Below are 56,130 nucleotides of genomic sequence, written 5' to 3'. Positions count from 1 at the left end.
CGGCATCCGGGGCCTGCAACAGCCGCAACGCGCCCGCGAGTTCGCGGGCGGCGGCTTTCGCATCCCGTTCGTGCGGGCCGTCGGCCTTGTTGACGGCGATGACGTCCGCCAGCTCCAGGACGCCCTTCTTGATGCCCTGCAGCTGGTCGCCGGTACGGGCCAGGCTGAGGAGCAGGAAGGTGTCGACCATCCCGGCCACCGCCGTCTCGGACTGGCCGACGCCGACCGTCTCGATCAGCACCACGTCGTACCCGGCCGCCTCCATCACCACCATGGACTCGCGGGTGGCCTTGGCGACACCGCCCAGCGTCCCCGAGGTGGGCGAGGGCCGGACGAAGGCGTGCGGGTCGACGGCCAGGCGCTCCATCCGGGTCTTGTCGCCCAGGATGGAGCCGCCGGTGCGGCTGGAGGTCGGGTCGACGGCGAGGACCGCGACCCGGTGGCCCAGCCCCGTCAGCATGCTGCCGAAGGAGTCGATGAAGGTCGACTTGCCGACGCCGGGCACGCCGGTGATGCCGACCCGGACGGCCCCGCCCGCGTGCGGCAGCAGCCGCTGGAGCAGCTGCTGCGCGAGCGCGCGGTGGTCGGGCCGACTGGATTCGACGAGGGTGACGGCGCGCGCGATCCAGGCGCGCGAGCCGTCCAGGACACCCGTCACATAGCTGTCGAGGTCGATCGTCCGCGGAGGCATGCGATCAGGAACTCACAGCTCGTGGCCGAGGTCGGCCGCCAGGGACTTCAGCAGGTCGTAGGCCGCGTCCGGGATGACCGTGCCCGGCGGGAAGACCGCGGCCGCACCGGCCTCGAACAGCGCGTCGAAGTCCTGCGGCGGGATCACCCCGCCGACCACGATGGTGATGTCCGCCCGCCCCGCCTCGGCGAGTTCGGCGCGCAGCGCGGGCACCAGGGTCAGGTGCCCGGCGGCCAGCGAGGAGACACCGACGATGTGCACGTCCGCCTCGACGGCCTGGCGGGCGACCTCGGCCGGGGTCTGGAACAGCGGGCCGACGTCCACGGTGAAGCCGAGGTCGGCGAAGGCGGTGGCGATGACCTTCTGGCCGCGGTCGTGGCCGTCCTGGCCCATCTTGGCGACCAGGATGCGCGGTCGGCGGCCCTCGGCCTGCTCGAACTGCTCGACCAGGTCACGGGTGCGCTGGAGGGAGGCCGACGGGCCCGCTTCGTCTCGGTACACACCGGAGATGGTACGGATCTGGCCGGAGTGCCGGCCGTACACCTTCTCCAGGGCGTCCGAGATCTCGCCGACGGTGGCCTTGGCCCGGGCCGCGTTGACGGCGAGGTGCAGCAGGTTGCCGTCGAGGGAGCCGTCGCGCCGGGGGCCGGCCACGGCGGCGGCCGTCAGCGCGCGCAGGGCGTCCTGGCACACGGCCTCGTCGCGCTCCTCGCGCAGCCGGCGCAGCTTCTCGATCTGCCGGGCCCGCACCGAGGAGTTGTCGACCTTGAGCACGTCGATCTGCTCGTCGCTCTCCACCCGGTACTTGTTGACGCCGATGACCGGCTGGCGGCCGGAGTCGATGCGCGCCTGGGTGCGGGCGGCGGCCTCCTCGACGCGCATCTTGGGGATGCCGGCGTCGATGGCCTTGGCCATGCCGCCGGCCGCCTCGACCTCCTGGATGTGCTGCCAGGCGCGCGCCGCAAGGTCGTTGGTCAGCTTCTCGACGTACGCCGAGCCGCCCCACGGGTCGATGACCCGGCAGGTGCCCGACTCCTGCTGGAGCAGCAGCTGGGTGTTGCGGGCGATGCGCGCGGAGAAGTCGGTGGGCAGGGCGAGCGCCTCGTCGAGGGCGTTGGTGTGCAGCGACTGGGTGTGGCCCTGGGTGGCGGCCATCGCCTCCACGCAGGTACGGGTGACGTTGTTGAACACGTCCTGTGCGGTGAGCGACCAGCCGGAGGTCTGCGAATGGGTGCGCAGCGACAGCGACTTGGGGTTCTTCGGGTCGAACTGCTTGACCAGCTTGGCCCAGAGCAGCCGGGCGGCGCGCAGCTTGGCGACCTCCATGAAGAAGTTCATGCCGATCGCCCAGAAGAACGACAGCCGCGGCGCGAAGGCGTCCACGTCCAGCCCCACGTCCAGGCCCGCGCGCAGGTACTCGACCCCGTCGGCGAGGGTGTAGGCCAGCTCCAGGTCGGCCGTCGCACCCGCCTCCTGGATGTGGTAGCCGGAGATGGAGATCGAGTTGTACCGGGGCATCTTCTGCGAGGTGTACGCGAAGATGTCCGAGATGATCCGCATCGACGGCTGCGGCGGGTAGATGTAGGTGTTGCGGACCATGAACTCCTTGAGGATGTCGTTCTGGATGGTCCCGGCCAGCTTCTCGGCGGGCACCCCCTGCTCCTCGGCGGCGACGATGTACAGCGCCAGGACGGGCAGGACGGCGCCGTTCATGGTCATCGACACCGACATCTTGTCGAGCGGGATGCCGTCGAACAGTTGGCGCATGTCGTAGATCGAGTCGATGGCGACGCCGGCCATGCCGACGTCGCCGGTGACGCGGGGGTGGTCGCTGTCGTAGCCGCGGTGGGTCGGCAGGTCGAAGGCGACGGAGAGGCCCTTCTGGCCGGCCGCGAGGTTGCGGCGGTAGAAGGCGTTGGACTCCTCGGCGGTGGAGAAGCCCGCGTACTGGCGGACGGTCCACGGCTGGTTGACGTACATGGTCGGGTACGGCCCGCGCAGGTACGGGGCGATGCCGGGGTAGGTCTCCAGGAAGTCCAGCCCGGCCAGGTCGGCCGCGGTGTACAGCGGCTTGACGCCGATGCCCTCGGGGGTGTCCCAGACCTGCTCGTCGACGTCCTTGCCGGTGGACTGCCGCCAGGCGGCCTGCCACTGGGCGTCCGTGACGTCGGCGGTGTCGCCGTCCAGCCCGATTCCGGTGAAGTCGGGGATCATCGGCCCGCCTCGCTCTCGTCGGCGCCGCTCGCGCCGGTGATCTGGTCCAGCAGGGAGGTCAGGACGGCGACGGCGTCCCCGCCCGCATGGATGAACTCGTCCACTCCGGCGGGCAGTTCGCCGAGCCGCCCGGCCAGCAGCACCTTGGTGGCGCCGGCCGTCTTCAGGGCGCCGGCGACGGCCGCGGCGTGCTCGCCGTACAGGGCGTCGCTGGAGCACAGGCAGGCGACGGTGGCGCCGGAGGCGCGGAACGCCTCGGCGAACCCCTCGGCCGCGGTGCCCTCGGTGGAGGTGGTCGCGATGCCGCCCGCCTGGAACAGGTTGGCCGCGAAGGTGGTGCGCGCGGTGTGCGCGGCGGCGGTGCCGATCGAGGCCAGGAACAGCTTCGGCCGCTCCCCGGTGGCGGTGCGGAAGGCGTCGGAGCGGTCCCGCAGCGCCTCGTACGCCTCGGCGCGGCGCACCTGCGGCAGGCCGCCCGCGCGCGCGGCCGGGGCGGCCTCGCGGACCAGCGGCTGCTCGTCGAGGTGCGGGAACTCGCTGACGCCGGTGACCGGTTCGCGCCGCTTGGCGAGCTTGACGGACCGCTCGGCCCAGGTGGCAGCGATCCGCTCGCCGACGAGTCCGGCCCCGAGTGCGGCCTGCTGGCCGCCGGCCCGCTCGATCTCCTGGAACCAGGCCCAGGCGGCCCGGGCGAGTTCCTCGCCCAGCTGCTCGACGTACCAGGAGCCGCCGGCCGGGTCGACCACCCGGGCCAGGTGGGACTCCTCCAGCAGGATCGACTGGGTGTTGCGGGCGATCCGGCGGGCGAAGGCGTCGGGCAGGCCGAGCGCGCTGTCGAAGGGCAGCACGGTGACGGCGTCGGCGCCGCCGACCCCGGCGGCCAGGCAGGCGACGGTGGTGCGCAGCATGTTCACCCACGGGTCGCGGGCGGTCATCATCACCCGGGAGGTGACGGCGTGCTGACGCTGCGCCGCGGCCTCGGCGGAGGCACCCGAGACCTCGGCGATGCGGGCCCAGAGGCGGCGCGCGGCACGGAACTTGGCGATCGTCAGGAACTGGTCGGCGTCGGCCGCGTAGCGGAACTCCAGCTGGCCGAGTGCGGCGTCCACGGACAGCCCGGCCGCGGTGAGCGCGCGCAGGTAGGCGACGCCGGTGGCGAGCGAGCAGCCGAGTTCCTGGGCCGGGGAGGCGCCGGCCTCGTGGTACGGCAGGGCGTCGACGGTCAGCGCCCGGACGCCGGGGTAGCCGGCGGCGCAGCGGGCGGCCAGCGCGGTGGCCTCGGCGAGCAGTGCGTCGGTGCGGGCGGTGTCGCCGGTGCGGGCCTGCAGGCCCAGCGGGTCGGCGCCGAGGTTGCCGGCGGCGGCGCCGGGGGAGACCTCACGCCGCTCGTAGAGCTCGAACAACTGCTCGGCGGCGTCGGCGAATTCGGGTCCCGCGTCGAGCGCCACGGCGGCCAGGTCCAGGTACACCCCGGTCAGCGCCTCGGGCAGGGCGTCCACCGGAAGGCCCTCGCCGCCGAGCTCCAGCCAGAGCGAGCCGACGCCGTTCTCCAGGTCGGCCAGGACGGCCTCGTTGGTGCGCCGCCCGTCCGGGTCGGTGTGCCGCTGCCGTACGTCCCAGCCGGCGATGGCCGAGCCCTGCGGGCGGCCGCCGCGGACGAAGGGCGGGAAGCCCGGGTACCCGGGGTCGACCGCGGTGTCCTCGGCGGTGTACAGCGGGCGCGCGTGGAGCCCGTCCTGGAGGGTGGTGGTGAGTGTCTGCTCGGCTGCGACGCCGTCCTCGGCCTGGGCACCGGACTTGCGCAGCACGCCCTGGACGAGCTGCTGCCACTGCTCACGGTGCGCGGCCGGAAACTCGGCGGCGAGGGGGAGCCCTTCGGGCGGGACCTTCATGTCCGCAGGTTAGCGCCCGTTCGCAGAGCCGCAGGAGGGGCGGCGCGTGTGACGTTTCCCTCGATTTGGCAGGGGTTTCGGCACTTCGCACGGCAGGTGGTGCCGTGGGTCGCGGCTTTCGGGGGCCGGCGGGCCCGGTGACGGCGGCGAGGACGGTTGAACCGGCGGCCGGGTGGTGTCCGTAGTCAACACCGATGGCGTGGAAGGCGATCGATGTCCCGTCATGGCCCGTAGAGCCATGATCAGGGGGATTGCGGAACCCCGCCACTCATCTATTAAGTTACTTCGAAGAAGGTGGGCGGGGCGGCATCCCCCCGTTGCCCGTCCTGCCCGCCTTCGCCTGCCCCGGCCCCCCGCGAAGCCCTCCCCGGCCTCCGCGGATTCCCCCGAAGGAGAGCCGACCGCCCATGGGAAAGCGCCGCAAGCCCAGCCCCCCGAGCCGGGCCCGCCTGGCGGTCCTCACCACGGCCATGGCGGCCGGTGGCGCGGTCCTCGCCTCCGGCACCGCCCACGCCGAGCCCACGCCGAACCTCGCCTCCGTCAAGGAGCAGGTCGACCAGCTCAACGAGCAGGCCGAGCAGGCGATCGAGCGCTTCAACGGCTTCCAGGCCAAGCAGCAGAAGCTTCAAAGCGACGCCAACCAGATCCAGGAGAAGGTCGTCCGCGGACAGGACGCGATGAACGAGCTGCGCACCCGGCTCGGTTCGGTCGCCGCCGACCAGTACCGGAACAACGGCATCGACCCGTCCGTCCAGCTGATGCTCGACTCCGATCCGGCCGGCTACCTGGAGCGCGCCGCGGTGCAGAACCAGGTCTCCGAGACCCAGGCGGGCCTGCTCAAGCAGGCCCAGGACGAGCAGCGCAAGCTCGACCAGGACCGCACCGAGGCGACCAGGACGCTCGCCGAGCTCGACTCGGTCGGCAAGCAGCTGGCGGAGCAGAAGAACGACATCCAGACCAAGCTGGCCACGGCGCAGTCGATGCTGAACAAGCTCAGCGCCGAGGACCGCGCCAAGATCAACGCCCAGCAGTCCGCGGAGAAGGCCAAGGCCGAGGCCAAGCAGGCCGCCGCAGCGGCCGCGGCCGACCGCTCCTCCCGCTCCGCCGACCGCCCCGACCTGAACGCCCCGGTGCCGGCCGCCAGCGGCCGGGCCGCCACCATCATCGCGTTCGCCCAGGCCCAGCTCGGCAAGCCGTACGGCTGGAGCCGGACCGGCCCCGACAGCTTCGACTGCTCCGGCCTCACCAGCATGGCGTACAAGGCGGCGGGCGTCAGGATCTCCCGGATGTCCCAGGACCAGTGGAACGACGGCCCGCACGTCGACCGCGCCAACCTCCAGCCCGGCGACCTGGTCTTCTTCTACGACGACCTGCACCACGTCGGGCTGTACATCGGCGACGGCAAGATGATCCACGCGCCGCGCACCGGCAAGAACATCGAGGTGCTCCCGATCAGCGCGATGAAGTACATGGGCGCCGTCCGCCCGGCCTGACCCGCGCTCGCACCCGCGCCCGCAGCGCCCCGCACCCGTGGCGGACCCGCTGCGGGCGCGGACGATTACGGGCGCGGGCCTTGACGGGGGCGGACCGCTACAGGCGCGGCGCGTTACGGGTGCGGGGCGCAGGCCAGCAGGTACGGCAGCACCGGCAGCGCCAACAGCCCGAGCCGCCAGGCGCGTTGCCGCCGCCGGCCGCCGCCCGGGCGGGCCAGTCGGCGGACCCGGGCCAGCACCCCGGTGGAGGCCACGCCAAGCGTCCCGCCGTGCGTCCCGCCGCCCGGCGCCGGCGTGGCCCCGAAGGTCGCCAACGTGTAGAGCGCCGAGGCCAGTTCGCTCCGCGACACCTGGGCCAGCGCCGCGTCGTCCGCGGCCATCTCCAGCAGCAGCGCCACCTCCGAGCGCCCCAGCCGGGCCAGCGGCAGCGGCCCGAGGAGCAGCGCGAAGGTGTCCGCCGGCAGCCGGAACAGGTGGTGGCGGCCCCGGATGCGTCCGTGCTCGTGGGCGAGGGCGGCGGCGAGCTGCCGCTCGTCCAGCAGCCGCAACGCCCCGCGCGACAGGACGATCCGGGAGCGCCGCCCGGGCAGGCAGTAGACGGTCGGGTGCGCGTGCTCCAGCACCAGCGCGCCCCAGCGCCGGTCCCGTACGGCGACCACGTCGAGCAGCGCCCGGTGCCGCCGCCGGGCCCGCCCGGTGCGCAGGCCGACGGCGGCGACCAGGACGGCGACCGCCGCCCCGGCGGCGGCGAGGAGCCACCAGTCGTGGGTGTGCGGGAGGACGGGCCCGGCCGGTTCGGCGTGGGGGAGCAGGCCGAGCAGCCCGGCCGGCTCGTGGGTGAGGGGCTCCACCGCGTGGTGCGCGGTGAGTGCCGCGGCGACGGTGAACGAGGCCATCAGCGCGAGCCAGAGCGCCGCGCCCGTCACCGGGCGGGCCTGGAGCCGGGCGGAGCCGGCCAGTCGGCGGGGCAGCAGGACGCCGACCGCCACCAGGTAGAGGACGAGCAGTACGAGGGTCACTCCGGGCCCCGGGCCTTCACCTGTTCGAGGGCCGCGAGCAGGGCGGAGGCCTCGTCCCCGCTGATCCGGTCGATGAAGTGGAGCAGCGCTCCGGCCCGGTCGGGGGTGGTCTCCAGGGCCTGGTGCATCAGCCGGGCGGTGTACTCCTCGCGGGTGCAGGTCGGTTCGTACACCCAGGCGCGGCCGACCTTGTCGCGGCGCAGCCAGCCCTTGGTGTGCAGGATGTCGGCGACGGTGGTGACGGTGGTGTACGCGACCGCCCGCTGCAGCTGCAGGTCGTCCACGACCTCGCGCACCGTGGCCGGCCGGCCCCAGGACCAGAGCCGGTCCATGATCTCGGCCTCCAGGTCGCCGAACCCCCGTAGCACCGCCTCGTCTCCCTCGCCGAACTCGCCGAACCGCTGAACTTCCCGAACTGTCGATGTTCCGGACCAGGGCGTCCTCCGCCCGCCGGAGCGCGGACCATGGTACGGCGAGCGCCGGGCGCCCGCCCCCGGTCTGCGGAGGTGGACGCCCGGCGGGTGCCGTTCGGTTGCTCAGGACAGCCGTCGCCGGTTGCTGGGGACAGCCGTCGCCGGGTGCTCAGGACAGCTGCCGCCCGGTGCTCAGGACAGCCGTCGCCCGAGCGAGGTCCGGGACTTGGTGAACAGCGCCGCGAGCAGCCCCGCCACCACCGGCAGCACCAGCACGACCAGCAGCAGCTCGCCCCACGGCGCGGTGATCAGCGCCGGCTTGGACCCGAACCCGCTCGCCCGGGACTTGAGCAGCCCCACCGCCGGCACGAACCCGTTGGCCGCCCCGAGCAGCGCCCCGAGCAGGGCGATCAGGGCGCACTGCAGGCCCGCCATGGTCCGCCGGATCCGCGGCCGCGCGCCGACGGCGGCCAGGGTGGCCTGGTCCTGCCGGGAGTCGGCGGCCGCGAGGCCGGTGGCGATCCCGGCCGCGCCGAGCACGACCAGTCCGGCGAAGCCGGTGAGCGCCAGGGTGAGGGCGTCGCTCTTCGGCTGGTAGCCGCGTTCGATGTCCAGGGCGGAGAAGCGGTCCAGCCGGATCGTGGCCGCCTCGGCGCGCTGCTGCTGCTTGCGGTCGGGCGGGGTGGCGGGCAGCCAGACGGAGCCGGTGGGCTGTGCGGAGAGCCCGAGGGCCGGCAGCGCGGAGGGCAGCATCATGCCCTGGGCGAAGCGGGCGGCGGCCGGGTTGTCGACCAGCACCGCGTCGACCGGGACTTCCTGCAGGTCGGGCTTGGGGACCTCGCCCGGCTGCACCGGACCACCGCCGCCGCCGCGCAGCACCATGACGGCCTTGCCGTCGGCGCCGACCAGGGCACGGTCGAAGACCAGCAGCTTCCCGGCGGCCAGCGCCTGCTCGACGGCCGGGTCGTGGATGCCGAACAGGTTGTGCAGCACGGTGGCGTCCCCGGCGGCCAGGTGCGGCTGGACGGTGAGGGTGCGCCAGTTCACCGTGCCCTTGAGCTGGACGGTGCTGGAGCAGTTGGTGCAGAACCGGTACACCGCCTGGGCGAGGTCGCCGCGCGGGCCGAGCCCGGTGAGCTGCTTCTCCACCTCGGTGCGCACCTGCTCGACCTGGGGGCCGTCGACGAAACTGGTGAGCTGGACGGCGCCGTACGGGGCCTGCGGCCGGTAGTCGCGCCGGTTCTCGGCGTCGGTGCTGGTGCTGTACACCCCGATGGCGACGGCGCCGGCCACCGCGGCCATCACGGCGGCGACCGCCGGGGCGGTGCGCGAGCGGTGCCGGGCGGAGTCGCGCAGGGCGAGCCGGGGCCCGAGCGGCAGGATTCCGGCGGCCCGGCCGATCGCGGCGACCAGCATCGGGGTGCAGAGCAGCAGCCCGAGTTCGGCGGTCACCGAGCCGCCGAGCACGGTGAGGGTGCGGGTGTCGAAGGTGCCGACCACCGGCAGGCCGCGCTGTACGGCGCCCGCGCCGTACATTCCCAGGACGGCGCCGAGGACGACCAGCAGCAGGCCGGTCACGGTGACCCAGCGGCTGGGCCCGCGGACGGTGTCCCGGCCGGTGAGCCCGGCGGTGACGCTGCGCCGGGCGGCCTGCAGTGCGGGCAGCGCGGCCGCGAGCAGGGCGGTGACCAGGCCGATCCCGGCGATCGCGAGCAGGTCCAGCGGGGGCAGCGCGAAGTGCCCGAAGCGTGCGCCGCCGACCCGTTCGATCCGCGGCTGGAGTACGGCGACCAGCCCGGTGCCGAGCACCACGCCGACCAGCGCCCCGGCCGCGCCGAGGACCAGGCCGCCGCCGAGCACCACCGCGCCGACGTGGGTTCGGCTGCCGCCGGCCGCGCCGAGCAGGGCGAGCTGGCGGCGGGAGCGGCGGGCGCCGACGGCGAAGGCGGGCCCGGCGAGCAGGGCGACCTCCAGCAGCGCCATGCCGGTGACGGTGCCGACGGCCACCTTGGTGCTGTTGTCGGCTGCCGGGTCGCGGTAGCGGAGGCCGTCGCGGACGTACGGGACGGCCGCCTTGGGCGGCGGGGCGAGCGCGACGGAGCGCGCGGTGAGCGTGTAGCCGTACGCGTTGAACTCCTGGACCTTGGCCCAGTCGAGCGCGGCCCCCGCCGGGAGCCGGACCAGCCAGGAGGTGCGCTCGCCCGAGGTCCGCTCGGCGGCGGACTGGCCGGGCGCCGCCGCGGCGGCCATCGGGTCGAGCAACTCGCCCGGCCTGGCGACGAGTTCGACCCGCCCGAGGTCGTCGGGGTGTTCCACGACGCCGGTCACGGTGAAGGGGGTGTTCTCCAGGCCGAGGACGGTGGTGGTGCCGCCGACCTTGAGCCCGGCGTGGTCCAGGAAGGCCCGGGTGACGGCGAGTTCGTGCGGTGCCTTCGGGGCGCGGCCCTCGACCAGGTCGATCCGGCCGTGCCAGATCGGGTCGGCGAGGTCGGCCTCGGTGGTGAGGGTGCGGACCAGGCCCTCCGGGGAGCTCGCGCCGGTCTCGGCCCCGGGCCGGGCCGGGGTGAGCGCGCTGCCGGGCGGCAGCAGTGCGGAGACCAGGGCGGCCGGGTCGGTGCTCGCGCCCTTCAGCTGCTCGGCCGTCGGCTGCTGGTCGGGGCGGGTGTCGACGCTGAAGGCGCCGTCCTCGGCGACCGGGGCCTGTTCGACGGTACGGCCCGGGGAGAGCGCGGTGACGAAGGCGTCCGCCCCGCCCACCACCCGCTCGACCCGCTCGGCCGGGGTGAGCTGACCGCTGCGGTGGACGACGTCGGCGCCGGTGACGCCGAGCACGGGCAGCGCGACCATGGCGACGATCAGGGCGCTGCGGCCCTTGGCCCGCAGGGCGTCGCGGCGGGCGATGCGCAGGGCGACCCGCCAGGCTCCCAGCCTCACTGCGTCACCTCGCCCAGTGCGCTGGGACGGTGGACGGTGGCCGGGCAGGTGGCGGAGCGGTAGCCGCGGCTCTCGGAGGCGACGGCGCCGTCCTTCAGGTGGACCACCCGGTCCGCCCAACCGGCGTGCGTGGCCTCGTGGGTGACCATCATGGCGGCCGCTCCGGCGTCGCAGCGGGCGCGCAGGACGGCGAGGACGGCCTCGCCGGTGGCGGAGTCGAGTGCGCCGGTCGGCTCGTCGGCGAGCACCAGCCGGCGCTCGCCGATGAGTGCCCGGGCGATGGCGACGCGCTGCTGCTGGCCGCCGGACATGTCGTCGGGGAAGCGGTCGGCGAGCTCGCCGATGCCGAGCTCCTCCAGCGCGGCCAGCGCCTCCCGGCGGGCGCGGCGTCCGGAGACGCCGTCGAGTTCGCGCGGCAGGGCGATGTTCTCGGCGGCGGTGAGCGCCGGGATCAGGTTGTAGTCCTGGAAGACGTACCCGATGGAGCGCCGCCGCAGGTCGGCGAGCTTGCCCCGGCTGAGGCCGCCGAGCGGGACGCCTTCCACCAGCACCTCGCCGTCGCTGGGCTGGTCGAGCCCGCCGGCCAGGGTCAGCAGGGTGGACTTTCCAGAGCCGGACGGCCCCATGACGGCGACGAACTCGCCCGGATGGACGGCCAGGTCGATCCCGCGCAGGGCGTGCACCTCGGCGGCGCCTCGCCCGTGCACCCGGGTGACGTCGGCCAGGCGCAGGACGGGCGCGGATCGGGTCGGATCGGTGTGGGACACACTTCCCCCTCGTGGGCTACTCAACTGCATATGTCGGTGAACTATATATGCCGGAAAGGGGAGATCAAGCCGGGGGCGGGTTGGTCAAAGTTCTACAAAGCTGTCGAAGATCGGCCGGAAAGCGGTCTCGAAGCGCCCGTGGCAGGGCTATGCTTCTCAAGGTTTGAGAGGCACCTCGTTCGGTGAGGCGTCTTCACGGACACAGGCCACTGACCCGACGACGTCGAGAGACGCCCAGGTTCAGGACAGGTCTTCCCGAGTTAAGGGTTGACCCCAAGTGGCTTCCGGCCGGTCGGCTGGACACGCCGTGGAGTGCCAAAGCTCTGACGAGTTGGGGTGTGCCGGTCCCGCGCGGGCCGGCGTGCTCCTTGCCGTGTCGTGATGCGGCGCACAGACGGTGCGCCCCCGACCGGGAGGAGGCGAGAAACATGGACTGCAGTAGTCCGGGCCACAGTTGCCCCTACCCCCGCATGCCTTCGCACACCTCCGGTACGCGGTAGCAACCACCCCTGCGCGTTCACCAGGCCCACCCGCCCGGCACTCAACCCTGCCCGGACGCAAGCCGCCTGACGCACCGTCATGTCCGCACGGCCGCCGCCGCTCAGCGCCGCCATGCGGTCCGGTGCCGTGCGCCCGCAGCGGGGTTCGCCACCGCGTGCCCCCTAACTGCCCCCTCACGCAAGGGGGTTCAGGGATGCCCTGCCATGACCAACGTGATCCTGGACCCGAAGGTCCCGACCGCGCGCACCGCGGTGCTGGACGACGCCCACGTCGGCGACATCAAGGGTGCCCTCGGCACCATCAGGCTCGACGACACCGCCCCGCGCCACGGGCTCTCCGCCCGGCTCAAGACGCTCCTCGCGATCATCGGCCCCGGCCTGATCGTGATGGTCGGGGACAACGACGCGGGCGCGTTCTCCACCTACGGCCAGGCCGGGCAGAACTACGGCACCCAGCTGCTGTGGACGCTGCTGATGCTGGTCCCGGTGCTGTACGTCAACCAGGAGATGGTGCTGCGCCTGGGCGCGGTCACCGGCGTCGGCCACGCCCGGCTGATCCTGGAACGCTTCGGCAGGTTCTGGGGCGCGTTCAGCGTGATCGACCTCTTCCTCCTCAACGCGCTGACCCTGGTCACCGAGTTCATCGGCGTCACCCTCGCCGCCGGCTACCTCGGCCTGCCCAAGGCCGCCTCCGTCGTCCTCGCCGCGGCGATCATCATCGCCTCCGCCTTCACCGGCTCCTTCCAGCGCTTCGAGCGGGTCGCGGTCACGCTCTGCATCGGCTCGCTGCTGCTGGTACCGATCTACCTCCTCGTCCACCCCACGACCTCGCAGATGGCCCACGACTTCGTGACGCCCGGCATGCCCGGCGGCTCCGGCCAGCTCGCGGCCGTCATGCTCGTGATCATCTCCATCGTCGGCACCACCGTCGCCCCCTGGCAGCTGTTCTTCCAGCAGTCCTACGTCATCGACAAGCGGATCACCCCGCGCTTCATGCGCTACGAGAAGGCCGACCTGTGGATCGGCATCGCCATCGTGATCGTCGGGGCCGCCGCCATGATGGGCCTCACCGCCGCGGCCTTCGCCGGCACCGACGGCTTCGGCCAGTTCTCCGACGCCGCCGCCCTCGCCCGCGGCATCGAGGCCAAGGCCGGCCACCTGGCCGGCGTGCTCTTCGCCATCGCCCTGCTGGACGCCTCGATCATCGGCGCGTTCGCGGTGTCGCTGTCCACCGCCTACGCCATCGGCGACGTCTTCGGCATCAAGCACTCCCTGCACCGGGGCGTCAAGGGCGCCAAGGGCTTCTACGGGATCTACGCCGCCCTGGTGAGCGTGGCCGCCGCGATCACCCTGCTGTCCACCGCATACACCCAGGGCCTGATGACCCAGTTCGTCCAGGTCCTGGCCGGCGTCCTGCTGCCCTCCGCCACCGTCTTCCTCCTCCTGCTCTGCAACGACAGGGCCGTCCTCGGCCCCTGGGTCAACGGCCCCAGGACCAACGCCTTCACCTCGGCCGTGGTCGGCGTCCTGGTCACCCTCTCGATGATCCTGACCGCCGCCGTCGTCTGGCCGAACATCAGCTCCCGGACGATCCTGTGGATCATGACCGGCTGCGGCGTCGCGGGCGTCCTGGCCGCCGGGTACTTCTTCACCTCCGGGCGCACCGGCACCAAGGAGGACCCCGTCGACCGCACCGGCCGCGAGAACTGGCGCATGCCCCCACTGGAAACCCTCGACAAGCCCGCCATGTCCACCGCCCGCAAGGCCGGCATGGGCGCCCTGCGCGCCTACCTGCTCGTCGCCATGGCCATGGTCATCATCAAGATCGTCCAGACCGCGCTCAACCACTGACCCGTGAAGGAGGTGCCGTCGTGCACACCCTGACCACCTTCGACTTCCTGGTCCGGCTCGCCACCGGCGTCGCCTGCGGCGCCCTGATCGGCGTCGAACGCCAGTGGCGGGCCCGGATGGCCGGCCTGCGCACCAACGCCCTGGTCGCCGCCGGGGCCACCCTGTTCGTCCTGTACAGCGAGGCCGTCGGCGACACCGGCAGCCCCACCCGCGTCGCCTCCTACGTCGTCTCCGGCATCGGCTTCCTCGGCGGTGGCGTCATCCTGCGCGACGGCGCCGGCGTCCGCGGTCTCAACACCGCCGCCACGCTGTGGTGTTCGGCCGCCGTCGGGGTGCTGGCCGCGGCCGGGAAACTGGAGCTGGCCGTCCTCGGCACGCTCGCCGTGCTCGCCGTCCACCTGATCCTGCGGCCGGCCGGCCGACTGCTCGACCGGGCCCCGCAGTCCGGCAGCGACCCGGACTCCGCGATCCGTGCCACCGTCCACCTGGAGTGCGACCGCAAGTCCGAGACCCACATCCGGGCCCTGCTGCTCCAGGCCCTCGCCGCCTCCGGCCTCGCCCCGACCGGCCTGCGCGCCCGCCGCACCGAGCAGGGCGACGCCACCAACCTGCGGGCCACCGTCGCGATCACCGGGCAGGTCGCCCCCGCGCTCGAACAGGTCGTCACCCGGCTGTCGCTGGAGCCCGGCGTCCGCGACCTGCACTGGCACCTGGACGAGGAACAGGAGGATCCGGGCAACCCGGCGCTCGCCTGAGCGGGCGGGGGAGCAGAACGGAAGGGCCGTCACCGCGACGGCAGGACCGTCACAGCGACCGTAGGACCATTGCACGAACCGCCTGGGAGGCCCGATGCGGATGCCGATGCCGATGCCGATGCCGATGCCGATGCCGATGCCCCGACCCGACCCCGAGCACGGGCCGCTGGTGCCGATGCTGCTGGTGCTGACCGTGGTCACCGGAGTGGTGGACGCGGTCAGCTACCTCGAACTCGGCCACGTCTTCGTCGCCAACATGACCGGCAACGTGGTGTTCCTCGGCTTCGCCCTGGCCGGCGCGGCCAACCTCTCCGCCACCGCCTCGCTGGCCGCCCTCGCCGCCTTCCTGCTCGGGGCCCTGGCCGGCGGCCGGCTCGCCCGCCGGCTGCCCGGCCACCGGGGGCACCTGCTCACCGCCGCCGTCGCCGTCCAGGCGGTGCTCGTCGCCGGGGCCACCGTCCTGGCGGCGGCCGTCGGCCACACCTGTGACCCGGTCCGCTACACCCTGATCGGGCTGCTCGGCTTCGCCATGGGCGGCCAGAACGCGGTGGTCCGCGCACTGAAGGTCCCCGACCTCACCACCACCGTGCTCACCATGACCATCACCGCCCTCGCCGCCGACCGTACCGGCCCCCGCCGTCTCGCCTCCGCCGTCTGGATGTTCGCCGGAGCCCTCCTCGGCGCCCTCCTCGTCCTCCACGCGACCGTCCCCGCCGCCCTCGCCCTGGCCCTCGCCCTCCTCCTCGCCGTCGCCGCCCTCACCCACCACGCGGCCAAGCCCACCCCCGCCCCCGCCTGGACCCGGCCCCGCTGACCCCGGTGGGCGGGGCCGTCGCCCGCGGCTCAGTCCTCCTGCCGGTGGCCCGCCCGGCCGCTCCAGTGCGCTTCGAGCCGTGCCCAGCCCTCGCTCCAGGCGCCTTCGGCGCGGCGGTCGAGGGCTCGCAGGCGCAGCCGCAGCGCCAGGGTGAGGAGGGCGAGCAGGACGAGCAGGACGCCGCTGCCGGTGCAGGCGGCCGAGACGGCGTGGGTGACGCGGTCGACCGGGGGAGCGGAGACGTTGCCGGCCTGGTCGATCCAGATCGGGATCCGCGAGCCGGTGGCGGCGAAGCGCGTGGCCTGGACGGTGCCGACGTGCTGGGTGCCGTCGGGGGCCGTCCAGGCGGCCTCGACGTCGATCCGGTTGCTGTAACCCCCGGCGAAGCGGCTGCCGGTGGTGGCGGCGTGGTCCGGGGTGCTGCGGATCACCGCGTCGACCTGGTGCAGCCGTGCGCGCTCCGCGGCGGCCTGGGGGGCGGTGTCGCGGTAGAGGAACAGGGCGCCGCCCGCGGCGAGGGCGAGGGCGAGCACCGCGCCGAGCGCGGCGAGCAGCCAGGCGCGGGCGCGGGCGCGGTCGAGGGGGCGGGCGAGCGGTTCGTGCCGGGCACCGAGGGCCCGCCGCAGCTGACGGCCGGTTCGTCGCGGGAGCGACGCGGGCCGGGCCTGGTGGCGGGGTGTGCTGGACACGTTGAGGGCTCCTCAGCGGCGTGGGGTCACGAGGTGGTTGCATCATCCAATTTCCACCGAGCGGCGCCCCGCGCACAAGAGCGGTGACCAGTGCCGCTCGTCCCCGGAGCCGGGACGTTCGGCCCTCGGCAGCCGCACCTCCGTCGGGGCAGGCTGGGTGTCGGCGGCGTCCCCCGTGCCTGGGCGCGGCCGTGGCCAGGTCCGACCGTGGGGGTGCCGGGCCGAGGTGTGGGGCAGGAGGCGGTCGTGGGGGCCGCCTCCTGCTTTCCCGTGTGGCCCTGCCGCTGCTGCTGAACGGTGTGCGCCGGGCCGCCGCGCCGGCCGAGGCCCGGCCGTGGTTCGCCCGGCTCGGCCTGGACGGCCTGGAGGGGCGGCGCTCCGGTGAGCTGTCGGGCGGTCAGGCGCAGCGCGTCGCGCCGGCCCGCGGCCTGGTGGCCCGTCCGAAGGTGGTGTTCGCGGACGAGCGCCTTCGCCGACCTCGGCGTCGTCGCCCCCGCCTTCGTCGCCCTCGCCTTCGTCGCCTCGGTCGGGATCATCGTCTCGACGCTGCCGCTGCTGAAGCGGATCATCGGCCCCGAGGCCGCCCGCAACGGCTGAGCCGGAGCCGGCTGCCCCGTCGTCCGCCGTCAGCGGGCGACGGGGTAACCGTGCGTCTTCTCCCGGGCCGCCGGGGCGAGCTGCGGCAGCCAGCTGCCCAGCACCAGCGCGGACGGGTAGAACATCGGCTCGGGCAGCGCGTCCAGCGGGAAGCGCTCCCAGCCGCCGCAGGCGTGCGGCTCGGTGACCACCGCTTCGGCCAGGCTCGGCGGCGCCAGCACGGCGGCGGTCAGCCGGGGCCGGCCGAGCTCGTGGTCGAGCAGCAGGGCCAGCACCCGCATGTCCGCGGCGGGCAGCACGATGCCGGTCTCCTCGGCGAGTTCGCGCGCCGCCGTCCGCTCGAAGGACTCGCCCGGGTCGACCTTGCCGCCGGGCAGGCTCCAGGTGGGCGGCTCTCCGGCGGTGGTGCGCCGACCGACCAGCACCCGGCCGTCCCCGGTGGGCACGATGATTCCGGCGCCGAGCATCGGTGCGGCGGTCGAGCTGGTCAATTCGCCATCTCCTTCAGGGGGTTCACCAGTTGGAGCGGTCGTAGTCCTTGAGGAAGCAGCCGTACAGGTCCTCGCCCCGCTCGCCGCGCACGATCGGGTCGTACACCCGGGCCGCGCCGTCGACCAGGTCGAGCGGGGCGTGGAAGCCCTCGTCGGCGAGGCGCATCTTGTCCGGGTGCGGCCGCTCGTCGGTGATCCAGCCGGTGTCGACGGCGGTCATCAGGATGCCGTCGGTCTCGAACATCTCCTGGGCGCTGGTGCGGGTGAGCATGTTGAGCGCGGCCTTGGCCATGTTGGTGTGCGGGTGGCCGGCGCCCTTGTAGCCGCGCTGGAACACGCCCTCCATGGCGGAGACGTTGACCACGTACTTGCGGCGGGACGCCGAGGCGGCCATCGCCGGGCGCAGCCGGCTGATCAGGATGAACGGCGCGGTGGAGTTGCAGAGCTGGACTTCCAGCAGCTCGACCGGGCCGACCTCGTTGACGGTCTGCACCCAGCTGTTGGTGGGTGCGAGGTCGGGTACCAGGCCGCCGGCGTCGATCGCGGTGCCGGCCGCGATCCGGGCAGGGGTGGCGGAGCCGGTGACCAGGGCGAGCGAGGTGACGTCCTCGGCGGCGATCCGCTGGTCGTCACCGCCCGCCTGGTGGGGGAGCGCGGGCAGGTCGACGCTGCCGCTGCCGAAGCGGCCGATGGTGGTGGACTGCGGCAGCTCGCCGGCCGGCAGCGGTGCGGACTCGGCGTTGACCAGCTCGCGGTAGGACTCCGGCGGGCGGCGCACGGTCTGCGCGGCGTTGTTGATCAGGATGTCCAGCGGGCCGTCGGCGGCGACCTCGTCGGCGAGGGCCATGACCTGCGCCGGGTCGCGCAGGTCGATGCCGATGACCTTGAGGCGGTGGATCCACTCGGCGCTGTCCGGCATCGCCTTGAAGCGGCGGATCGCGTCGTTGGGGAAGCGCGTCGTGATGGTGGTGTGGGCGCCGTCGCGCAGCAGCATCAGCGCGATGTACATCCCGATCTTGGCCCGGCCGCCGGTGAGCAGCGCGCGCTTGCCGGTGAGGTCGGCACGGGCGTCCCGGTGGGAGCGGTTCTTGACGGCGCAGTCCTGGCACAGGTTGTGGTAGAACGCGTCGACCTCGATGTACCGCTGCTTGCACGTGTAGCAGGACCGGGGGCGTTCCAGGACGCCGGCGATCTCGGTGGTGGTGACGGTGGTCAGGCCGAAGGCGCCGGCCGTCTCGTCGTCGATCCGGGTGGGTGCGCCGGTGGCGGTGCGGGCGGTGACCGCGCGGTCGTTGGCGGTCTTGCGGGCCCGGGTCTCCTGGCGGCGGCGCTGCTTGAGCGTGCGGAATATGCCGCCGACGGCCTTGCGGACGGTGATCGCGTCCGGGTGGTCGACGTGCAGCTCGTCGAGGTCCGCGAGCACCTCCAGGCAGAGCCTCAGCCGCTCGGGGTCGAGTCCGGGACCGTAGTCGATCTCCTCCTCGGTGTCCTCGCCCTGGCCCTGCTCGATGTCCGTCTGCCCGATGCCCACGCCTGCTGCCGCTCTTCTGCTCGCCGTGCCCATTACCGCGTGAATGCTACGGGAGCGGTCCCGGCCGGGGCGAAAAGCGGACGTCAGGGCGGGGCCGGGGCAGGGTTGGGGCGGGAATGGGGGGAGTCTTTGGATGATCCTCCATGTCTACGCGCGGAGCATTGATCACCATTTGTGGACAGCCCCAGCAATACGCCTCGAACTGGCTTTTGCCCCCACCGTCACGGAGAATCGAATGCTGGGTGCAGGGCGCCCGAGTGCGCCCCGACGGCATCGCCGCAACCGCACCCGAGGTGTAATTTCTCCCAGCCAGAGAGCCCCCTTCATGCGCTTCCTGAACGACCTCAAGCCCTCGTACGACTTGACGTACGACGACGTCTTCATGGTCCCCAGCCGTTCCGCCGTGGGCTCCCGGCAGGGTGTGGACCTCTCGTCGAACGACGGCACCGGCACCACCATCCCGCTGGTCGTGGCCAACATGACCGCCATCGCCGGCCGCCGGATGGCCGAGACCGTCGCCCGCCGCGGCGGCCTGGTCGCCATCCCGCAGGACATCCCCACCGAGGTCATCGCCGAGGTCATCTCCTGGGTCAAGCGGCGCCACCTGGTGCACGACACCCCGATCACCCTCGCCCCGGGCGCCACCGTCGCCGAGGCGCTCTCGCTGCTGCCCAAGCGCGCGCACGGCGCCCTCGTCGTGGTGGAGGACGGCAAGCCGGTCGGCGTGGTCACCGACTCCGACTGCCAGGGCGTGGACCGCTTCACCAGCCTCGCCGACATCATGTCCCGCGACCTGCTGCTGCTGGACGAGGGCATCGACCCGCGGGACGCCTTCGACAAGCTCACCGAGGCGCACCGCAAGCTCGCCCCGGTCGTCGACGCCGAGGGCCGCCTGGTCGGCATCCTCACCCGCAAGGGCGCGCTGCGCGCCACCCTGTACACCCCGGCCGTCGACGGCGACGGCAAGCTGCGCATCGCCGCCACTGTCGGCATCAACGGCGACGTCGCGGGCAAGGCCAAGGCCCTGATCGAGGCCGGCGCCGACGTGCTGGTGGTCGACACCGCGCACGGCCACCAGGAGTCCATGATCAGCGCGCTGCGCGCCGTGCGCGGCCTGGACCCGCAGGTCCCGATCGTGGCCGGCAACGTGGTCTCCGCCGCCGGTGTCCGCGACCTGGTCGAGGCGGGCGCCGACATCCTCAAGGTCGGTGTCGGCCCCGGCGCCATGTGCACCACCCGGATGATGACCGGCGTCGGCCGCCCGCAGTTCTCCGCCGTCCTGGAGTGCGCCGCCGAGGCGCGCCGGCTCGGCAAGCACGTGTGGGCCGACGGCGGCGTGCGGCACCCGCGCGACGTCGCGATGGCGCTGGCCGCCGGCGCCTCCAACGTGATGATCGGCTCCTGGTTCGCCGGGACCTACGAGTCCCCGGGCGACCTGCACACCGCCGCCGACGGCCGCCAGTACAAGGAGAGCTTCGGCATGGCCTCGGCCCGCGCGGTGAGCAACCGCACCGCCCAGGACTCCTCGTACGACCGGGCCCGCAAGGCGCTGTTCGAGGAGGGCATCTCGCACTCCCGGATGTTCCTCGACCCGGCCCGCCCGGGCGTGGAGGACCTGATCGACTCGATCATCGCCGGTGTGCGCAGCTCCTGCACCTACGCGGGCGCCAGCACCCTGGAGGAGTTCCAGGAGAAGGCGATCGTGGGCATCCAGAGCGCGGCCGGCTACGCCGAGGGCAAGCCGCTGCACTCCAGCTGGGCCTGACCGCCCGCGTCCGCAGGGCCTGCGAAGGCGGGGCCTGCGTGAGCAGCGCTCGCGTCCGCTCCGGCGGATCCACCGGCCGGCCGGTTCCTCGCCTCGGGGAGCCGGCCGGCCGGCGCCGTGCCGGGGCCGTCCGAGGGGCGGTGGGCCGACGGGCGGCCCGAGGTGTGGCCCGGCGCCGGGGTCCCCAGCGGAAGCAGCAGCGCGCGGCCGAGCAGTGCGACCGAGCCGTCCAGCGCGGTGGCGAAGGCCCGCGCTGCGCCCGGCAGGTGGCGCAGCTCCCAGAGCGCCCGGACGGCGGACCAGGCCCCCTCGCGGGCGGCCTCCACCGACCAGGTGCCGAGCAGGTGGGTGAGCGGCTCGGCGTACTCCAGCAGGTCGGGCCCGGGCATCAGCTGCTCCCGGACGGCTTTCTCCACCCCGGCCAGCACCCCGTTGACCCGGTGGTAGTCCTCCTCGACGTCGGCCGGCTCGCAGCCCCGGCGACGGCAGGTGTCCACGACGGCGAGTGGCAGGTCGTGCTGGATGTGGGCGTTCATCCCCGCCAAGGCGAACTGCAGTGGGTGCACGCCCGGGTGGGCGCGCAGCGCGAACAGCGGCTGCCAGCAGGCGGGTGGTGCCTGCCCGGCCGCGTCGGCGGCCACGGCCAGCAGGTACCGCCCGGCGAACACCACGTCCAGCTCGGTCATCGTCGGCGGGTCCGCGAAGTACCCGGCGCCGAGCCGGTCGCGGACGGCCTCCGTCACATCGAGGTAGAGCCGGTTGAAGACCGCCACCCCGTCGGCCCGGGGCAGCCCAGCCCCGATCTCCCGCAGCCTGCCGACCACCTCCTCGACCGTGCCCGCCGTTCCGCCCGTGCCTGCCGTTCCGCCCGTGCCTGCCGTTCCGCCCGTGCCTGCCGTCCCGCTCGTGACCGTCCGACCATCCACCGCTGTCTCGGGCATGCGCCACCATCCGATGCCGATCGTGCACTGATCGCATCATCGTGACAGCGCCGCCGAGCACCGGGCGCCCGGCACGCGCGGTACACGGCCGGAGAGATGAGCCGGCTCGCACCCCAGGCCGTACCTCAGCCCAGCTCGTACTCCAGGACGTAGGTGTGGGTGCCGGACTCGTCGACGGTCAGGTGGAACTCCCCGGTGATCCCGGTGAGCTCGCCCGTCCCCGTGCCCGGCACCACCCGTATCGTCGTACCGGTGGTGTCCCAGGCCGCATGCTGGAGCACGAATGAGCCCTCGCGCCCGTCCAGTTCACCCGTCACGTGCTCCACCGCGACGTACGACGCCGGGCTGCCGGACGGACCCGCGACGGAGAGCATCCGCACCTCGCCCGTCCCGCTCAGCCCGCCCGTGAAGGCCTTGGCGATCCTGACCCGCCCGAAGGCCGCGCCGCCCTCCCGCTCCTCCGTCTCCACCGGCTCGAACGCCGTGACCTCGAACGACCCGCTCGCCCTGCTCCCCATGGCACCGTCCCCTCGTCAGCCGTCAGCCGTCAGCCGTCAGCCGTCAGCCGTCAGCCGTCAGCCGTCAGCCGTCAGCCGTCAGCCGTCAGCACGGCCGGCGGCCCCGACCGTGCGTGAACCATTGCACACAGCACTGACAATCGAGCCCCAGCCGCCCGATCACGGCTCCCAGCGCACCGCCAGCACCGCCGCGTCGTCCGCCAGCCCGGTGTCCCCGACCCAGCCGCCGACGTCCGCCAGCACCGCGTCCAGCAGGTCGGCCGGGCTCCCGCCGTGCAGCCCGGGCAGCCGCTCCGCCAGCGGGTAGAACCGGCCCCCGGCGTCCCGGGCCTCCGAGACGCCGTCGGTGTGCAGGAGCAGCAGGTCGCCCGGCTCCGGCTCGAACGCCCGCGCAGGGTACTCGTCGCCGGTCAGCCCGAGCAGGCCCAGCGGCGGCGCGGAGAAGGGGGGTTCCAGCTCGCTCACCCGGCCCGCCCGGCGCAGCAGCGGGGGCGGGTGGCCGCAGTTCACCACCCGCACCGGCCCCCGGTCCGGCGCCACGTCGAGCAGCAGCGCGGTGGCGAACCGGTCCGCGTCCGGGCGGGCGGTGAGCGCCGCGTCCAGGCGCTCCGCTAGCCGCCCGGGATCGGGCTCGGTCCGCGCCGCCTCCCGGAACACCCCGAGCACGTCCGCCGCCGTCTCCACTGCCGGGAGCCCGTGCCCCTGGACGTCGCCGAGCAGGATCCGCACCCCGAACCGGGTCTCGACCACGGCGTACAGGTCCCCGCCGATCCGGGCCTCGGCCGCCGCCGCGACGTAGCGCACCGCCACCCGCAGCGGGCCGATCCGTTCGGGCGGCGGCCGCAGCAGGGCCCGCTGCGCCGCCTCGGCCACCGTCCGGACCTGGAACAGCTCCCGCTCGCGGGCCGCCACCAGGACGACACTGGCGGCGCTGGCCAGCGTCGAGGCCAGGACGGTGACCGGCACGCTGATCCGCACGGAGGCCGGCAGCTGCGCGTTGGCCGACTCCAGCAGCCCGACCGTGAGCAGCGCCGCCGCGCCGACCAGCAGCGGCACTCGGGCCCGCCGGGTGGTCGCCCCGGCGAGGACGGGGGCCACCGCGAGCAGCGGCGCCAGGGTGGTCCCCGGGCCGATGGCCAGAGCGGCCACCACGGCCGCGACCAGCAGCAGGAGCGAGCCGTACAGCAGCATCCGGGTCCGTCGGGGCAGGTGCAGCGGCGGCACCCCGTCCGGGCCGTCGGCGGTCACGCGTCCTCCAGTGGTCCAGCAGCTGATCCGACAGGTGTCCGGCAGCCGGTCGAAGGCCCCCGGCGGAGCGAGGGCCTCGGTCCACTCTCCTCGCCCGGCCCCGGGTCAGCACCTCGGCCGCGGGCCCGCCGGCGGCGCGCACTACGCTGGGCCGGGACATGAGACGCAAGAGCCGCCGCCCGGCCTCCCCCCTCCCGCAGCGCCACGGTGTGGACCCGGTGCACCTGCGGCTGCCGCTCGAAGGCTCCTGGCCGACCGTGCGGGACCACCTGGTGGACCGGCTGCCCACCGTCCCGCCCGCGCGGATCGACGCGGCACTGCGCGACCGCGAGATCGTCGGGGAGCACGGCCCGATCGCCCCGGACGAACCGTTTCGCCCCGGTGCGCACCTGTGGTTCCACCGCGACCTCCCGGACGAGGTGCACGTCCCGTTCGAGCTGGTCGTGCTGCACCGCGACGAGTACCTGGTGGTCGTCGACAAGCCGCACTTCCTGGCCACCACCCCGCGCGGCAGGCACGTCACGGAGACGGCCCTCTCCCGGCTGCGGCACACCCTCGACCTGCCCGCGCTCAGCCCCGCGCACCGCCTGGACCGGCTCACCGCCGGCCTGGCCATGTTCATCGTGCGCCCCGAGGACCGCGGTGCCTACCAGACGCTGTTCCGCGACCGCCTGGTGCGCAAGGAGTACCAGGCGATCGCCGGGTACGACCCGGAGCTGAGCCTGCCGCGCACCGTACGCAGCCACATCGTCAAGGAGCGCGGGGTGATCGCCGCACAGGAGATCGACGCACCGCCGAACAGCGAGAGCCGGATCGACCTGCTGGAGCGCCGCGACGGCCTCGCCCGCTACCGGCTGCGCCCGCTGAGCGGACGCACCCACCAGCTGCGGCTTCACATGAGCGGTCTCGGACTGCCGATCCTCGGCGACCCGGTGTACCCGGTGGTGCTCCCGGAACCGGCCCCGGACGACTTCCGCCGCCCGCTGCAACTGCTCGCCTCGGTGGTCGAGTTCACCGACCCGCTGACCGGCCGCGAGCGCCGTTTCGAGACCCGCCGCACGCTGGCCGCCTGGACCGACCCGCAGGGCTGGACCGAAGGGCCCGACAGCGAGTCCTAGCGCCGAGTCCCAGCGCGGAGTCCCAGCGCCGAGACCTGGCGTCGAGACCTAGGACCGTCCGCCGATCTAGGCCCAACGTCCGACCGGGTCCCGGTCCCGGCGACCGATCCGCCGCCCGCCCCGGCGGCGCCATCGTTGCGGCATGAACACAGCACTGCGCACCGCCGCATCGCACACCGCCGCACCGAACGCCGCCCGCGTCGCCCTGGTCACCGGCACCTCCCGGGGCCTCGGCCTGGCCCTCGCGCACGCCCTCGCCGCCGAGGGCTGGCAGCTGGTGATCACCGCCCGGGGCGCGGCCGAACTCGCCGCCGCCGAGGCGGAGCTGGCCGCCGTGACCGAGGTCGTCGCCCTGCCCGGCAGCATCGTCGACGACGACCACCGCGCCCGCCTGGCCCAGGCCGCCGAGCGCCTCGGCGGGGCGAGCCTGCTGGTGAACAACGCCGGCACGCTCAACGGCGCCCCCGCCCCCGGCTCCGAGCCGCTGCCCCGGCTGGCCGACTACCCGCTGCCGGACCTGCTGGAGACCTTCGAGGTCAACGCGCTCGCCCCGATCGCCCTCACCCAGCTCGTCCTGCCCCAACTGCGCGCCCACGCCGGCGCCGTCCTCAACATCAGCTCCGACGCCGCCGTGGAGCCCTACCTCGGCTGGGGCGGCTACGGCGCCAGCAAGGCCGCGCTCGACCTCGCCACCGCCGTCCTCGCCCGGGAGGAGCCGGAGCTGCGGGTCTGGGCGGTCGACCCGGGCAGCATGCGCACCCGGATGCTCCAGGAGGCCAGCCCGGGCGAGGACATCTCCGGCGAGCCGCTGCCCGATCGGGTGGCGCCGATCCTGCTCGGCCTGCTCCGCGACCGCACACCGTCCGGCCGCTACCGGGCCGAGGACCTGGCCGCCCCGGCCGACCACTTGGCCGCCCCGGCCGGGCAGCCCCTGGCCGTCGCGGCCGCGGACCGGGGTGGCCGATGACCGCACTCACCGACCACACCGACCACGCCGACCACGCCGACCTCGGCCTCGACCTCGACGTCCCGCCCGAACTCTCCGCCCACGCACCCGCGGAGGCGCGCGGCGAAGCCCGGGACGGGGTCCGGATGCTGGTCGGCCGGCGCGCCACCGGTGCCGTCGAGCACCGCCGCTTCACCGACCTGCCCGAGGTGCTGCGCCCGGGGGACCTCCTGGTGGTCAACAACTCGGCCACCCTGCCGGCCGCGCTGCCCGGCCGGCTGCCCGACGGCACGCCCGTCGCCGTGCACCTCTCCTCCGCCCAGCCGGACCGGAACGGCGCCCATCTGGTCGAGTTGCGCCGCGTCGTGCCCGGGGAGGCGGCGGCGTACTACCCGCCGGAGGAGTCCCCGGCCCGGGCGGGCCTGCGGGTCGCCCTGCCCGCAGGCGGCACGGCGGTGCTGACCGGGGCCTTCACCGCCCGCCTCTGGCGCGCTGAACTCGCCCTGCCCGCCCCGCTGTTGCCCTACCTGGCGCTGCACGGCCGGGCGATCCGGTACGGCTACGTGGACCGCGAGTGGCCGATCGAGGCCTACCAGACGGTCTTCGCGACCGTCCCCGGCAGCAGTGAAATGCCCAGCGCCGCCCGCCCGTTCAGCGCGGAGGTGGTGGCCCGGCTGGCCGGCCGGGGGGTGCTCGTCGCGCCGGTCACCCTGCACACCGGGGTGGCCTCGCCGGAGGCGCACGAGACTCCGTATGCGGAGCGCTTCCGCGTCCCGGCCGCCACCGCCCGGCTGGCCGGCCACGTCCGGGCCGGGGGCGGCCGGGTGATCGCCGTCGGCACCACCGTGGTCCGCGCCCTGGAGTCGGCCGCCGGACCGGACGGCACGCTCCAGGAGGCCGACGGCTGGACGGAGTTGGTCATCACCCCCGAGCGCGGCGTACGCACCGTCGACGGCCTCCTCACCGGCTGGCACGAACCCCGCGCCTCCCACCTCCTGATGCTCGCCGCCGTCGCCGGCCGCCCCCTCCTCACCGCCTGCTACCGCGCCGCCGTCCAACACCGTTACCTCTGGCACGAGTTCGGCGACGTCAACCTCCTCCTGCCGGACTGATCCGGGACCGACCTCGGGTCAGTCCCGGAGCGACCACGGGCCGGATCGCGGTCAGGCGGTCGAGGAGCCGCCCGGCGGCAGCTCCAGCTCGAACCAGACCACCTTGCCGTCCCCGGTCCGGCGGCTGCCCCAGCGGTGCGCGAGTTCGTTGACCAGGTGGATGCCGCGCCCGCCCTCGTCCTCGGTGCGGGCGCGGCGGATCCGGGGCGCCTCGGCCTCCTGGTCGGCGACCTCGACGGTGAGCACCCGGTTGCAGAACAGCCGTAGCTGGGTGGGGGATCCGGCGTGCACCAGGGCGTTGGTGATCAGCTCGCTGGTGAGCAGTTCGGCCCAGTCGGCGAGCGCGTCGAGCCCCCACGCGTTCAGCGTCTCGCGGGTGAAGCGGCGCGAGTGCGCGACCATCGCGCGGTCGCCGGTGAGCGGCAGGGTGGCGATCCGGTCCGCGCCGTGCGGGCGCACCTGCGCCATGATGACGGCGATGTCGTCCTCGCTGGTGCGGCCGGTGAGTCCGGTCAGCACGGCGTCGCAGGTCTGTTCCAGTGAGCCGCGCCGGTCGGCGACCGTACGGCAGAGCAGTTGCAGCCCCTCGTCCAGGTCGCGGCCCCGGCGCTCGACCAGCCCGTCGGTGTAGAGCACCAGGATGCCCTCCTCGGGGAGGGTGAACTCCGCGCTCTCGAAGGGGACTCCGCCGACGCCGAGGGGCGCGCCGGTGGGCAGTTCGACCAGGCGGGCCCGTCCCTCGGTGTCGGCGACCACGGGCGGCAGGTGCCCGGCGCAGGCCGCGGTGCAGCGGCGGTCCACCGGGTCGTACACCACGCAGACGCAGGTGGCGAACTGGCCCTCGCCGACGGTCATGGTGGCCTCGTCCAGCCGGAGCAGCACCCGCGCCGGGTCCAGGTCCAGGGTGATCAACGTCCGTGCCACTGTACGGAGTTGGCCCATGGTGGCGGCGGCACGGATGCCGTGGCCCATCACGTCCCCGACGATCAGGGCGACTCGCCCGGAGGAGAGCGGGACGACGTCGAACCAGTCGCCGCCGACCTCGCTGACCACGCTGCTGGGCAGGTAGCGGTAGGCGATGTCCAGGCCGAGGGTGCGGTGCACCTCCTGCGGCAGCAGGCTGCGCTGCAGGGTGAGCGCGGTGTCCCGCTCGCGCCGGTAGAGGCGCCCGTTGTCGATCGCGAGCGCGGTGCGGGCGGCCAGCTCCTCGGCCAGTGAGCGGTCCGCCGGGCCGAACGGCGCCGGGTTGCGGGTGCGGACGAACTCGGCGCCGCCCAGCACCTGTCCGCGCGCGACCAGCGGCACCATCAGGTACGAGTGCACCCCGGCCTCCAGGCCCGGCTGCACCCGGTCGGGGGAGGCGACGATCCGGCGCAGCTCCTCCTCGGTCACCTCGGACACCAGGATCGAGCGCCGGGTGCGCAGGCTCTGGGCGTACACCTGGGCGGACTGCGAGGTCTCGCCCACCTGGTCGGCGGCCCCCGTCATGCTGCCGTCCGGGGCCACCTCGCCGACCGCCACCGCCCGCATCAGTATCGTTCCCTCGGCTGGGACGGGCCCGGGCTCCTCGCCGCTGAGCACCGCGTCGCGCAGGTCCACGGTGACGAAGTCGGCGAAGCGCGGGATCACCACCTCCACCAACTCCTGGGCGGTGCGGTGCAGATCGAGCGTGGTGCCGATCCGGTTGCTGGCCTCGTTGAGCAGCGACAGCCGCTGCTGGGCCGCCCAGGCCTCGTCCAGCGCCCGCTGCCGGGCCGCGGCCGCGTCGCGCTCGCGGGTGAACAGCAGCGCGTTGTCGATCGAGACGGCGGCCCGCACCGCCAACTCCCCGGCCAGCGCGAGGTCGTCGTCCTCGTACGGGCGCTCGACGAGCGTGCGGTAGAAGCCCGCGACACCGACCGACGTGCCGCGCGCGATCAGCGGCACCACCATGAACGAGCGCACGTTCTGCTCCCGTACGGCGGCGGTGCGCACCGGATCGTCGGCGAACCAGGCCAGGCCCTGCTCGTCCATCCGCGGCACCATCACCGGCTTGCGGTGCGCCAGGCTCCACGCGTACGGCGAACCGGGATGGAAGCGGTGCACGTTGCCGGTGCGGGCGATCGGCTCCAGGGTCGAGCCGTGCACCGAGTGGAAGGCCATCCGCCGCAGCAGCGCCGAGCCGTCCGCCGGCGGCCTGGCCTCACGCTCGCCGCGGACCAGCTCCTCCAGCACCTCCACCACCACTGTGTCGGCCAGTCTGGGCGTCGCCACCTCGGCCAACTCCTGGGCGGTCTGGGCGAGATCGAGGGTGGTGCCGATCCGGGTGGAGGCCACGTTGACCAGCGCCAGGCGCTCCTGCGCGGCCTTCGCCTCGCGCAGCGCCTGCTGGCGGGCCAGCACGGTCTGGTGCTGGCGCAGGTACAGCCGGGCGTTGTCGAGCGCGACGGCGGCCCGTGAGGCCAGCTCGTCGCCGAGGGTGATGTCGGCCTCCGCGAAGGACTCGCGGTCGCCGCGCCGCGAGTACACCACCATGCCGAGCGTGGTGCCGCGCGCCACCAGCGGGGTGATCCGCACCGAGCGCGGGCGGTCCCCGAGGAAGGCCTGCCGGCGGCTCTCGTTGATGCCCTCGCTCAGCGCCGGCAGCTCCCAGGACGGCACCACCACCGTCCGCCCGGTGCTCAGCGCGCGCGAGTACGAGGAGTCGGGCGGCAGTTCGTAGACGGCGTCCACCGGCAGCGCCTCGGACGGGTAGAGCGGGTCGGCGGTGGCCAGCGCCAGGCGGCGCACCAGCTGCGGGACGTCCGCCTCGGGCGGCTCGACGTTGCGGCCCGCCACCAGCGCCTCCAGCGCGAACACCCCGCTGATGTCGGCCACCCTGGGCACCATGGCGTCGGCCAACTCCCGCGCGGTCTGCCGCAGGTCGAGCGTGGTGCCGATGGAGGCGGTCGCGTCGACGAGGAGGGCGAGCCGTTCCTGGGCGCGGGCCGCCCGGGCGTCGGCGCGGAAGCGCTCGGTGATGTCGATGACCGTCGCGCTCACCCCCAGCACCCGGCCGCTGCGGTCCTCCAGCCGGAAGTAGGAGGCCGACCAGGCGTGGTCGTGCTGGGGGTCGCCCGGGGTGCGGCCGTGCGAGCGGGTGTCCAGGACCGGCTCGCCGCTCGCCAGCACCTCGCGCATCACCGCCTCGGACTCGGCGCCGTTGATCCCCGGCAGCACCTCGGTGAGCCGGTGGCCCAGGTGCTGTTCGGCGGTCAGTCCGTTCGCCCGGGCCAGCGCCTCGTTCAGCCGGACGAAGCGCAACTCGGTGTCGTACACCGCCATGCCGACCGGGGACTGGGTGAAGAAGCCGTCCAGGACGGCCAGGTCCGCCTGGATCCGGCGCAGCGTGGTCACCTCGGAGGCGACGGCCAGCACCAGCGGTTCACCGCCGGGCCCGCGGATCGGGTGGGTGCGGAACTCCAGGTTGACCAGGTGCCCGTCCCGGTGGCGCACCGGGAAGACGCCGGTCCAGGGCCGGCCCTCCAGGATCTGCCGGAACAGCTCCAGCACCTCGGGCCGCTCGTCGTCGGAGGTCAGCAGCTTGGCGGCCTTCGCCCCGACTGCCTCTTCCACAGGGTGACCGAGCAGTGCCTCCGCGTCGCTGCTCCAGTGCAGGATCCGCCCGTCGGCCGCGATCAGCGCGGTCGCGATCGGCACCATCTGCAGGGCGTCCTGCCGCGGTTCCCCCGCGCGCTGCGCGTTGTCGTCCACCATGGCCAGAGAACCGTCCAGGGGCGTCCGGAGATCGTTCCCACCAGCCCTGCCATCTTCGCACGCGGCCCCGGGCGGCCGCTCACCGTGGCAGCAGGCGCTCCAGGTGGAACTCCGCCCGGCGGCCGGGCTCGGTCTTCAGCGACTGCACCAGGTACCGCCCGGGCGGTACCTCGACGGTCAGGTACTCGCCGCGCTCCAGGATGTCCGCGCCGTCGTAGAACACGTCCGTGAGCAGGTACCGCCCGGCGGTCAGGCCGAGGACCGGCCCGTCCTCCCAGACCCCCGACCGCAGCGCCTCGCGCACCAGCGGCCGGGGGTCGTCCTCGCAGTCGAAGTAGAGCGGCCTGACGAAAACCCGCTCCTCGGCCAGCCAGCCGACCAGCAGCGGCTCACCGCCCAGCACCAGCAGGTCTCCGTGTCCGGGCTCCGGGTGGGCGGCCGCGTACTCGACGGCCGCCTCCAACAGATCCTCCCGGCACCCCGTCCACCCCTCGACGGCCCCCTCCGGACACAGCACGAACAGCCCCGAGTCGGTCCCGTCCAGCCAGCCCTGTTCCACGGTCAACATGGGGGGATCCTCGCACGTCGGAGGGGGTGCGACGGATCCGGGGCGCCGACCGCCGCGCGACCTCCCGGGTACCGTCGCGCGAGGTCCGGGGCGCTGCCCGTCGCGCGATCTCCGGGGGCCGGGTCGACGTCCCGGGCGTCACCGATCGACGTTCCGCGCGTCACCGTACGGGCGTGGGCTCCCGTGCGGGCGGTGCCGCCGCCGGCTCCGTGCCCGCGCGGGCTTCGGCGGTGCGGGCGACGAGCGCGAGCAGCGCGCCGACCAGGCAGAGGGCGGCGGCGACCAGGACGGCCCGGTCGGTGCCCGCCGCCAGGGCGCGGGACGCCGCGTCGGGGCCGGGCCCGGAGGGGCGGGCGGAGCCGGCGACGGCAACGGTGACCGCCACCCCGAGGGCCGAACCCAGGTACCGGGAGGTGCTGTTGGCGCCGGATCCCATCGCCGCCCGGTGCGCCGGGACGCTGCCGACCGCCAGCCGGGCGAGGGCCGCGTTGAGCACCCCGCTGCCGATTCCCGCGACCGCGAGCCCCGGCGCCAGCCGCAGCCAGGACGAGCCGGGCGACAGCCCGTACAGGCCCGCCGTGCCCACCCCGCAGACCAGCAGCCCCAGCGCGACCTGCGCGGTGGCGGACAGGCGCGCCGCCAGCCGCCGGGCCTGCAGCGCGGACACCACCGACAGGCCCGACCACAGCGCCAGCACACCGCCCGCCGCAAGCCCGGACAGGCCGAGCACGCCCTGGAGCAGGGTGGGCAGGTAGCTCATGAAGCCGACCAGCGACAGCCCGGTGAACAGCGCCCCGCCGGTGGCCGCGATGAATCCGGGGCTGCGGAACAGCGCGAGGTCCAGCATCGGCTCCCGCACCCTTGCCTCCACCGCGGCGAACGCCGCCAGCAGCAGCACCCCGCCCGCCAGCAGGACTGTCACCGCCGGTCGTCCCCAGCCGCTGCGGCCCTCCGCCAGCCCGGCGATCAGGCAGGACGTCCCGGCGGCGAGGGTGAGCACCCCGTACGGATCGAGCGCGCGCGGCCGTTCGGCCCGCGACTCGGTGAGGAGCATGGCGGAGCAGACGGCCACGACGGCCGAGACCGCCGCGATCCCGCCGCTGACCGCGCGCCACCCGGCCCACTGCTGGACCAGCGCGCCGTACACCGGGCCGATCGCGATCCCGAGGCCGACGGCCGCGCCCCAGACGCCGAGCGCCCGGATCCGCTCGGGCCCGTGCGGGTGGGCGTGACTGATCAGGCCGAGCGCCGGTGCCAGGACGGCCGCCGAGGCGAGGCCGAGCAGCACCCGGGCGGCCAGGTAGACGGCGCCGCCGGGGGCCAGGGCGGCGAGCGTCTCGGCGGCGGCGAACAGCAGCACGCCGAAGGTGAACACCCGCTTGCGGCCGTGGTCGTCGGCCGCGCTCCCGGCGGTGAGCAGCAGCGCCGAGATGCCGACCAGGGTGCCGGTGAGGATCCAGGTACGGCCGGAGGCGCCCAGGTGGGCGGCCTGGGCGGTGGCGGCGAGCGAGGCGGTGGGGGCGCTGTAGGCCACGGTGGTCAGCGCGGTCGCCGCCGCGGTGGTCGCCAGCGTGGCGCCGGGCCGGACGTGCGGGGCGGGGGCGCTGGGCCGGACGTGCGTGGCGCCGGGCCGGACGTGCGGGGCGGGGGCGTTGGGGGAGGAGCCGGGTCGTGCGGGGGGCATGGGTGTTCCCTCCGGGACGGGATCGCAGGTCTGGTGAATGAACCTTCCTCTCGGTGGCACGCTACCACCACCAGTCTGTTCATTGAACCCTCTCGGGGTGTGGACTAGGCTCATGCCCATGGCCCTGGGAACCGACTACGAACTGCAGGACTGCACCCTGGCCCGCGCCCTGGAGGTGGTCGGCGAGCGCTGGAGCCTGCTGATCCTGCGTGACGCGTTCTACGGCGTGCAGCGCTTCAACGACTTCCTCACCCACCTCGGCATCCCGCGCGCCGTCCTCACCGCACGCCTCAACGCTCTGGTCGCGGCCGGGGTCCTGCGCAAGGAGCCCTACCAGCAGACGCCGTTGCGCCACGGCTACCTGCTCACCGATGCCGGCCTCGAACTCTGGGGCCCGCTCTACCAGTTGAGCCGCTGGGGCAGTCGGCACGCCACCGAGGCCGGCCCGTACCACCTCTTCGCGCACGCCGCCTGCGGCACCGACCTCGACCTCGTCGGCGCCTGCCCGACCTGCGGCGGCGCGCCCGTCCGCCCGGCCGAGATCGTCATGCGCCCCAACCCCGCCCGCACCGGAAGCCGCCGCGAGGACGCAGTCTCCCTCGCCCTGGTCCGCCCGCACCCGCTGCTCGAACCGATCGCCTCGGCGGCCGCGCCCGCCTGACCTCGACCGGCCCCGCGTGACCTCGACCGGCACCGCCCGACCTCGGCCGGTACGCAGGCGGCGCCGCCGGCATGACTGCCGGCGGCCCCGCCCGCGCGCTGCCGGTCAGGAGTGGAACCGCACCTCCGGGTCCGCGGCGGTCGGTCCGTCGAGCAGTGGCTGCTCGATGTCCTTCAGCTGGAGGTCGAAGAAGGCGCCGACGTACGAGCGGGTGAGCTCCACGCCGCGCGCGCCGGACACCGTGGTGCCGGGGTCCTGGGGGAGGCCGAGCTTCTCCATGAACAGGGGGAAGTCGGTGAAGCTGCCGTGGTTGGAACCGTCGACGGTCAACCAGCGCTTCCAACCGTCCAGGTGGGGCCAGCTCGCGGTCCAGCTGGAGTCCTCGTCGCCGTCGGGCAGCGGGTGGCCCATCATCAGGTACGGCTTGCCGCCGATGCCGGAGGCGGGTACCGGGACGTCCATCGTGCCGTCCAGGTCCACCCCGGCCTCGATCCGGTCGTCGCGGAGCAGAGCCGGGACGGTGGCCGCGCCGCCGGCCGAGTGTCCGGCCATGCCGATCCGGTCGCGGTCGATCAGCCGGGCGTAGCGCCAGGCCGGGTGGGGGCGGGCGGTCAGCTGGTCGATGACGAAGGAGACGTCCTTCGCCCGGCTCTCGTCCAGGCCCGCCCAGGCCTCCGGGGTCCTGAGCTGCCCGCACATCACGCAGGGCAGCGTCTGCCCGTCGGGGAAGGTCGTCCCGGTGTTCTCGTAGGTGTGGTCGACCAGGGCGACGACGTACCCGCGGCTGGTCAGCTCCTCGGCGAGGCTGCTGAGCGAGGCGCGCGGCATGGTGAAGCCGGGCGACAGCACCACCAGCGGGTAGTGGCCGCCCTGCGGGCGCGCGCCGGACTCCGCCCACGTCCGGGCGCCGGTCACCGCCTCGGTCGGGATGGTGTTGCCCGGCAGTTTCACGTCCAGCAGGGCCCGGGCCGCCCCGTCGGTCATGTACGGGGCCGGGCTGCCCGTTCCGGCGTGCGCGGGGTAGTACATCGAGACCATCAGCCGGCGCGGACCGGCGGAGGGCACCCACGGGTCCGGGCGGTTCTGGTCCACCAGCTGCAGGACCTCCTGCCCGACCGCGTACGGCCCGGTGGGGCGCGGGAGTTCGACGTGGACGGCGGCCCGGGTTGAGGGCGCGGCGGGTACGGAGGCGGCGGCGGCACCGGTGGGCGAGGGCGCGGCCAGGGCCGGCGCGGCGGCGGCGACGGACAGCGGAAGCGCGAGCAGCAGGGCGGCCGCGGCAGCGGCGGTGCGGAATCGGTTCATGTCGGCGACGGTACGTCGCGGGCGCGGGAGTTGACGTCCACTCAGCGATGTACTGATCCCTTCCGGGAGGAGCCCGTTCCGCCCCTTAGGGGGCAGCCCGGGACCGGACCGGCCGGACCGGCCGGGACCGATCGGCCGGGACCGGACCGGACCGGCCGCTCACCCGAGGGCGGCCACCCGGAGCTCCTCCAGGAAGCCCGCCGCCGCACGTGCGTTGGGCACCGGGAGGGTGAGTGGCAGACCGGTCGAATCCGTCCGGATCTCCAGCTCGCCGAGGCCGGACGCCCGGGCGGACTCCACCTCCGCCCACCGGTAGGCCTCCGTCGCGGCGAGCGGGTGAGGTGGCCGGTGCACCAGCCCGCAGGCCGTCACCGTGAGCCGCCCCCGGGCGAACCGGACAGCGCCCTCGGTGCGCAGCGTCTCGTGCAGGCCGGCCCGCAGCCCGGGGGAGAGGCGGTCCTCCAGCTCCCGGAACAGCCCGCCCAGCCCGCGCAGGTGCCGCAGGGCCACCGGCTCGTCCGCGCCGGCCGGCCATATTCGCCCGTGCTCGTACTCCCCGCGCCGCCTGCCGGGGGAGTAGTCGGTGGCCTCCACCGCGCTCCACGGCAGCGAGCGCTCGCCGCCGTCCTCCGTGACCAGCACCAGGCCGCCCTGGTGCATCCGTACGGCCCGCAGCCCGGGCGCCGGCCGCAGCCGACCGAAGCCGCCGGCGGCCGCCACCGTCACGGCCCCCACCGCGGGCGCGGGCCACCACTCCCCGAGCGCCAGGCAGAGCGTCAGCGCGACGGCTGCCGCGCAGGCGTCCAGCCAGACCAGCGCCCGTCGGGGCACCGGCCGGAACCGCCGGTACACCTGCACCACCGGCCCGAGCCGGTCGGCCGGGCGGCCCGGACCGGCCGGGCCCGCGAACCCGACCGCCCGCACCCGCGTCGGCGACCACACCACCGCCACGTCGGCCCCCTTTCACTCGGCGGACTCCACAATCGGAACCGCAGCTGCCGGATCACCAGCATCAACCGTCCGTTGCGTTCGGCAACAGTGCCAATCGGCACCTTTTGGCCCGAAACAGCCCCGCCATCATCGCCCGCCACCCGGAGCCCGCCGCCGCCGGGGTGGCCGTGACCAGGGCTGACCGCATCGGCGCCACCCAGCCCCGGGGCCGTCCTCAGCCCGTCGTCGCGAAGTCCTTCTGCAGCCGGCGCAGCAGCTCCGTACCGGCCGGATCGGCCGACCGGCAGGTGTTGGCCAGCACCACCACCCCCACCTGCTTCTCCGGGTCGAAGGCCACGAACGAGCGGAACCCGCCCGTGCCGCCGTTGTGCCAGATCTGCAGGTGGCCGCCCTGCTGGGTGTGCAGCCGGTGGCCGAGCCAGCCCAGGTGCATCCAGGCGAAGGGGTTGACCCGGTGCCGGGCCTCCCGGGTGAGCGTGATCGCGGGCGCCAGCGGCGCGTCCGGCTCGCGGTCGGCGGCCAGCTGGGCCCGCAGGAGTATCGCGAGGTCGGCCGCGGTCGAGCGGAGCGCACCCATGCCCGGTATCGCCGCCATGTCCCAGTACGGCACCGGCCGCCCGCCCGTCGTGTGCCCGCGCGCCAGCCGGCCGGACTGCTCCTCGCCCGACCGCACGTGGGTGTCCGCCAGCCCCAGCGGCTCGCAGACCTCCCGCGTCACCAACTCCTCGTACCCCGTGCCGCTGCGGTGCGCGAGGGCCAGGCCGAGCACCCCGGCGCCGAGGTTGGAGTAGCGGAAGCCGCGCCCGGGCACGGCCCGCAGCCTCGTCCGGGCGAGCCCGTCCAGCACGTACTCGGCGGTGCAATGGGCGTACGGATCGGCGTCGTTGGGCCTGAGCAGCGCCTTCACCAGCATGCCCCGGGGCAGCCGGGGGAGCCCGGAGCTGTGGGTGGCCAGGTGCCGCAGCGTGATCGGCTCGCGGCCCCGGTCGGGAACGGCGGTACGGCCGTCGCGCGCCCCGGCGAGAACCTCGGCCAGCGGCTCGTCGAGCCGCACCGTGCCGTCGAGCGCCAGCCGCGCCAGCACCAGCGAGGTGAACACCTTGGTGACGGAACCGATTTCGAACAGCGTGTCCGGCCCGGGCACGCCGCCGCCCGGGCCGGTCCGTCCGACGCCGCGGATCTCCGTGGCACCGCCGGCCAGCCCGGCGACCACCGCGCCGACGTGCCGCCCCGCCAGCCGGTCGGCCGTCTCTTGCACGACGCACGCGAGTTCGTTCATGGCCACGAGCCTAGGCGGCCCGACCTGGCGAATCGTCAGCCGGGATAAGGATCTCGGCCGCCTCCGATGCTCCTCCAGGAGTACGCCCGGCTGCTCCCGGCACCGCAGGGCCCGGAATATCCGGTTCTCGGCGCGGCTCCTCGGCGCGGCTCCTCGGCAGGGCCAAGGCGCCGGACACCAGGGCGCCGGACAGCAGGGCGCGACCGCGATCCGCTCACCCCTCCAGCGCCGCCCGCAGCCGGCCCGCGACCTCCGCGGCCCCCGCCTCGTCCGGGTACTTCCCCCGCGGCCAGAAGAACCCGCGCAGCCCGTCCTTGGGATTGCGCGGCACCACGTGGACGTGCAGGTGCGGCACCGACTGGCTGATCCGGTTGTTCGCCGCCACGAAGCTGCCCGCCGCACCCAGCCCCCGCTCGACGGCCGCCGCCACCCGCTGCACCCGCAGGAAGAACGGTCCCACCAGGTCGGCGGGCAGGTCCGCGAGCGTCCGGTGGTGGGCGCGCGGGACGACCAGGACGTGCCCGGGGAACAGCGGCCGGCGGTCCAGGAAGGCCACCGCGGCCTCGTCGTCCAGCACCAGGTGCGCGGGCTCCTCGCCCGCCACCACCGCACAGAAGACGCAGTCCATCCGTCCATTCAAGCCACCGGCAGCCGCCCCGGCACCCCGGCAAACCCCGTGGACCCGGCTTCACCCGTCCGGCCGCCGACCGGGTGCGGCCGCGCGGCGACCGGGCGCACCGTGCTGCAGGGGGCCGACCAGCGGGCGCGTCACGCGCCGCACGAGGAGGTGGCCCGGATGCCGGGCACGTTCGAGGTCCATCAGGACTCCGGTGGCAAGTACCGGTTCCGGCTCAAGGCGGGCAACGGCGAGATCGTCGCCACCGGTCAGGGCTACGCCAGCAAGGAGGCCGCCCACAAGGGCGTCGACGCCGTCCAGCGGGCCGCCGTGGGCGCATCCGTGGTGGACGTTCCCAAGGCCGCCTGAGCGACGCGGGGTCCGGTGGGCAACCCGGCCCGAGCCCCGCCCGCCGCGCCGCCGCCGCCGCCGCACCGATGTCGCCCCGCCGGCTCACTCGTACCGGTACAGCAGCGCCTCCCGCTCGGTCTGCTCGATCATCTCGATGGTCAGCGACTCGTCCCGCAGGTGCGAGAGCGTGACCTCCGCCGAAGTCGGCTGCGCGTCCTTGGCGAGCCAGTTCTCCGGCTTCCACGCCGAGCCGCGCATGAGCGACTTCGGGCAGTGCGCGTACACCTCCTCGACCCCGACCACGATCGCGCTGCGCGGCGGCTTGCCGACGGCGGTCAGCTGGCGCAGCAGCTCGGGGTCGGTGGAGACGCAGGCCCGCCCGTTGACCCGCAGCGTGGTGTCCCGTCCCGGGACGACGAAGAGCAGCCCGACCCGGCCGTTCTCCAGGATGTTGTGCAGGGTGTCCAGGCGCTTGTTGCCGGTGGCGTCCGGAATGGCCAGGGTGTGGTCGTCGAGCACCGACACCAGCCCGGCCGGCCCGCCGCGCGGTGAGACGTCGCAGCGCCCGGCGGCGTCGGTGCTGGCGACGAACACCAGCGAGGCGCAGGCGATCAGGCGCTTCGCGACCTCGTGCAGGTGGTCGACCTGCTTGCGGCGCGCGTGGTCGCCGGGCTGCTCGTAGACCTCGCGCAGTTGGGCGGGGTCGGTCAGGGCCCCCGCGCTGAGAGCGCTGAACAGGCTGCCCGGCCGGTCCGGATCGACGCTTGACGGGACGACAGCTTCCGGTGTGGTGGTCATACCAGGAATCTAACCGAGACCCCTCGGCACAACCCCAGGCCGTAAGGCGGCCCCACCCGAGGACCGCAGCCGTCGCGCAGCCCGAACCCCGTCGACCCCCGTCGCACTGCCGTCGAACCCCTGTCGAAGCCCTCCGTCGATTCCCCGGCTCCACCCCTCGCCACCAGCGGTTTTCCGCTGATAATGGGGCCAGGGACTCCAGCCGCGCGGAGGTGGTGGTCGTGATCGTAAGAATCTGGGCCGGGCAGGTCCTGGCAGGCCGAATCGAGGAGTTCTGCGCGCACCTGACCACCCAGGTGATCCCGCAGCTGGGGCGGACGGACGGCTGCCTCGGCGGCGAGCTGTTGCGCTCGGTGACGGAGGACGGGCACCGCGTACTGGTGGTGAGCCGCTGGCGCGACGAGGCGGCCCTGCGCGGCTACGCCGGGCCGATGTGGCGGATCCGGCCGGTCTGGTCGGAGGGCGAGCTGAGCTACCTCGCCCACCCTCCGGAGGTCACCCACTTCCTCCAGATTGCTGCACCCGCCACGCTCTGAGCCCCGCCCTCACCTCGCTCCGAGCCCCGTCCTCACACGGTCAACGGCACCGGGTGGATCTCGTCCGCCGGGTGCCCGGTACGGCTGTGCACCCGCTGCACGGCCTCCTTGGAGGGCGCGTCGGAGAGGCAGTACACCGTGCCCGACTCCGGGTCCGCCCACGCCTGCTCGAAGTGGACGCCCTCCTCTCCCTGGGCCGCCAGGTCGGCCGCGTGGGCCTGCCTGAGCTGGTCCGCCGTGATCCCGGTCATCCCGTGGTGGACGTCCATGAACTTCGCCATCGCCCTCGCCTCCATAACTTCGGTGCGTCACCGGCAGGGCCCCACCAACCAGCCTCGCCCCCTCCGCCCGCCTTCGCCACCGAACCGGCCGAACCGGCCGCACCGCGCGAACCATCGGACCGCCCGCACCACCGAACCGGCCCCCCGGAGGCCGCGCGGAGCACCCCCGCCGCGCATTCCCCGGAAGTCCGTGAAACAGACCACAGTGCAGGCCCCTCCCTGGCCTTGCGTCGGTCGTGGCAGAATGACGGCAACAGCAGTGACGTTCAGCGCACTCCGGGGTCGGTGAAAATCCGAACCGGCGGTTACAGTCCGCGACCCGTCCGCAGCCAGCGGCCGGTTGACCAGGTGAAATTCCTGGACCGACGGTTAAAGTCCGGATGGGAGGCGTGCGCGGGCGGACGAAGTGCAGTACCCGTGGTCCATCGTTACCGGACCGGGCCACGGTCAGGTGGACGGCGGGAGAGGTGTCTCCCGGGTCGGGTGAGCGATCTCCCGGCGGTCTCGGCAACCCCGGCGACGGGTGCTGCCGGCGGCTCGTGCACCGGTGCCCGTCCGTGTCATCTCCCTTCTGCCGCCCCGGAGTCCGCGCCCCAAGCGCGAGGAGAACCCGGGTGTTCACCGGCATCATCGAAGAGCTCGGCGAGGTCGTGTCGATCGAGGAGATCGGCGACTCCTCGCGTATCCGCCTGCGCGGCCCGGTGGTCTGTGCGGACGCGGGCCACGGCGACTCCATCGCGGTCAACGGCGTCTGCCTGACGGTCGTCGACTCCCCGGCCGAACTGGCCGAGGGCACCGGCGAGTTCAGCGCCGACGTGATGGCCGAGACGCTGCACCGTTCCAGCCTCGGCGAGCTGAAGCCCGGTTCCCGGGTCAACCTGGAGCGCGCCATGGCGCTCGGCGCCCGGCTCGGCGGCCACCTCGTCCAGGGCCATGTCGACGCCACCGGGCGGCTGGTGAGCCGTGAGCCCGGCGAGCGCGACGCGGACGGCGAACTGCGCTGGGAGGTGCTGCGGTTCTCGCTGCCCGACACCATCTCCCGCTACCTGGTGGAGAAGGGCTCGATCACGGTGGACGGCGTCAGCCTCACCGTGGTGGAGGCCGCCCGGGACAGCTTCACCGTCAGCCTCATCCCGGCCACCCTCGCGCTGACCACGCTCGGCGCCAAGGCCGTCGGCGAGAGCGTCAACCTGGAGGTGGACGTGCTCGCCAAGTACGTGGAGCGGCTGCTCGAATCGCGCACCCTGCCCGCGCTGCCGAACCTGCCCACCCTGCCCAACCTGCCGATCGACGAGAACCCGGGGGAGTCCAAGTGAGCTGGCTCAGCGGAGAGGCGTTCACCGTCCTCGGCGAACACGTGAAGTGGGCCGACATGTTCGGCAACCTGCTCGGCTTCGCCGGCCTGGCGCTCGGCTGGCGCCGCTCGGTCTGGAGCTGGCCGGTCCAGCTGCTGTCCGGCGTGGTGCTGATCACCGCCTACCTCGGGGGCCACGTCCCCGGTCTGATCGGCAAGCAGCTGATCGTGATCGCCACCGCCGCCTGGGGCTGGGCGCAGTGGCGGCGGGGCCGGCGTGACGGCGGCACCATCGCGGTGCGGTTCGCCAGTTGGCCGGAGCGGATCGCGCTGGCGGCCGGCACCGCGGCGGGCACGGTCGCGCTCGCCCTGCTCTTCACGTCCTTCCCCAGCCTGTCCTGGAGCCCCTGGTCGGACGCGTACATCTTCGTCGGCACGCTGGCCGCGATGGTCGCGCAGGCCCGCGGCTGGGTGGAGTTCTGGTTCGCCTGGATCGCCGTCGACGCGGTCGGCGTCCCGTTCGCCTTCAACAGCGGCTACACCTTCTCCGGCCTCACCTACTCCATCTACTTCGTCCTGGTGCTGCTCGGCCTGCGTTCCTGGTGGCTGAGCACCCGTGAGCCGCGCGTCAAGTCCGCCACCGTCCCGCAGGGAGTCACGGCATGACCGAGAACCAGTCCGACAAGGGCACCACCGAGGCCGAGCTCGTCCTCGACCCGGTCGAGCGGGCGATCGCCGACATCGCCCTCGGCCGCGCGGTGATCGTGGTCGACGACGAGGACCGCGAGAACGAGGGCGACATCGTCTTCGCCGCCTCCGCCGCGACCCCCGAGCTGATGGCCTTCACCATCCGCTACAGCTCCGGCGTGATCTGCGCCCCGATGACCGGCGAGGAGCTGGACCGCCTCAAGCTCCCGCCGATGACCCAGGTCAACGAGGACCGCAAGGGCACCGCGTACACCGTCTCGGTGGACGCCCGCGAGGGGGTGGACACCGGCATCTCGGCCGCCGACCGCGCCCGCACCGTCCGGCTGCTCTCCTCGCCCGGCACCGAGCCCGGCGACCTCACCCGCCCCGGGCACGTCTTCCCGCTGCGCGCCGTCGAGGGCGGCGTGCTGGTGCGCCCCGGCCACACCGAGGCCGCCGTCGACCTCGCCCGGCTCGCCGGGCTGCCGCCGGCCGGCGCGATCGCCGAGGTGGTCAACGACGACGGCTCCATGGCCCGGCTGCCCGAGCTGGTCGCCTTCGCCCGTGAGCACGGCCTCGCGATCATCTCCATCGAGGAGCTGATCGCCTACCGCCGCCGCACCGAGCTGCACGTCGACCGGGCCGCCGTCACCGCCCTGCCCACCGCGTACGGCGAGTTCACCGCCGTCGGCTACAAGGGCACCATCGACGGCATCGAGCACATCGCCCTGGTGGCCGGCGGCCTGGCGGCCGACGGGCGGCTGCCGGACGGCGAGGACGTCCTGGTGCGGGTCCACTCCGAGTGCCTGACCGGTGACGTCTTCGGCTCGCTGCGCTGCGACTGCGGCCCGCAGCTGGAGGCCTCGCTGCGGCGGATCGCCGAGGCCGGCCGCGGCGTGGTGCTCTACCTGCGCGGCCACGAGGGCCGGGGGATCGGCCTGGCCCACAAGCTGCGCGCGTACGAGCTGCAGGAGCAGGGGCGCGACACCGTCGAGGCCAACCTGGACCTCGGCCTGCCCGCCGACGCCCGCGACTACAGCATCGCGGCGCAGATGCTGGTGGACCTCGGCATCCGCTCGCTCACCCTGCTCACCAACAACCCGCAGAAGCTGACCGCGCTCACCGAGCACGGCCTCAAGGTCAAGGGGCGCGAGGCGGTCGAGATCGCGCCGGGCGAGCACAACCTGCGCTACCTGCGCACCAAGCGCGACCGGATGGGCCACGACCTGCCCGGCCTGGGCTCCTGAAGCACCCCACCACGACAGGCACGACAGGAAAGAGAAGAACATGAGTGGCCACGGAGCCCCCGAGCTGACCATCGACGGCGCCGCCGACCTCAAGGTCGCCGTCGTCGCCGCCCAGTGGCACGACCAGGTCATGAACGGCCTGCTGGACGGCGCCCACCGCGCGCTCAAGGAGCTGGGCATCGCCGAGCCGACCGTCCTGCGCGTCCCCGGCACCTTCGAGCTGCCGGTCGCCGCCAAGCGCCTCGCCGAGCGTGGCTACGACGCCGTGGTGGCGCTCGGCGTGGTCATCCGCGGCGGCACCCCGCACTTCGACTACGTCTGCCAGGCGGCCACCCTCGGCCTCACCCAGGTCAGCGTCGACACCGGCGTCCCGGTCGGCTTCGGCGTGCTCACCTGCGACAACGAGGAGCAGGCGCTCGACCGCGCCGGCCTGCCCGGCTCCGCCGAGGACAAGGGCCACGAGGCCGTCACCGCCGCCGTCGCCACCGCCGCGGTGCTGCGCGCCACGCTCTGACGGCAGCCCGCACGGCCCCGGAGCGGTCCCCGCACGGTCCCGAGCGGCCTCGGAGCGGTCCCGGACCGTGGACGTCCACCGGACTGTCCACGGTCCGGGACCGTTTACCGTCCGTCCGCCCGCACGCCGTAAGGTGGGCCCATCATGGCTTCGAAGACATTCGAGGAGCTCTTCGCCGAGCTCCAGCAGAAGGCCGCCTCCGGCGACCCCTCGTCCTCCCGTACCGCGCAGCTCGTCCAGCAGGGCGTCCATGCGATCGGCAAGAAGGTCGTCGAGGAGGCCGCCGAGGTCTGGATGGCCGCCGAGTTCCAGTCGGACGAGCAGACGGCGGAGGAGATCTCCCAGCTGCTCTACCACCTTCAGGTGATGATGATCGCCCGTGGGCTGACGCTCGACGACGTCTACAAGTACCTCTGAAAGACGTCTGCACGTACCGCTGGAACCGGTCCGAAACCGCACCCCCTCCCAACAGGTAAGGAAGCAACCTCCCATGCTGCGCATCGCCGTCCCCAACAAGGGTTCGCTCTCGGGTCCCGCGGCGGAGATGCTCCATGAGGCCGGCTACCGCCAGCGGAAGGACCCGAAGGAGCTCGTCCTCGTCGACCCGAACAACGAGGTCGAGTTCTTCTTCCTGCGCCCGCGCGACATCGCCGTCTACGTCGGCTCCGGCCGGCTGGACATCGGCATCACCGGTCGCGACCTCCTGCTGGACTCGCACTCCAACGCCGAGGAGGTGCTCGCCCTCGGCTTCGCCGGGTCGACCTTCCGCTTCGCCCGCCCCGAGGGCGTCGCCGTGGAGGACGTCAAGGGCCTGGAGGGCCTGCGGATCGCGACCTCGTACACCGGTCTGGTCGAGCAGCACCTGGCCGACCACGGTGTGAAGGCGACGGTCACCAAGCTGGACGGCGCGGTCGAGACCGCGGTGCAGCTGGGCGTCGCCGACGTGATCGCCGACGTCGTGGAGACCGGCACCAGCCTGCGCAACGCCGGCCTGGAGGTGTTCGGCGACCCGATCCTGGTCTCGGACGCCGTGGTCATCCGCCCCAAGGGCGCGGGCGAGGACGCCGGGGTGGAGCAGTTCCTGCGCCGCCTCCAGGGCGTGCTGGTGGCCCGCCGCTACGTGCTGATGGACTACGACATCCGCGCCGAGAGCGTCAGCGCCGCCGTGGCGCTCACTCCCGGCCTGGAGTCGCCGACCGTCTCGCCGCTGCACACCGAGGGCTGGGTCGCGGTCCGAGCGATGGTGCTCCGCAAGGAGGCCCAGCGGATCATGGACGACCTGTGGGGCATCGGCGCCCGGGCCATCCTGGTCACCAACATCCACGCCTGCCGCCTCTGACCTGCCCACTCCGGCCCGGCCGGTCGCAGTCGCACAGTCAAGCAACGGTTGAATGGGGCGGGGACGCCGAACAGCGTCCCCGCCCTTCGCCTGGAACCACCCCATGGAACCACCCCACCGGAGACCCCACGTGTCCACGCCGCCCGTCGAGTTCCCCGTCACCTGGGCGCCGCGCCGCACCCGCGCCGTGCTGCTGCCGGTCTGCGTCGTGCTGGTGGTGCTGTTCGCCGTGCTGGCCGTGCTGCTCCCGGAGAACTGGCAGCTCAACGACCGGATCATGATGACGGGCAGCGGCGTCCTGTTCGCCGCCGTCGGCCTGATGCTGGCCCGCCCCCGGGTCAGCGCCGACCGGGACGGCGTGACGGTGGTCAACTTCGTCCGCAGCCGCCGGCTCGCCTGGGCCGAGATCGTCCGGGTCAACTTCCGCCAGGGCGACCCGTGGGCCACCCTCGACCTCGCCGACGGCACCTCGCTCGCCGTCGTCGGCATCCAGTCCGGCGTCGGCAAGGCGCAGGCGATCGCGGACGCCCGCGCGCTGCGCGACCTGGTCGAGCACCACGCGCAGGCCTGAGAGCGGCCCCCAGGGCCCTGCGACCTGCGGTTCCGGGGCCTGCGGTGCCGGGGCCCGGCGGGTCCGAACAGACTTCCTAGGTCCGCTTGGGTATGGTCTACGCTGGTAAAAGCAGGGCAAAGTTCGCCCTGCTCCGACGCGACCCCCGCAGCGACCGCGGACGCGTCCCCCCGCACCGACCAGAGGAGTGACTCTCCCCCTCGATGGACGATCCGTCCGGTAGTACCTGCGCCGCCTCACTTCCGCTCCCCGGAAGGCAGGCGGCACTGTGATCACCGCCTGGCTGCTGTTGTTCGCCGCCGTTCTCCTGATCCTCGCCAACGGCCTGTTCGTGGCCGCCGAGTTCGCCTTCGTGACCGTCGAGCGCGGGGCGGTGGAACGTTCCGCCGAGGCGGGCGACGCCAAGTCCCGCCGCGTCTCCGGGGCCCTGCGGCACCTCTCGTTCGAGCTCTCCGGCGCCCAGCTCGGCATCACCGTCACCTCGCTGGTGGTCGGCATGCTCGCCGAGCCGGCCCTGTCGACCCTGCTCGCGCCCGTCATGTCCGGCCTCGGTGTGCCCGACTCGGCCGCCCGCGGCGTCGCCGTGGTCGTCGGCATGGTGCTGGCCACCGTCGTCCAGATGGTGATCGGCGAGCTGGTCCCGAAGAACTGGGCGATCTCCCGCCCGCTCCAGGTGGCCCGCGCGGTCGCCGCCCCGCACATGGCGTTCTCCTTCGCCTGCCGCCCGCTGATCAGCTTCCTCAACGGCGCCGCCGATCGCACCGTACGGGCGTTCGGCATCGAGCCGCAGGAGGAGCTGGGCCACGCCCGCACCCCGGCCGAGCTGGTCTCGCTGGCCCGGCACTCGGCCAAGGCCGGCGCGATAGACGAGGAGTCGGCGACCCTCTTCGTCCGCACCCTGGGCCTGAGCGAGCTGACCGCCGAGTCCGTGATGACCCCGCGCGTCGACGTGTCCGCGCTCCAGCGCGACGCCACCGCCTCCGACGTCCTCAACCTGACCCGGGCCACCGGCCTGTCCCGCTTCCCGGTGTACGCCGACAGCCTGGACGAGGTCACCGGCATCGTGACGCTCAAGGACGCCCTCGCCGTCCCGGCCGCCCGGCGCGGCCTGGTGCGGGTCGGCGAGCTCTCCTCGCCGCCGCTGCTGGTGCCCGAGACCCTGCCCGCCGAGCGGCTGCTCGACCGGCTGCGCCGCCTCCAGCCGATGGCCATCGTGGTCGACGAGTACGGCGGCACCGCCGGCGTCGTCACCGTCGAGGACATCGTCGAGGAGATCGTCGGCGAGGTGCAGGACGAGCACGACCCGGAGGACCACCCCGAGCTGCTCCGGCTGCCGGCCGTCGACGGCCTGCCGGTCTGGGAGGCCGACGGCCGCACCCGGATCGACCAGCTGGAACAGATCGGCCTGAACGCCCCGGACGGCCCGTACGAGACGCTGGCCGGCCTGGTCGCCGACCTGCTCGGCAAGCTCCCCGAGGTGGGCGAGCAGGCCGAACTGCCGGGCTGGCGGTTCACCGTGACCGGTGTCGACCGCCACCGCACCAGCCAGGTCCGGGTGGAGCGCACCGCCGCGCCCGGGATGTTCGGCGCGGACGAGGACGGCGCCCGATGACCGTCCTCCAACTCGCCGTGGCGCTGCTGCTCCTGCTGGGCAACGCCTTCTTCGTCGGCGCCGAGTTCGCCGTCGTGTCGGTGCGCCGCAGCCAGATCGAGCCGCTCGCCGAGGCCGGGCACAGGCGCGCCCGCACGGTGCTGCACGCGCTGTCCAACGTCTCCGCGATGCTGGCCGCCGCCCAGCTCGGCATCACCGTCTGCTCGCTGGGCCTCGGTGCCCTCGCCGAGCCGACCATCGCCTCCCTGCTGGAGGGCCCGTTCCACGCGATCGGTGTCCCGTCCGGCCTGATGCACCCGCTCTCGTACGGGATCTCGCTCGCCGTCGTGGTCTTCCTGCACATGGTGATGGGCGAGATGGTGCCGAAGAACATGGCCATGGCCGGCCCGGAGAAGGCCGCGCTCTGGCTCGGCCCGCCGCTGGACCGGCTGGCCCGCTGGCTGGCCCCGGTGATCTGGCTGCTGAACACCTTCGCCAACGGCATCCTCAAGCTGTTCCGGGTCGACGCCAAGGGCGAGGTCGAGTCGGTCTTCACCACCGAGCAGCTGATGTACCTGCTGGTCGACTCCCGGGACGCCGGCCTGCTCGACGAGGACCGCCAGGAGCGCCTGGAGGACGCCCTGGAGCTGGGCCGCCGACCGGTCACCGAGGTGTTGCTCAAGCCCGAGCAGCTGGTCACCGTGGACACCAAGGCGACCGCCGCCGAGGTCGAGGAGCTCGCCCTGCGCACCGGCTTCTCGCGCTTCCCGGTCACCGACGGCGACCCGGCCGGCCACGGCTACCTCGGCTACGTCCACCTCAAGGACATCCTCGACGTGGAGGAGCCCTCGGCGCCGATCCCGGCCCGCCTGTGGCGGCCGATCACGGCGCTGCGCGGCGGCCTCCCGCTGGACGACGCCCTCGGCGCGATGCGCCGCGCGGCCTGCCACCTGGCCGCCGTCCTGGACCAGGACGGGCGCACGCTCGGCGTGGTCACGCTGGAGGACGTCCTGGAGGAGCTGATCGGGGAGATGCACGACCCGGACCACCGCGCGACCGCCTAGGCGACCGCGACCGCCCGGGCCCTCGCGACCGCCCGGGCGCTGCCGGGTTCCCGTGTTCACCGAGGGCGTGTCCTCTCCCGGCGATTCTGCCCAGAGCATGCAGCCGTTCCATGCCGGCCGCCCTCGGAGGAGAGTGGCCGGCATGAGACTTCTCCTGCTGGGTGGAACCAAGTTCGTCGGACGGGTCGTCGCCGAGGAGGCGCTGGCCAGGGGTTGGGAGGTGACGGCCCTCAACCGCGGCACGCAGCCCGCGCCCGAGGGCGTCCGGGTGCTGAAGGGCGACCGCACGGCCGAGGACGGGCTCGCGGCGCTGGGGGCGGAGGAGTGGGACGCAGTGGTGGACACCTGGTCCTGGGCCCCGGCCGCGGTGCGCGACAGCGCCCGGGTACTGAACGGCCGGGTCGGCCACTACGCGTACGTCTCCAGCCGGTCGGTGTACGAGTACCCGCTGGTCGCCGACGCGGGCGAGTCGGCGCCGGCGGTCGCCTCGTCGCCCGACCTCACCGGCGAGGTGCCCTACGCCGAGGCCAAGCGCGGCGCCGAACTGGCTCTGGAGGCGGAGTTCGGCGGGCAGGCCCTGCTCGCCCGCGCCGGGCTGATCCTCGGCCCGCACGAGAACATCGGCCGACTGCCCTGGTGGCTGAACCGGATCGCCCGCGGCGGCCCGGTACTCGCCCCCGGGCCGCGCGAGCTGGCGCTGCAGTACATCGACGCCCGCGACCTCGCGGCCTGGACCCTGGACGCGGTGGTGGCCCGCCTCGGCGGCCCGTACAACCTGGTCAGCCCGTCCGGCCACGCCACGATGGGGGAGCTGCTGGAGGCCTGCGTGCGGGCCACCGGCTCGGACGCCGAACTGCGCTGGACCGACCCCGAGCGGATCCTGGCGGCGGGCATCGAACCGTGGACCGAGCTGCCGATCTGGCTGGCACCCGGCGAGCTGTACGACTTCCTGCACACCGGCTCGGTCGAGCGCGCCGTCGGCGCCGGGCTGCGCTGCCGGCCGGTCGAGGAGACGGTCGAGTCCACCTGGGCCTGGCTGCAGGCGATCGGCGGCACCGCCCCGCAGCGCTCCGACCGGGCCGCCGTCGGGCTCGACCCCGAGCGCGAGGCCGCGCTGCTCAGGGAGGCGTGACTCCCGCGCTCGCCTCCGGGCGGGCTCAGCCCCGGCCGTCGATCAGCTCCCCGTACGCCTGGACGAGGTCCGGCAGGCGCAGCGTGGCCAGGTCCTCCCGTCCGGGCGGCTCGCGCAGCAGCGACAGCCGCAGGTCCCGGTAGGCGCAGGACTTCTCGTACAGGGTGCGGATGAACCGGCCGTTGCCCAGCTCGTCGATCCAGCCCTCGCGGACCACGTGGGTGCAGATGCTGGCCAGCTCCTCGGCGGCGTCCTCGTCCCAGCCGTCGCCGTCCCGGCCGGCCAGCGCGGCGCCGATCGCGGTCAGCTCGCCCGGGCGGTAGCTCGGGAAGTCGACCCGGGTGGTGAAGCGGGAGTTGAGGCCGGGGTTGGTGGCGAGAAGTCGGTTCATGCCCTCGGGGTAGCCGGCCAGGATCACCACCAGCCGGTCCCGGTTGTCCTCGGCGCGCTTGAGCAGCACCTGGAGCGCCTCGTCGCCGTACGCGTCGCCCTTGGTGTAGCCGGAGTTGGAGAGGCTGTACGCCTCGTCGATGAACAGCACCCCGTCCAGCGCGGAGTCGATCAGCTCGTTCGCCTTGACGGCGGTCTGGCCGAGGAACTCGCCCACCAGGTCCGCGCGTTGGGCCTCCACCAGGTGGTCGCCGGAGAGCAGGCCGAGGGCGTGGAAGACCCGGCCGAGGATACGGGCCACGGTGGTCTTGCCGGTGCCGGAGGGGCCGGAGAAGACGAAGTGGCGCTTGGGCGGCTGAACCGGCAGGCCCTGTGCGGCCCGCAGTCGCGACATTCTCAACTGGGCGGACAGCGCGCGGACTTGGCGCTTCACCGGCTCCATGCCGACCATCAGCGAGAGTTCGGCAAGGGCGGCGTCCAACTCCCGCTCGTCGCTGTCCGGCCGGGGCGCGGGCGCGGCCGCCGCCCGGGGCTGCGCCTGGCCGCGGACCGGCAGCGGCGAGGGCGGGGGCGGAGGTGCGGCGGGGCCGCTCTGGGGGCCGCCCGATCCGGACCGCTCACCGGCGGCCTGCGGTGTGCCGTCGGCGAGCGTCCCCTCCAGCAGGCCGTCGTCCGCCAGGCCGGCGTCCAGCGGGGGCCCGCCGTTCGGCACGCCGCCGTTCGGCATCCCGCCGTCCAGCACCCCGTCGCCGGAGACGGTCGCGCCGTCCTGCCCGGCTCCGTCCTCGAACTCCTCGCCGAACCCCGGCCCGGCGGCGTACCCGGCGGTGTACCCGGCGTCGTCCGGGAAGCCGGCCTCGACGCCCGGCCCGGCGTTCTCGGCCCCGCCCGAACGCCCGCCCATGAGCAGCCCGTCCGCGAGCCCGTCGGCGACGCCGTCCGTGAGCCCGTCCGCGAGCCCGTCCTCGGCCGAGATGGCGGCCAGCCGTGCCGCGGTGTCCATGAACGCCGGATCCGCCCGGTGCACCGCCCGGTAGAGCGGCAGCGCCGCCGCACTGCGCCCGGCGCCCTCGTACGCCCGTGCCAGCCAGTACCGCAGCTCCTTGCGCTGCGGCTGCTCGGAGCGGCAGCGGGCGAGCGAGGCGGCCAGTGGGGCCTGCGCCTGCGCGCACATGTCCAGCCGCACCCGCGCCATCCCGGCGAACAGTCCGGCCTCGATGCCGAGCATCGGGTCGTCCAGCAGGCGGTCGGTGTCCCGGATCAGCTGCTCCCAGTCCTTGAGCAGGTAGGACCGGCAGGCGTACAGGAAGCGGGCGGACGGGTCCTCGCTGGGTGCCGGGCACTGCTCCAGCGCGCGGTCCAGCTCGGCCAGGTGGCGGCCGTCCAGCCAGTGCGAGGCGTGCGCCAGCGCGAGGTCGCGGGCGTCCTCCAGCACGGGCTGGACCCACCAGCCCAGCCAGTACCAGGAACTGAGCGGCCGTCGGTGCAGTCGCCGCTGTTCGCCGAAGCGCTTCTGGTGGCGGTACATCGCCAGCAGCGCCGCCGAGGTGTCGCTGCGCAGCGCGTGCAGGCCGAGCCATGCGTCGGCCATGCCCGGGTCCAGCCGGACGGCCGCCCGGAACTCCTCCTCGGCCCGGGTGTACGCACCGGCCGTGTAGGCGTCCATGGCGCGAAGCCAGGCCCGGTCGGCGAGCCGGTCCGGGCCGCCCGCCGTGCTGTCCGAACTGTCCACCGTCGTCACTCACGCCCCCCGCGGTGTGGCCCGGGGCTCGGCCGGCGACTCGCGTGCGCGCGGCCTGGCCGGTGGTCGTCGAGCCCCTGCGGCGCATATGCGCCCGCCAGGAAATCGTACCGGGGCCGGGCTGATCCGGAAGGGTGCCGAAGGGGGTCAAATGCGATCGTACGGGCGGCTGTTGAGCGGCCGGGCACCGAAACGGGCACTGAGCGGGGCGGCGGGGGAGCGAGATTCGGAAGGGGACCGGACGACGCCCCCGGCTCACGGGGGAACAAGCCGGGGGCGCCGGGTCCGAGGCGCCGGACGCTTTCGTTCCGGCGACTGAGGAGAACCTAAATCCTGGCGATGTCGCAGGTCAAGGCGATTGTTGAAGGTTCACCGACGGTGCCCGGCGCGATCCGGCCGGTCACCCCGTCGACCCGCGTCGCGGCGTACGGGCGGCTCGGGTCCGCGGCGAAATGCGCCGATTCGGCCCGGGCCCAGCCCGCCCAGAACTCGGCCAGTTCCGGGCCGTCCCGCTCCTCGCCCCGGCGGCGGGCCGCATCGGCGGCCAGCTCCATCCAGATCACCCGGGCCAGCCACGGCCGCACCGCCCGCCGTCCCGAGCCGACCCCCTCGACCAGCACGACCGGGGCGGCCGGCACCGCGGCCGTGCCCGCGAAGCGGCGCAGCGTCCAGTCGTACACCCGGTACGCGGCGTCCCGCCCGGCCGCCAGCGGCTCCAGCACCTGCTCGCGCAGCCGCCCGGTCCACCCGAAGAGCTCGCTGTGGGTGGCCAGGTCGTCCAGGTGCACCACCGGAGCCCCGCCCAGCGCCGCCGCCAGCCGCCCGGCGAAGGTCGTCTTCCCGGACCCCGCGTGCCCGTCCACCGCGACCAGCCGCACCGGCCCGCACGAGGGCGGCAGCGCCCGCAGATCCTCGGCCAGCGCGCTCAGCCCGTCGTCCGGGGTGCGCCGGGAAGGGGAGGAGGGGGTTCCGAAAGCAGCCACAACGTCAACCCTACGGTGCCGTACCCCACCACTGCGGACAGTTCATCTGTGCAGGTCGTGACGGCAGCGCGGGTTTCGGGCATACTCGCTTCGCCACGACTGTGAACGGCCGTTCACCGCAACCCGGTGCCGGTCGGTCCGACCAGCCACACCCGCGCCGGACCAGCCGACAGCTCGGTCCGTCGCCCGATCGAGGAGGCGACCACCGCCATGACCCCCTCCCCTGTGAAAGCCGTGGAGCGCCAGCTGCCCACCGAGGAGGCCCGCGAGCTGCTGAGCCTCACCCGGGACCTGGTCGAGCGCGAGCTCCAGCCGCGCGCGGCGGAGGACGAGGCCGCCGGCCGCTTCCCGCGGGAGGTCTTCCGCACCCTCGGCGAGGCCGGCCTGCTCTCCCTCCCGTACGACGAGAAGTACGGCGGCGGCGCGCAGCCCTACGAGGTGTACCTCCAGGTGCTGGAGGAGCTCGCGGCCGGCTGGCTGGCCGTCGGCCTCGGCGTCAGCGTGCACACCCTGTCCTGCCACGCGCTGGCCACCTTCGGCACCGACGAGCAGCGCGACAAGTGGCTGCCCGGCATGCTCTCCGGCGAGCAGCTCGGCGCCTACTGCCTCTCCGAGCCGCAGTCCGGCTCGGACGCGGCCGCGCTGCGCACCCGCGCCGACCTCGACGGCGAGGCGTACGTGGTGAACGGCACCAAGGCGTGGATCACCCACGGCGGCCAGGCCGACTTCTACAGCGCCCTGGTGCGCACCGGCGGCGAGGGTGCCAAGGGCATCAGCTGCCTGCTCGTCCCCGGCACCCAGCAGGGCCTGTCCGCGGCCCCGCCGGAGCACAAGATGGGCATGCGCTCCTCGCCGACCGCGCAGCTGCACTTCGACGGCGCCCGGGTGCCCCGCGAGCGGCTGGTCGGCGAGGAGGGCCAGGGCTTCCAGATCGCGCTCGCCGCGCTGGACTCCGGTCGCCTGGGCATCGCCGCCTGCGCGATCGGCGTCGCCCAGGCCGCGCTCGACCTCGCGGTCGACTACGCGCGCACCCGGCGCCAGTTCGGCCGTCCGATCGCCGAGTTCCAGGGCCTGTCCTTCATGCTCGCCGACATGGCCACCCAGATCGAGGCCGGCCGTGCGCTCTACCTGGCCGCCGCGCGCCTGAAGGACGCGGGCCGGCCGTTCTCCAAGGAGGCGGCGATGGCCAAGCTGTTCTGCACCGACGCGGTGATGCGGGTGACCACCGACGCCGTCCAGGTGCTCGGCGGCTACGGCTACACCCAGGACTTCCCGGCGGAGCGGTTCATGCGCGAGGCCAAGGTGCTGCAGATCGTCGAGGGCACCAACCAGATCCAGCGCCTGGTGATCGGCCGCCACCTCACCAAGGGCTGACGCCCCGGGAGGGCCGGGTGTCCGCGACGACCCGGCACCCTCCCCGCATACGGCCTCCGGCCGTCACTCCAGGGTGCGGAGTGACGGCCGGAGGCGTTCCTGGCGGCGCGTCCACCGGCCCGTGCGCGGCGTCGACCCCGTGCGGTGTCTACCGGTGCGCGCGGGCCGGACGGTCAGCGCCGGACGAGGCGGCGGCGCTGCTCCGGGATGGCGCGGAGCGCGGAGACCGTCGGGACGGAGGGGAGGGCGGGCACGGCCTGGCCGACCGCGGCGACCCGCACCGGGCAGTGCGCCACCGCGTGCGAGAACGGCTGGGTGCGCCAGTCCAGTTCGCTCGGGAGCTTGAACAGCGCCCCGAAGCCGGTCGGCTCGGCGTCCTCCGGCTCCTCCACCTCCGCGAGGTCGTCGGTCGGCGTGCCCGAGCCCGGGCAGACCGCGGGGGCGAAGGGGTTCCAGGCGGTCGGCAGCAGGGCGTGCTGCGGCAGCCGCTCCTCGTCCGCCACCAGGGCGATCGGGCGGCGGCACTCGGGGCAGTTGACCCGGAAGATCTCCCAGGTCTCGGCCTCGCCAAGGTCGGCGTTCGGCGCGTGGTCGACCGCGAGGTCGTCGCGGCCGGTCATATCGTCGGTCTCGTCGGCGCCCAGCACGCGCTGGTCAGTAGCAGGCATGAGGATCCCCCTAGGATCGGGCCCGGCCTGGTCGTCCAGGGCCACAACCAGCACTTCCCTGTGATCCGGACTCATAACCCTGCGGTGTTGTGCACCGTGATGCACCGGGTGTGTCCTTGACCACATCCGCTGCCACATTCACCCGGCATGTGCCCGCCCGGTACCTGCAGTGCTTACTCGTGCCACCTCGTGCGCCCCCCGTGCGCCCGACCGGGTAGGTTGACGGACTGTGGAGGATCTCGACCAACGCATCGTCCAGCTGCTCCTTGAGGACGGCCGGATGAGCTACACGGACCTGGGCAAGGCCACCGGCCTGTCCACCTCGGCGGTGCACCAGCGCGTGCGCCGCCTCGAACAGCGAGGGGTGATCCGCGGCTACACCGCGATCATCGACCCCGACGCCGTCGACTTGGCACTGACCGCGTTCATCTCGGTCAAACCCTTCGACCCCAGCGCCCCGGACGACACCCCGGACCGCCTGGCCGGCCTGCCCGAGATCGAGGCCTGCCACAGCGTCGCCGGCGACGAGAACTACATCCTCAAGGTCCGCGTCGGCGCCCCCGGCGACCTGGAGGACCTGCTTGCGCGCATCCGCAGCGCCGCCGGGGTCTCCACCCGCACCACCGTCGTCCTCTCCACCCCGTACGAGGCCCGACCCCCGAAGCTCTGACCCCCGAAGCTCCGACCCCCGAAGCTCTGAGCCCGAACGGGCGGGGTGCAGACTTGGCGCCATGACCGAACGCACCCTCCCTCCTTGCCCGCCCTCGGGCAGGAGGGGCCCACGAACCGTCCTGCTGCGCGGCGGCGCCGTCTACAGCCCCGCCGACCCCTTCGCCACCGCGATGCTGGTGGAAGGCGAGCACATCGCCTGGGTCGGCAGCGACGGCGCCGCCGAGGCGTACGCCGCGTCCGCCGACGAGGTCGTCGAACTGGACGGCGCCCTGGTCACCCCCGCCTTCGTGGACGCCCACGTGCACGCCACCGCCACCGGCCTGGCGCTCACCGGCCTCGACCTCACCGGCAGCCCCTCGCTGGCCGCCACCCTGGCGGCCGTCACCGCCTTCGTCGACGCCCGGTCCGAGCCCGGCGGGGTGCTGATCGGCCACGGCTGGGACGAGAGCGGCTGGCCCGAGGGCCGCCCGCCGACCCTCGCCGAACTCGACGAGGCCGCCCGCGGCGCCGCGCTCTACCTCTCCCGCACCGACGTGCACTCCGCGCTGGCCACCACCGCGCTGCGCACCCTCACCGAGGGCCTCGCCGAGCGGCCCGGATACGCCCCCGAGGGCCCGCTCACCAAGGACGCCCACCACGCCGTCCGGCAGACCGCGCTGGCCCGCCTCACCCCCGAGCAGCGCCGCCGCGCCCAGCACGCCACCCTTGCCCGCGCCGCCGAGCTCGGCATCGGCGCCCTGCACGAGTGCGCCGGCCCGGAGATCTCCTCCGAGCAGGACCTGGAAGCCCTGCTGGCGCTGGCCGCCGAGGGCGAGGGCCCCGAAGTGTTCGGCTACTGGGGAGAGCTGGGCGGCGTCGAGACGGCCCGCCGGCTCGGCGCGGTGGGCGCCGGCGGCGACCTCTTCGTCGACGGCGCGATCGGCTCCCGCACCGCCTGCCTGCACAGCCCGTACGTCGACGCCGAGCACACCGGCACCGCCTACCTGACCGCCGAGCAGGTCGCCGACCACGTCGCCGCCTGCACCGAGGCCGGGCTGCAGGCCGGTTTCCACGCCATCGGCGACGCGGCCGTGGCCGCCGTGATCGAGGGCGTCCGGGCGGCCGGCGAGCGGGTCGGCGCCGGCCGGGTCAAGGCCCTGCGCCACCGCGTCGAGCACGCCGAGGCCCTGGACGGCGAGTCCATCGCCGCCTTCGCCGAGCTGGGCCTCACCGCCTCCGTCCAGCCCGCCTTCGACGCCGCCTGGGGCGGCCCGGAGGGCATGTACGTCCAGCGCCTGGGCGCCGAGCGGGCCGCGGCCCTCAACCCCTTCGCCGCCCTGCTGCGGGCCGGCGTCCCGCTGGCCTTCGGCTCGGACGCCCCGGTCACCCCGCTCGACCCGTGGGGCACCGTCCGCGCGGCGGCCTTCCACCGGACCCTCGACCACCGGATCTCGGTCCGCGCCGCCTTCACCGCCCACACCCGCGGCGGCTGGCGCGCGATCGGCCGGGACCAGGACGGCGTGCTGGTGCCCGGCGCCGTCGCCAGCTACGCGATCTGGGCCGCCGGCGAGCTGGTCGTCCAGGCCCCCGACTCCCGGGTGGCGGGCTGGTCCACCGACCCGCGCTCCGGCACCCCCGGCCTGCCCGACCTGACCCCGGGCCACCCGCTGCCGACCTGCCTGCGCACCGTGGTCCGCAGCCGCACCGTGCACCAGCGGTAGCCGTCCACCGGCGGTAAACCAGGTGAGGCGGCGCGGCACCGGCCGTAGGTTGACCACCATGACGACCCACCCACTGGTCCCCGCCGACTTCGCCGTCCC

Annotated in this window: 51 protein-coding genes, 1 pseudogene and 2 riboswitches (2 of these 54 running past the window's edge); of the genes and pseudogenes, 27 read left to right on the top strand and 25 right to left on the bottom strand. The window is 74.1% G+C overall.

Features of this window, described 5'->3' with window-relative positions; genetic code table 11:
* The 3 genes in view from meaB to OP86_RS04025 are tightly spaced (at most 12 nt apart) and all read right to left on the bottom strand, a layout consistent with a single transcriptional unit that may run on beyond the window.
* A protein-coding gene (meaB, locus tag OP86_RS04035) for a methylmalonyl Co-A mutase-associated GTPase MeaB (RefSeq protein ID WP_030255284.1) crosses the window boundary here: on the bottom strand, nt 1-691 show its 5' portion. Its footprint begins 296 nt before the window's first position; 691 of the gene's 987 nt are visible here — the first part of the coding sequence; it begins with the start codon at nt 689-691; the stop codon falls past the left edge of the window.
* Nucleotides 692-703: 12 nt separating this feature from the next.
* Nucleotides 704-2,905, bottom strand: a complete 2,202-nt coding sequence (gene scpA / locus OP86_RS04030; RefSeq protein WP_030061783.1) for a methylmalonyl-CoA mutase — start codon at nt 2,903-2,905, stop codon at nt 704-706.
* Nucleotides 2,902-4,797, bottom strand: coding sequence for a methylmalonyl-CoA mutase subunit beta (locus OP86_RS04025; RefSeq protein WP_030061782.1), 1,896 nt, complete (start codon nt 4,795-4,797; stop codon nt 2,902-2,904). The genes scpA and OP86_RS04025 overlap by 4 nt, the downstream gene beginning before the upstream one ends.
* A gap of 407 nt (nt 4,798-5,204) precedes the next feature.
* Here OP86_RS04025 and OP86_RS04020 point away from each other — a divergent pair, with 407 nt between their 5' ends.
* On the top strand, nt 5,205-6,290 hold the full coding sequence (locus tag OP86_RS04020; RefSeq protein WP_030061781.1) for a C40 family peptidase: 1,086 nt from the start codon (nt 5,205-5,207) through the stop codon (nt 6,288-6,290).
* A 113-nt stretch (nt 6,291-6,403) separates the two neighbouring features.
* Here OP86_RS04020 and OP86_RS04015 read toward each other — a convergent pair whose 3' ends face one another.
* The 4 genes from OP86_RS04015 to OP86_RS04000 form a co-directional block, all read right to left on the bottom strand.
* Entirely contained in the window at nt 6,404-7,309 is a 906-nt protein-coding gene (locus tag OP86_RS04015) for a M56 family metallopeptidase (RefSeq protein ID WP_030255281.1), read from the bottom strand.
* A complete protein-coding gene (locus tag OP86_RS04010) occupies nt 7,306-7,677 on the bottom strand; it encodes a BlaI/MecI/CopY family transcriptional regulator (protein ID WP_078588422.1) in 372 nt (123 codons plus the stop codon). Before OP86_RS04010 ends, OP86_RS04015 begins: the two co-directional genes overlap by 4 nt.
* 237 nt (nt 7,678-7,914) lie before the next feature.
* Nucleotides 7,915-10,656: an FtsX-like permease family protein gene (locus OP86_RS04005; protein ID WP_030255277.1), complete on the bottom strand. Its 2,742-nt coding sequence runs from the start codon at nt 10,654-10,656 to the stop codon at nt 7,915-7,917.
* Complete coding sequence (locus OP86_RS04000) at nt 10,653-11,453, bottom strand: ABC transporter ATP-binding protein (RefSeq protein WP_051829655.1); 801 nt, start codon at nt 11,451-11,453, stop codon at nt 10,653-10,655. The genes OP86_RS04005 and OP86_RS04000 overlap by 4 nt, the downstream gene beginning before the upstream one ends.
* A 137-nt stretch (nt 11,454-11,590) precedes the next feature.
* A riboswitch (M-box (ykoK) riboswitch) is annotated at nt 11,591-11,766 on the top strand.
* Nucleotides 11,767-12,127: 361 nt separating this feature from the next.
* Between OP86_RS04000 and OP86_RS03995 the strand changes: the two genes are divergently transcribed.
* The 3 genes from OP86_RS03995 to OP86_RS03985 all read left to right on the top strand — a co-directional run bounded on the left by OP86_RS03995 (nt 12,128) and on the right by OP86_RS03985 (nt 15,343).
* The gene (locus tag OP86_RS03995) at nt 12,128-13,774 is read left to right on the top strand and encodes an NRAMP family divalent metal transporter (protein WP_030058321.1); all 1,647 of its coding nucleotides are present in this window, start codon (nt 12,128-12,130) and stop codon (nt 13,772-13,774) included.
* A 20-nt stretch (nt 13,775-13,794) separates the two neighbouring features.
* A complete protein-coding gene (locus tag OP86_RS03990) occupies nt 13,795-14,529 on the top strand; it encodes an MgtC/SapB family protein (protein WP_030058322.1) in 735 nt (244 codons plus the stop codon).
* 100 nt (nt 14,530-14,629) lie between these two features.
* Nucleotides 14,630-15,343, top strand: coding sequence for a YoaK family protein (locus OP86_RS03985; RefSeq protein WP_051829663.1), 714 nt, complete (start codon nt 14,630-14,632; stop codon nt 15,341-15,343).
* 29 nt (nt 15,344-15,372) lie between these two features.
* Here the strand turns inward: OP86_RS03985 and OP86_RS36405 are convergent, their stop codons facing one another.
* Entirely contained in the window at nt 15,373-16,032 is a 660-nt protein-coding gene (locus OP86_RS36405; protein WP_030255268.1) for an Rv1733c family protein, read from the bottom strand.
* Between the two features lie 272 nt (nt 16,033-16,304).
* Here OP86_RS36405 and OP86_RS37730 point away from each other — a divergent pair.
* A pseudogene (locus tag OP86_RS37730) lies at nt 16,305-16,496 on the top strand (ATP-binding cassette domain-containing protein); the annotation flags it as partial.
* Nucleotides 16,414-16,629, top strand: coding sequence for a hypothetical protein (locus OP86_RS37360; protein WP_030255266.1), 216 nt, complete (start codon nt 16,414-16,416; stop codon nt 16,627-16,629). The pseudogene OP86_RS37730 and the gene OP86_RS37360, both read left to right, overlap by 83 nt.
* A 29-nt stretch (nt 16,630-16,658) precedes the next feature.
* On the opposite strand, the gene OP86_RS03970 is transcribed toward OP86_RS37360, so the two are convergent.
* Together OP86_RS03970 and OP86_RS03965 are read right to left on the bottom strand one after the other, a co-directional pair.
* On the bottom strand, nt 16,659-17,120 hold the full coding sequence (locus OP86_RS03970) for a nucleotide triphosphate diphosphatase NUDT15 (protein WP_051829654.1): 462 nt from the start codon (nt 17,118-17,120) through the stop codon (nt 16,659-16,661).
* A 22-nt stretch (nt 17,121-17,142) separates the two neighbouring features.
* Nucleotides 17,143-18,645, bottom strand: a complete 1,503-nt coding sequence (locus OP86_RS03965) for an SDR family NAD(P)-dependent oxidoreductase (RefSeq protein ID WP_234434770.1) — start codon at nt 18,643-18,645, stop codon at nt 17,143-17,145.
* A gap of 331 nt (nt 18,646-18,976) precedes the next feature.
* Between OP86_RS03965 and OP86_RS03960 the strand changes: the two genes are divergently transcribed.
* Nucleotides 18,977-20,416, top strand: coding sequence for a GuaB1 family IMP dehydrogenase-related protein (locus tag OP86_RS03960; RefSeq protein WP_030058326.1), 1,440 nt, complete (start codon nt 18,977-18,979; stop codon nt 20,414-20,416).
* On the opposite strand, the gene OP86_RS03955 is transcribed toward OP86_RS03960, so the two are convergent.
* The 3 genes from OP86_RS03955 to OP86_RS03945 form a co-directional block, all read right to left on the bottom strand.
* Entirely contained in the window at nt 20,377-21,240 is an 864-nt protein-coding gene (locus OP86_RS03955; protein ID WP_063832287.1) for a DUF5995 family protein, read from the bottom strand. The two genes, OP86_RS03960 and OP86_RS03955, sit on opposite strands and share 40 nt — an antisense overlap.
* 242 nt (nt 21,241-21,482) lie before the next feature.
* Nucleotides 21,483-21,875, bottom strand: a complete 393-nt coding sequence (locus tag OP86_RS03950; RefSeq protein WP_030058329.1) for a DUF3224 domain-containing protein — start codon at nt 21,873-21,875, stop codon at nt 21,483-21,485.
* A 159-nt stretch (nt 21,876-22,034) separates the two neighbouring features.
* Complete coding sequence (locus tag OP86_RS03945; RefSeq protein ID WP_033330894.1) at nt 22,035-23,123, bottom strand: PP2C family protein-serine/threonine phosphatase; 1,089 nt, start codon at nt 23,121-23,123, stop codon at nt 22,035-22,037.
* A 158-nt stretch (nt 23,124-23,281) separates the two neighbouring features.
* Here OP86_RS03945 and OP86_RS03940 point away from each other — a divergent pair, with 158 nt between their 5' ends.
* The 3 genes from OP86_RS03940 (at nt 23,282) to OP86_RS03930 (ending at nt 26,299) form a co-directional block, all read left to right on the top strand.
* On the top strand, nt 23,282-24,241 hold the full coding sequence (locus OP86_RS03940; RefSeq protein WP_051829653.1) for a pseudouridine synthase: 960 nt from the start codon (nt 23,282-23,284) through the stop codon (nt 24,239-24,241).
* 142 nt (nt 24,242-24,383) lie between these two features.
* Nucleotides 24,384-25,208, top strand: coding sequence for an SDR family NAD(P)-dependent oxidoreductase (locus tag OP86_RS03935; protein WP_063832286.1), 825 nt, complete (start codon nt 24,384-24,386; stop codon nt 25,206-25,208).
* Nucleotides 25,205-26,299: an S-adenosylmethionine:tRNA ribosyltransferase-isomerase gene (locus OP86_RS03930; protein ID WP_030255247.1), complete on the top strand. Its 1,095-nt coding sequence runs from the start codon at nt 25,205-25,207 to the stop codon at nt 26,297-26,299. Before OP86_RS03935 ends, OP86_RS03930 begins: the two co-directional genes overlap by 4 nt.
* A 51-nt stretch (nt 26,300-26,350) precedes the next feature.
* On the opposite strand, the gene OP86_RS33300 is transcribed toward OP86_RS03930, so the two are convergent.
* From OP86_RS33300 to OP86_RS03915, 3 genes are all read right to left on the bottom strand, one after another.
* Nucleotides 26,351-30,034 (bottom strand): SpoIIE family protein phosphatase, encoded by a 3,684-nt coding sequence (locus tag OP86_RS33300; RefSeq protein ID WP_051829652.1) that lies wholly within the window; start codon nt 30,032-30,034, stop codon nt 26,351-26,353.
* Between the two features lie 79 nt (nt 30,035-30,113).
* Complete coding sequence (locus tag OP86_RS03920) at nt 30,114-30,602, bottom strand: Imm21 family immunity protein (protein WP_030058337.1); 489 nt, start codon at nt 30,600-30,602, stop codon at nt 30,114-30,116.
* A gap of 160 nt (nt 30,603-30,762) precedes the next feature.
* On the bottom strand, nt 30,763-32,286 hold the full coding sequence (locus OP86_RS03915) for an MFS transporter (RefSeq protein WP_051829651.1): 1,524 nt from the start codon (nt 32,284-32,286) through the stop codon (nt 30,763-30,765).
* 118 nt (nt 32,287-32,404) lie between these two features.
* On the opposite strand from OP86_RS03915, the gene OP86_RS03910 reads away from it, so the two are divergent.
* A complete protein-coding gene (locus tag OP86_RS03910) occupies nt 32,405-32,947 on the top strand; it encodes a winged helix-turn-helix transcriptional regulator (protein WP_030058339.1) in 543 nt (180 codons plus the stop codon).
* A gap of 105 nt (nt 32,948-33,052) precedes the next feature.
* Here the strand turns inward: OP86_RS03910 and OP86_RS03905 are convergent, their stop codons facing one another.
* From OP86_RS03905 to OP86_RS03890, 4 genes are all read right to left on the bottom strand, one after another.
* A complete protein-coding gene (locus OP86_RS03905) occupies nt 33,053-34,252 on the bottom strand; it encodes an alpha/beta hydrolase family protein (RefSeq protein WP_033330892.1) in 1,200 nt (399 codons plus the stop codon).
* 159 nt (nt 34,253-34,411) lie between these two features.
* Nucleotides 34,412-35,203 carry a hypothetical protein gene (locus OP86_RS03900; protein WP_030058341.1) on the bottom strand — a complete coding sequence of 264 codons (792 nt, stop codon included), beginning with the start codon at nt 35,201-35,203 and terminating at the stop codon, nt 34,412-34,414.
* A 214-nt stretch (nt 35,204-35,417) separates the two neighbouring features.
* Entirely contained in the window at nt 35,418-36,482 is a 1,065-nt protein-coding gene (locus OP86_RS03895) for a serine hydrolase domain-containing protein (protein WP_051829650.1), read from the bottom strand.
* A 214-nt stretch (nt 36,483-36,696) separates the two neighbouring features.
* Nucleotides 36,697-37,110, bottom strand: a complete 414-nt coding sequence (locus OP86_RS03890) for an HIT family protein (protein ID WP_030058344.1) — start codon at nt 37,108-37,110, stop codon at nt 36,697-36,699.
* 168 nt (nt 37,111-37,278) lie between these two features.
* On the opposite strand from OP86_RS03890, the gene OP86_RS03885 reads away from it, so the two are divergent.
* Nucleotides 37,279-37,467, top strand: coding sequence for a YegP family protein (locus tag OP86_RS03885; protein WP_030058345.1), 189 nt, complete (start codon nt 37,279-37,281; stop codon nt 37,465-37,467).
* A gap of 84 nt (nt 37,468-37,551) precedes the next feature.
* On the opposite strand, the gene OP86_RS03880 is transcribed toward OP86_RS03885, so the two are convergent.
* Nucleotides 37,552-38,247 carry an MSMEG_1061 family FMN-dependent PPOX-type flavoprotein gene (locus tag OP86_RS03880; RefSeq protein WP_051829649.1) on the bottom strand — a complete coding sequence of 232 codons (696 nt, stop codon included), beginning with the start codon at nt 38,245-38,247 and terminating at the stop codon, nt 37,552-37,554.
* A 221-nt stretch (nt 38,248-38,468) separates the two neighbouring features.
* On the opposite strand from OP86_RS03880, the gene OP86_RS36400 reads away from it, so the two are divergent.
* The gene (locus OP86_RS36400; RefSeq protein ID WP_157849658.1) at nt 38,469-38,783 is read left to right on the top strand and encodes an antibiotic biosynthesis monooxygenase family protein; all 315 of its coding nucleotides are present in this window, start codon (nt 38,469-38,471) and stop codon (nt 38,781-38,783) included.
* A gap of 32 nt (nt 38,784-38,815) precedes the next feature.
* Here OP86_RS36400 and OP86_RS03870 read toward each other — a convergent pair whose 3' ends face one another.
* A complete protein-coding gene (locus OP86_RS03870; protein WP_030058348.1) occupies nt 38,816-39,064 on the bottom strand; it encodes an SCO4226 family nickel-binding protein in 249 nt (82 codons plus the stop codon).
* Between the two features lie 268 nt (nt 39,065-39,332).
* A riboswitch (FMN riboswitch) is annotated at nt 39,333-39,460 on the top strand.
* A 218-nt stretch (nt 39,461-39,678) separates the two neighbouring features.
* Between OP86_RS03870 and OP86_RS03865 the strand changes: the two genes are divergently transcribed.
* From OP86_RS03865 to OP86_RS03820, 10 genes are all read left to right on the top strand, one after another.
* Nucleotides 39,679-40,380 carry a riboflavin synthase gene (locus OP86_RS03865; RefSeq protein WP_078588417.1) on the top strand — a complete coding sequence of 234 codons (702 nt, stop codon included), beginning with the start codon at nt 39,679-39,681 and terminating at the stop codon, nt 40,378-40,380.
* The gene (locus OP86_RS03860) at nt 40,377-41,024 is read left to right on the top strand and encodes a nicotinamide mononucleotide transporter family protein (protein WP_030058350.1); all 648 of its coding nucleotides are present in this window, start codon (nt 40,377-40,379) and stop codon (nt 41,022-41,024) included. Before OP86_RS03865 ends, OP86_RS03860 begins: the two co-directional genes overlap by 4 nt.
* Nucleotides 41,021-42,292 (top strand): bifunctional 3,4-dihydroxy-2-butanone-4-phosphate synthase/GTP cyclohydrolase II, encoded by a 1,272-nt coding sequence (locus OP86_RS03855; protein ID WP_030255228.1) that lies wholly within the window; start codon nt 41,021-41,023, stop codon nt 42,290-42,292. Before OP86_RS03860 ends, OP86_RS03855 begins: the two co-directional genes overlap by 4 nt.
* Before the next feature lie 40 nt (nt 42,293-42,332).
* Complete coding sequence (gene ribH / locus OP86_RS03850) at nt 42,333-42,806, top strand: 6,7-dimethyl-8-ribityllumazine synthase (RefSeq protein ID WP_030058353.1); 474 nt, start codon at nt 42,333-42,335, stop codon at nt 42,804-42,806.
* A 144-nt stretch (nt 42,807-42,950) separates the two neighbouring features.
* On the top strand, nt 42,951-43,223 hold the full coding sequence (locus tag OP86_RS03845; RefSeq protein ID WP_030058354.1) for a phosphoribosyl-ATP diphosphatase: 273 nt from the start codon (nt 42,951-42,953) through the stop codon (nt 43,221-43,223).
* A 73-nt stretch (nt 43,224-43,296) separates the two neighbouring features.
* Nucleotides 43,297-44,145 carry an ATP phosphoribosyltransferase gene (hisG, locus tag OP86_RS03840; protein ID WP_030058355.1) on the top strand — a complete coding sequence of 283 codons (849 nt, stop codon included), beginning with the start codon at nt 43,297-43,299 and terminating at the stop codon, nt 44,143-44,145.
* 103 nt (nt 44,146-44,248) lie between these two features.
* A complete protein-coding gene (locus OP86_RS03835) occupies nt 44,249-44,716 on the top strand; it encodes a PH domain-containing protein (RefSeq protein ID WP_051829647.1) in 468 nt (155 codons plus the stop codon).
* Between the two features lie 268 nt (nt 44,717-44,984).
* Nucleotides 44,985-46,328: a hemolysin family protein gene (locus tag OP86_RS03830; protein WP_051829646.1), complete on the top strand. Its 1,344-nt coding sequence runs from the start codon at nt 44,985-44,987 to the stop codon at nt 46,326-46,328.
* Complete coding sequence (locus OP86_RS03825; RefSeq protein ID WP_030255219.1) at nt 46,325-47,371, top strand: hemolysin family protein; 1,047 nt, start codon at nt 46,325-46,327, stop codon at nt 47,369-47,371. The genes OP86_RS03830 and OP86_RS03825 overlap by 4 nt, the downstream gene beginning before the upstream one ends.
* A 142-nt stretch (nt 47,372-47,513) precedes the next feature.
* Nucleotides 47,514-48,503 carry an NAD-dependent epimerase/dehydratase family protein gene (locus OP86_RS03820; protein ID WP_030255216.1) on the top strand — a complete coding sequence of 330 codons (990 nt, stop codon included), beginning with the start codon at nt 47,514-47,516 and terminating at the stop codon, nt 48,501-48,503.
* 25 nt (nt 48,504-48,528) lie between these two features.
* Here the strand turns inward: OP86_RS03820 and OP86_RS03815 are convergent, their stop codons facing one another.
* Entirely contained in the window at nt 48,529-50,559 is a 2,031-nt protein-coding gene (locus OP86_RS03815; protein WP_078588424.1) for an AAA family ATPase, read from the bottom strand.
* A 401-nt stretch (nt 50,560-50,960) separates the two neighbouring features.
* Nucleotides 50,961-51,617, bottom strand: a complete 657-nt coding sequence (locus OP86_RS03810) for a uridine kinase family protein (protein ID WP_051829645.1) — start codon at nt 51,615-51,617, stop codon at nt 50,961-50,963.
* A gap of 210 nt (nt 51,618-51,827) precedes the next feature.
* Between OP86_RS03810 and OP86_RS03805 the strand changes: the two genes are divergently transcribed.
* The gene (locus OP86_RS03805) at nt 51,828-52,991 is read left to right on the top strand and encodes an acyl-CoA dehydrogenase family protein (RefSeq protein ID WP_030058362.1); all 1,164 of its coding nucleotides are present in this window, start codon (nt 51,828-51,830) and stop codon (nt 52,989-52,991) included.
* 173 nt (nt 52,992-53,164) lie between these two features.
* Here OP86_RS03805 and OP86_RS37355 read toward each other — a convergent pair whose 3' ends face one another.
* Complete coding sequence (locus tag OP86_RS37355) at nt 53,165-53,659, bottom strand: hypothetical protein (RefSeq protein WP_199815144.1); 495 nt, start codon at nt 53,657-53,659, stop codon at nt 53,165-53,167.
* A gap of 229 nt (nt 53,660-53,888) precedes the next feature.
* On the opposite strand from OP86_RS37355, the gene OP86_RS03795 reads away from it, so the two are divergent.
* The 3 genes from OP86_RS03795 to OP86_RS03785 form a co-directional block, all read left to right on the top strand.
* Nucleotides 53,889-54,329, top strand: coding sequence for an Lrp/AsnC family transcriptional regulator (locus tag OP86_RS03795; RefSeq protein ID WP_030058365.1), 441 nt, complete (start codon nt 53,889-53,891; stop codon nt 54,327-54,329).
* A gap of 61 nt (nt 54,330-54,390) precedes the next feature.
* On the top strand, nt 54,391-56,031 hold the full coding sequence (locus OP86_RS03790) for an amidohydrolase (protein WP_030255203.1): 1,641 nt from the start codon (nt 54,391-54,393) through the stop codon (nt 56,029-56,031).
* A gap of 58 nt (nt 56,032-56,089) precedes the next feature.
* Nucleotides 56,090-56,130, top strand: the start of a protein-coding gene (locus OP86_RS03785; RefSeq protein ID WP_030058367.1) for a hypothetical protein. It continues 418 nt past the right edge of the window; only the first 41 of its 459 coding nucleotides appear in the window; its start codon is at nt 56,090-56,092; its stop codon lies off the right edge, out of view.

The organism is Streptomyces novaecaesareae, from assembly GCF_000716875.1.
Lineage (GTDB): Bacteria > Actinomycetota > Actinomycetes > Streptomycetales > Streptomycetaceae > Kitasatospora > Kitasatospora novaecaesareae.
The sequence above is the reverse complement of the archived record's forward strand: the minus strand, read 5'-3'. Positions and strand labels throughout refer to the sequence as shown.

Coding starts and splice junctions, on each gene's coding strand:
- OP86_RS04000 (WP_051829655.1), bottom strand. CDS start 11,453: ATGCAGTTGAGTAGCCCACGAGGGGGAAGTGTGTCCCACACCGATCCG.
- OP86_RS37355 (WP_199815144.1), bottom strand. CDS start 53,659: ATGCCTGCTACTGACCAGCGCGTGCTGGGCGCCGACGAGACCGACGAT.
- OP86_RS03890 (WP_030058344.1), bottom strand. CDS start 37,110: ATGGACTGCGTCTTCTGTGCGGTGGTGGCGGGCGAGGAGCCCGCGCAC.
- OP86_RS03995 (WP_030058321.1), top strand. CDS start 12,128: ATGACCAACGTGATCCTGGACCCGAAGGTCCCGACCGCGCGCACCGCG.
- OP86_RS03880 (WP_051829649.1), bottom strand. CDS start 38,247: ATGACCACCACACCGGAAGCTGTCGTCCCGTCAAGCGTCGATCCGGAC.
- OP86_RS04025 (WP_030061782.1), bottom strand. CDS start 4,797: ATGAAGGTCCCGCCCGAAGGGCTCCCCCTCGCCGCCGAGTTTCCGGCC.
- OP86_RS03820 (WP_030255216.1), top strand. CDS start 47,514: ATGAGACTTCTCCTGCTGGGTGGAACCAAGTTCGTCGGACGGGTCGTC.
- OP86_RS03805 (WP_030058362.1), top strand. CDS start 51,828: ATGACCCCCTCCCCTGTGAAAGCCGTGGAGCGCCAGCTGCCCACCGAG.
- OP86_RS33300 (WP_051829652.1), bottom strand. CDS start 30,034: ATGGTGGACGACAACGCGCAGCGCGCGGGGGAACCGCGGCAGGACGCC.
- OP86_RS03940 (WP_051829653.1), top strand. CDS start 23,282: ATGAGACGCAAGAGCCGCCGCCCGGCCTCCCCCCTCCCGCAGCGCCAC.
- OP86_RS03930 (WP_030255247.1), top strand. CDS start 25,205: ATGACCGCACTCACCGACCACACCGACCACGCCGACCACGCCGACCTC.
- hisG (WP_030058355.1), top strand. CDS start 43,297: ATGCTGCGCATCGCCGTCCCCAACAAGGGTTCGCTCTCGGGTCCCGCG.
- OP86_RS03905 (WP_033330892.1), bottom strand. CDS start 34,252: ATGAACCGATTCCGCACCGCCGCTGCCGCGGCCGCCCTGCTGCTCGCG.
- OP86_RS03960 (WP_030058326.1), top strand. CDS start 18,977: ATGCGCTTCCTGAACGACCTCAAGCCCTCGTACGACTTGACGTACGAC.
- OP86_RS04020 (WP_030061781.1), top strand. CDS start 5,205: ATGGGAAAGCGCCGCAAGCCCAGCCCCCCGAGCCGGGCCCGCCTGGCG.
- OP86_RS03825 (WP_030255219.1), top strand. CDS start 46,325: ATGACCGTCCTCCAACTCGCCGTGGCGCTGCTGCTCCTGCTGGGCAAC.
- OP86_RS03935 (WP_063832286.1), top strand. CDS start 24,384: ATGAACACAGCACTGCGCACCGCCGCATCGCACACCGCCGCACCGAAC.
- OP86_RS03950 (WP_030058329.1), bottom strand. CDS start 21,875: ATGGGGAGCAGGGCGAGCGGGTCGTTCGAGGTCACGGCGTTCGAGCCG.
- OP86_RS03790 (WP_030255203.1), top strand. CDS start 54,391: ATGACCGAACGCACCCTCCCTCCTTGCCCGCCCTCGGGCAGGAGGGGC.
- OP86_RS03920 (WP_030058337.1), bottom strand. CDS start 30,602: ATGTTGACCGTGGAACAGGGCTGGCTGGACGGGACCGACTCGGGGCTG.
- ribH (WP_030058353.1), top strand. CDS start 42,333: ATGAGTGGCCACGGAGCCCCCGAGCTGACCATCGACGGCGCCGCCGAC.
- OP86_RS03915 (WP_051829651.1), bottom strand. CDS start 32,286: ATGCCCCCCGCACGACCCGGCTCCTCCCCCAACGCCCCCGCCCCGCAC.
- OP86_RS03895 (WP_051829650.1), bottom strand. CDS start 36,482: ATGAACGAACTCGCGTGCGTCGTGCAAGAGACGGCCGACCGGCTGGCG.
- scpA (WP_030061783.1), bottom strand. CDS start 2,905: ATGATCCCCGACTTCACCGGAATCGGGCTGGACGGCGACACCGCCGAC.
- OP86_RS03870 (WP_030058348.1), bottom strand. CDS start 39,064: ATGGCGAAGTTCATGGACGTCCACCACGGGATGACCGGGATCACGGCG.
- OP86_RS03985 (WP_051829663.1), top strand. CDS start 14,630: ATGCCGATGCCGATGCCGATGCCGATGCCGATGCCGATGCCCCGACCC.
- OP86_RS03845 (WP_030058354.1), top strand. CDS start 42,951: ATGGCTTCGAAGACATTCGAGGAGCTCTTCGCCGAGCTCCAGCAGAAG.
- OP86_RS03835 (WP_051829647.1), top strand. CDS start 44,249: ATGGAACCACCCCACCGGAGACCCCACGTGTCCACGCCGCCCGTCGAG.
- OP86_RS03910 (WP_030058339.1), top strand. CDS start 32,405: ATGGCCCTGGGAACCGACTACGAACTGCAGGACTGCACCCTGGCCCGC.
- OP86_RS03885 (WP_030058345.1), top strand. CDS start 37,279: ATGCCGGGCACGTTCGAGGTCCATCAGGACTCCGGTGGCAAGTACCGG.
- OP86_RS03815 (WP_078588424.1), bottom strand. CDS start 50,559: ATGGACGCCTACACGGCCGGTGCGTACACCCGGGCCGAGGAGGAGTTC.
- OP86_RS03855 (WP_030255228.1), top strand. CDS start 41,021: ATGACCGAGAACCAGTCCGACAAGGGCACCACCGAGGCCGAGCTCGTC.